The sequence below is a fragment of the Micromonospora sp. DT53 genome (assembly GCF_049841535.1).
Taxonomy (GTDB): domain Bacteria; phylum Actinomycetota; class Actinomycetes; order Mycobacteriales; family Micromonosporaceae; genus Micromonospora.
The window spans coordinates 1-57,671 of record NZ_JBNCKM010000006.1; the positions used below are offsets into that span (position 1 = coordinate 1).

The following is a 57,671-nucleotide window of genomic DNA, read 5'->3' on the forward strand; positions in this document are numbered from 1 at the left end:
GATCTACCAGGAGTCCCGTTCCCGTTATCCAGCAGGGGTTGACCCGCCGATCACAGCCCTAACGCAACGGCGTTGACCAGGATGTAGTGGCGTCAGGATGCGCCGAGGCCACTACATCCTGGATATAGCGCGATCTTGAGCACGGGATGTCGCCAGGCGGTTCGGCGAGCATCGCGGCAGGCGATCCTCGGGCCGGCCGGCCAGGGTTCAACCTGTGATCCACTCGGTTTCACGGAAGTCGCGCTTTCCGCCTCGCTCGGACACCGCGTCTTCAAGGAAACCGAGTCGATCATGCCGTCAGCACGGCCGCACAGCGCCGCCGGCATGGCCGGAGATCGCCGCCGGCATGGCCGGAGATCGCCCCCAGCCCTGTTGGAGGCCGCCGCCAGCATGGCCGGAGTGCGCCGCCAGCCCGGTTGGAGCCGCCGCCAGCGTGGCCGCAGACGTCGCCACACCCTGCCCGGCCTGGTCGCCGCCGACTGCCCCCCGCGGACTGCAGGCCACGCCGGCGCGGACGCACGACTGTGCCGGCCGTCGACACGAGCTGGTGGGTGACGTCGACATCGCGCGTCCGTTGGCGCGCGGTCGGAGCGATCGTGGGTCGGGTCAAGCGGGCCTGCGAAGGGTGTGGCCGCCGCGCAACCCCGAAAGGGCCCTTCCGGTTCGTGATCAACTCGGGTTCCTTGAAGGCGCGGTGTCCCAGCGCCCGGGACACCGCGCCTTCCGTGAACCCGAGTTGATCATTCATTCGTCTCGAGGGCCGCGACACGAATGGACTCCACAAGGAGGGTTAATCGGATGAAACAGGCATGTGCGCAAATCTGACTAAACCGGTTGTGACCTGCCAAAACTGCTGCGTCCGGCGGTCGGTTACCTCAGCTGAGCGCCAGCACCGGTCAGTTCTGCGGGCTTCCGGCCCGCGACCTCACGTTGATCATGATCTTATTGGCGGGGCGCGACATGAACGGCGATGGCTTCATCACAATGGGCCTGGGGTGCGGAGCGGGAGGTGGACAAAGGGTGCAATTTGCGCGGCGAGTCGGGGCCTATGGGCTCCTGCGGGATTCGGGTCGGGTCTTGGTGGTTAGGGACGGCGTGGAGGGTGAGTTTCCGGGCGTCTGGCGTTTGCCGGGCGGTGCCGTCGAACATGCCGAGCACCCGGAGCGCACCGTGGTCCGCGAGGTCGCCGAACAGGCCGGGCTGGCGGTGACGATCACGCGACTGCTCGCGGTGGTCGCCGATGTGGTCAGCTTTCCGGAGGGCAGGGTCGCGCTGCACACAGACCGGCTGATGTTCGAGCTCAGCGCGCCACACGGCACACCGTCCGAGGGCACGCGGTCCGACGGTGAAGCGCGGTCCGACGGTGAAGCGCGGTCCGAGGGCGCGCGGTTCGAGAGTGCACGGGCCGAGGGCGCGCGGTCCGGCGGTGCGCGGTTCGACGGCGCACCGTTCGAGGGTGCGCGGTTCGAGGGTGCGCGGTCTGAGGGCGGGCTGCGGGGCGTTGGCGCTGGTCTGGTTGATCAGGCTCGCTGGCTTTCCCTGGCCGAGGTGGCTGAGTTGCCGTTGACCCCGTTCACCGCCGAGGCGCTCGGCCTGCCGGTCACCCCACTGCCGCCCGGGACGCACCGGTCGCGGGACCTGTTTCCGCCGTCGCATCCCGACCGTCGGCTGCGGTTCGGGGCGTACGGGCTGGTCACGGACAATGCCGGGCGGATCCTGCTGACGGAGATCGCGGAGGGCTATCCGGGGGCCGGTCTGTGGCATCTGCCCGGCGGTGGCACCGATCACGGTGAGCAGCCGGTCACCGGGTTGCTCCGGGAGTTGGTTGAGGAGGGTGGGCAGGTGGGCCGGGTGGTGGAGCTTCTTGGCGTCAACAACCTGCATAATCCCGCCGCGCTGGGCCCGGAGGGCCGGCCCCTGGACTGGCATGGCGTACGGGTGATCTATCGGGTGCTGGTGGACGTACCTACCGATGCGGTGGTCACCGAATCCGCCGGAGGGTCGACGGCACGGGCGGGGTGGTTCACTCGGGCCGAGGCGGTTGACCTGCCGTTGAGCGACATCGCTGCCGTGGCAATCGGACAGAGTGGCCGATAGCACGCCGCTCGGTGAGCCGAGATGGTGACCCTCCGGTACAGTCGGAGGCGGGATTGATGGAGGAAACGGGCGATGATGCCCGGGATGGGAACAAGCGAGCGGTTCGAGCGGTTTAAGCCAGATATAAGTACCGCCAGCAGCTATCGCCAAGCCACGTTCCCCTATGCGATGGTGTACTCCGCAAACGGCTGCCGGCCAAGGCAAGGTCCGGCACGAGACAGCCGGACACCCGCCACACGGCGGTAAGCAGATCCGGTGATGGAGGAAACGTGCCGAGAGCCCTATGGCGCCGGCGTCGTACTACTGACAGTCCGCGCCCCGCAGGGCGTCGCTGGGCGGGCCGGTTGCGCCGCAGCAGCACGTTCGCCCGCCAGGTGCTGTTGGTCCGGGTGGGTCGCCGCGACGACGACCTGGCCCCGACCGAGCACCGGTACGCCGACCGGCAGCGCCGTCGCTACGGCCTGGACCGGCTCAGCCGACCGACACTGGGCGTGGACCCGACACTGGGCCTGGACCGCGCGGACATTGACGCGATCATGCCGGTCAGCCCGGCGATGCCGCCGATGGCGCAGGCCGACGAGGCCCGCTCGATCCCGCTGCTCCCCGGCGAGCGCACCCTCGCGCGCCGGATGAAGTTCGGCCTGGTCAACGCCTGCACGCTGGCCAGCCTGATGCTCGGCATGCTGGCCATCTTCCTGGCCATGCAGGGCGAGGTGCGCATTGCCGCGCTCTGCCTGATCGCCTGCGTCGGCTTCGACGGTCTGGACGGCGCGCTGGCCCGACGGCTCGGTGTGGCCAGCCCGTTCGGCGCGCAGATGGACTCACTTGCCGACATGTGCTCGTTCGGTCTCGCCGCGCCGGTCGTGGTCTACGCCTCGCTCGCCGGCTCCGTTTCCACGGCCGCGGCGGCGGTGGCGTGCGCCCTGGTCGCAGCGTGTGCCGCGATTCGACTGGCCCGCTTCAACGTCTCGCCGAAGGACGGTCGTTTCTTCTGCGGGGTGCCCACCACAATGGCGGCGGCCGTGCTCGCCGTGACCGTGGCGATCGGCCTGCCGGTGCCCGGTGCCGTGCTGGTCGCCGGGGTGGCGCTGCTGGCGTTCGCGATGGTGTCGAGCTTCCCGTACGCCAAGCTCGCCCGCCTGGTGAAGCTGCCGCCGTGGCTGTGGTTGGCTCCGGTGATCGGCGCGCTTGTCGACATCCGGCTCACGTTCGCCCTGATCGTGGTGGGCTACCTGGTCAGCGGGCCGGTGCTCTGGCTGCGGCAGCGTCGTACCGCCTGATGTGAGCTGACAGAACGGGGCGCCGCGGACAGCGGCGCCCCGTTCGTCGTTCGCGGGTCAGCGCCAGCGGGCGATGACCGTGGACCCACCGACCACCTTGTCGCCCGGCCCGACCAGCGGGTCCGCGGCCTCGGCGGGCAGGTAGACGTCGGTCCGGGAGCCGAACCGGATCAGCCCGAAGCGCTCGCCCTTGGCCAGCAGCGCGCCGATCGGCGCGCGCTGCACGATCCGGCGGGCGATCAGCCCGGTCCGCTGCGCGACCACCACCGGGCCGCGAGCGGTGTCCAGCACGGTGTACGCGGCGACGTTGTGCTCGGCGTCCGGCTTCATCGCGTTGACGAAGCCTCCGTCGGCGACGAAGTAGTCCACCACCTTGCCGGCGACCGGTGAGCGGTTGACGTGCACGTCGAGTACCGAGAGGAACACCGCGATCCGTAGCCACTCGCCGTCGCCGAAGCGCTCGTCGTACAGCCGCTGCACCGACAGGACCCTCCCGTCCGCGCTGGCGACGACGGCGCTCGGGTCCTCCGGCACGTCCCGTTCCGGATCCCGGAAGAACGCGGCGACCGGCCCGGCGGCCAGCGCGGGCAGCAGCCACAGCTTGGAGGACGGGCGCGCCACCCGGGCCAGCGCCGCGAGGCCCAGCGCGATGCCTGCCGCCGCCACGCCGTTGGAGTCGATGTGCATGCCCCGGGTCACCGGCACACTCGACGGCCGGTACGCGGGGGTCAGCCTGTCGGCCGTGGCCGGGCTGGCGGGGCTGAACCGCAGTCGGTAGACCCGCACCGGTGGCGAGTTGCGCAGCACCAGGTCGGCGCCGACGCCGTAGAGGGCGTCCTGTCGGGCCAACTCGGCGGCGGCGCCCTCGGTCCGGCCGGGCGTGGCGACGGTCGCAGCGCTCAGCACCGCCCCATCGGTCAGGTACTTGGCCAGCCCTTCGATGGCACTGCGGGTCGCCTCGGCGGTGCCGGTGTACGCCTCACCGGCGATGACGACCCCGGCGGTCTCGGCTTCGGCCAGCGAGTCGATGACGTTCACCCGGTCGGCGACCCAGCGGCCCTGGGCGGTGACGTGCTCGCGGAGCGCCGCAGCGCCGAGCGGCTCGGCGGGGACCACGGTGAGCCGGTCACCGGGGAGTAGCGCCTCGACCGCTGCGGCCAGCACCGCTGAGTCCGGGTTCACCCCGACCAGCAGGGCGACCTTGGCGTCGTTGATCCGGGCCAACTCGGCGACGAGGGTACGGGCGGCTCGCTCGCCGATGCGGACCGGACCGGACCGGCCGGTGGTACGCACGGCGGAGGACTGGGTCATGTCGGGCGGGCTCCTGACGGGGGTAGAGACGGGAATCGCGGCGGGACCGCCATGGGCGGGACGGGCCGGCCGGCGGAGGCGAGATCTCCACCGGCCAGCATATGCGTCCGTCCGCGCCGGCCGCACCGCCGTGGGGATGCGGTGGACCGACGCGGCCCGGTGCCCGAGGTCAGGCTTCCCTGCGAGGGCCCTCCCGCTCGTCGTCCGGCTGGTCGCCGACGCCCTCGGTCGGTTGGTTGGACCGGGTCGGCTCGTTCCCCTCGGACGGTGTCGGGCGGGCGAGGATCCCGATGGTCGGCTCGTCGTCTCCGTCGCCGGGCTGGCCGGGGACCGGCTCGGTCGGCGGCTCCGCTGGCGGATGTGCCAGCCAGGCCGGGTGGATCACGTCGTTGCTCGGCGCATCCTCCGCCCGCACCTCGGTGGTCGGCGTCACCAGCGTCGGGTCGGAGACGAGCTGCGGGTCCGAGACGAGCTGCGGGTCCGAGACGAGCTGCGGGTCCGAGACGAGCCTCGGGTCCGAGGACGGAGCGTCCCAGGTGGACCGTTCGGCTTCCCAGACCGGCAGGGCCGCGCCGGACGTTGCCGCGCCGGAGACCGGCACTGGCGCGCCGGAGACGGGCGTGCCGGAGACGGGCGCGACGGCCTCGGCGGCCCCGGCCTCGGCGGTGGGCTCCGGCTGGCTCGGCCGACCCGAGCGCAACGCGCCGACCAGCCCGAAGACCCCGATCAGGATGAGCGCGCCGGCCAGGAACCAGCCGACCGGCGGCAGGGACAGCCCGAGTAGTTGGGCGAGCAACCACCAGGCGGACAGCGCCAGGAACACGAGCCCGAAGGCGAACGACACCAGATCTGTGCGGTGGGCCTTCACCGGGTCACCTCCAGGTTGCCGGCATTGACATGGATGTAGAGGCGCAGGGTCCCGCCGCCGGGGCCGTCCGCGCCGACGTCTGTGGATTCCTGTAGGCGGCCGTCCAGCCCGCCGGAGCGGTTGCCGAAGATGGTGGCGTCGCCTGCGTTGACGTCGGCCACGGTGGTGACGTCCACGTTCGGAGGGACGACCACTGTCGCCTTGCCGAAGTTGACGGCCACGGTCACCTGGCTGTCCCGTTTCGCGAAGTCGATTCCGCGTAGGTCGAGCACGGCGTCACCGAAGCTGTTCTCGTACCGGTCCGCCAGGTCGCGGTAGTCGGTTGGTGCCCAGGTCACCGCGCCGTCGACCCCCCGGATCCGGTCGTAGGACTCGGCGACCGTCGCCGTGCCCAGCGCCGCCGCGGTCACCAGACCGAGCGCGATGAGCCAGCGGGCCCGCCCGAACCACGTGCCGACCAGCAGGCCCAGCGCGATCGTGGCCAACGCGGCCGCGAAGTACGCCGAGGCGCTGATGGCGAAGACGTCCAGCAGGTCGAGCAGGGCGACCACACCGAGCACCAGGAAGATCAGCGAGAAGGTCACCGCGCCGAGCGGCGACCGCTCCTTGGGGCGCTTCGGCGGCTTCGGTGGCTTGGGCGGAGGAGGCGCGGCCGGGGTCGGCGAAGCGTACGGGCCGTGTGGCGCGAACGGCGGGCGGTAACCGGAGGGCGGCGGGGCGGTCGGATAGCCGGCCGGGGCAGTGGGTGTGCTGCTCGCCGGTGCCGACGGCCAGCCGGCGCTGGGCGTGGCGGCGCTCGGCCAGTCGGGCTGGGCAGCCGTCGTGGCGGCCGGTTGCCCGGACAGCGGGCCCATTCCGGAAACCGGCTGCGGCGCGGTGGAGGGCAGCGGGCCGCTTGTCGGCGGCACGTCGTACGCCGGGAGGGTGACTGTGGGCGCCGCCCCCGTCGTCGTGGTGGCGTACCCCGGATTGGTGCCGAACATCGGCGGCGTCACGGCTGGGCCGGTCGACGGCGCCGTGCCGTACGACGGTGCGGGCCAGGTCGTCGGCGGGACGACCGGGCCGGCCGGGTTGGCGGACGGCGCGGCGGGCGGCGGACCGCCCGGGGCGCCGGGACGTGGATTGCGGCCGTCCCGGTTGAGCAGGAGCGCGCCGGCGACCAGGATGGCCGCGCCGAGCAGCACCGCGCGGAAGGCGTCGGTGACGATGTACGCGAAGCTGGCCGCGACCAGGATGCCCAGGACGATCACCGTCACCGGCGACATGCTGGAGCGACCGCGTCCGAGCATGGATTCGACGGGGGACGCGGTGTCGCCCTCGTTCGGGATGATCAGCCAGGCGGCGACGTACACCAGGATGCCGATGCCCCCGAAGAACCCGAGCACCGCGAGCAGCACCCGCCAGAGCACCGGATCGGTGTTGGTGGCGCGCCCGATCGCCGCGCAGACGCCGGCCAGGTACCGGCCCTCGCGCGGTCGGACCAGCCCGTACCGTGAGGTGAAGCCGGTGCCGCCCAGCGGCGGTGGCGGCGTGGACGGACCGGGACCACCCGGCCCGGGTGGCGTGCCGCCTGGGCCGTAGCCGGTGCCCGCCGCGAACCCCGGGCCTGGGCCGTGGCCCGCCGCGGACGGCTCGTAGCCGCCGGGTGTGGCGTCGGCGGTCGCGTCGGTGGCTGCGTGTGGCCCGAACGTGCTGGGTTCGGTCCATTCGGTGGGCGTCGTGGTGGGTGGGGGCGGTGCTGAACCGCCCGGCTGTGCCGACCCCGGTCGGGGCGGCGGGGCAGCTTCCTCGGTCATGCTTCGATCCTGCTGCCCGGTCCACCCGAGCGACCTCAGGACCCGACCCTGACCCCACCCTGAGATCCGGCGGCCGGAATGTCGGGGGCCTCCCCGTGGTCGCGGACGCCGCAGCGTGTGACGATCGAGTCACCGACCTCGACCTGTCCGCCACCGTGACCAGGGAGCCTCCGATCAGCACCGTGACCTCGCCCCCGCGCCTCTACCGCGCACCGGAGCACCGGATGGCCGCCGGCGTCGCCGCCGGCATCGCCGACCATCTCGGCATCTCGGTGCTGCGGGTGCGTGTCGCGTTCATGGTTCTGCTCGGGCTGAGCGGGCTCGGCCTGCTGCTCTACGCGGCCTTCTGGGCGGTGGTGCCGCTGCGTCCCGGTGACACCGCGGTGCCGCCCCGGCGGGACGTCGCCCAGCTTCTGCCGTTCGTGGGGATCGGGCTGGGTGTCCTGCTGATCCAGGTGATGGTCTTCGACTCGGTCGGCGCGGCGGGCACCGCGGGTTGGTTGGTGGCCATCATCGCGGTCGGGGCGGGCGTGATCTGGCACCAGTCGGCGCCCGAGCGGCGGCGACAGTGGGGCGAGGCGATGCCGGTGCCCTGGCTCGGCGCGGTCGTCGAGGAGAGTGACCGGCGGGCCTTCGTGCTCCGGTTCATCGGCGGGGGAGTGCTGGTCGCGGTCGGCATCATCGGCGTCGCGGCCGTCTACTCGCCGGCACAGAACTTCGACGCGGTGATCAACGGCGTGATCTTCGCGCTGGTCGGGTTGGCGGGCGTCGGCGTGGTCGCCGCGCCGGTGCTCTGGCGGACGTACAGTCAGCTCCGCTCGGAGCGCGAGGGGCGCATCCGTGAGCAGGAGCGGGCCGAGTTGGCCGCGATGGTGCACGACCAGGTGCTGCACACGTTGGCCCTGATCCAGCGCAACGCCGGCGACGTCAAGACTGTGCAGCGGCTGGCCCGAGGGCAGGAGCGTTCCCTGCGCAACTGGCTCTACAAGCCCACCGCCTCGCCGAGCGAGCGCTTCGCCGCCGCCCTGGAGCAGGCCGCCGCCGAGGTCGAGGACACCTTCGCGATAAGCGTGGAGACGGTGGTGGTGGGGGACCGGGAGACCGACGAGAAGGTCGGCGCGCTGGTCGCGGCCGCGCGGGAGGCGTTGGTGAACGCGGCCCGGCACGCCGGCGTGCAGACCGTGTCGCTCTACGCCGAGGTGGAGCCGGATCAGGTCAGCGTCTTCGTCCGGGACCGGGGAAAGGGCTTCGATCCGGATACGGTGGAGGACCACCGGCACGGCGTACGCGGCTCGATCATCGGGCGGATGAAGCGGCACGGCGGACGGGCCGAAATCCGGTCCGGCCCGGGGGAGGGGACCGAGGTCCGGCTGATTCTGCCGATCTCCCGGGACTCGTCCGCAGCGGAGAGGAACAGATGACCATGGCCGAGCAGTCGACCGAGCACCTCGACCCGGCGGAGGCCCGCCCCGAGCGGCTGCGGGTGTTCCTGGTGGACGACCACGCCATGTTCCGGGCCGGGGTGCGCGCGGAGTTGGGCGCCCACGTCGACGTGGTGGGCGAGGCGAGCACGGTGGCCGAGGCGGTCACCCGGATCGCCGCCGTCGGCCCGGACGTGGTGCTGCTCGACGTGCACATGCCCGACGGTGGCGGTCGCGCGGTGCTGGAGGCGATGCGGCGTACGCACCCGCAGGTCAAGTTCCTCGCGTTGAGCGTCTCCGATGCGGCGGAGGACGTGATCGGGCTGATCCGCGCGGGTGCCCGGGGATACGTCACCAAGACCATCTCTCCGGACGAGCTGGCCGCCGCGATCCGTCGCGTGGCCGACGGGGACGCGGTGTTCAGCCCACGGCTGGCCGGTTTCGTGCTGGACGCCTTCGCGGCCCGGCCGGACGCACCGGTGGCCGACCCGGAGCTGGACCAGCTCACCAACCGGGAACGGGAGGTGCTGCGCCTGCTGGCCCGGGGGTACGCGTACAAGGAGATCGCCAAGGAGCTGTTCATCTCCATCAAGACGGTGGAGACGCACGTGTCGAACGTGCTGCGCAAGCTTCAGATGTCCAACCGTTACGAGCTGTCGCGCTGGGCGGCGGACCGCCGCCTCGTTTGAGGGTGTGTCACAGCGGCGAGGATCGACGGTGTCGCCGGCGGCGACAAGCAGACAAACGTCAGGCGCGCCCTCGTACACCCAGCCGGTGATCGTGCCCGGGTAGCCCTAGGCGCCCTCATCCGGATGGGTCGAAACGTGAGTGGTGACGGACCTCCCACCGGGCCGGAGTGACCTCGGGGCTTGCGCACGGGCAGAGGCCGGCTGTTCGGGTCGCGCAACGTATTTCCTGCTCAGTGCCACCTCCGACGACCGCTTTATGATCATTTTTCAAGTATCGGCAACGTGGCGGGCAACTAACGGCTTGATAACGGCACCTTCACGGAAGAGGCCAGTGGGTGTCACAGTGGCAGCACCTCACCATCGGTGTGTGGCACTCCGTACGCCCCACGACCACGATTCTGCCGATCACGGCGGCCCGTGGCTGTGTCGATTGCGTCGTGCCGCGCCTCGTTGGTGGGGAAGCCCGGCGGATCGGAACATCAGGGGTGTCCCCAACTTCCCTGTGGTCCCGGCGACCCCCGCCCCGGGGTGGTCGGGCGGTGTCACCCCCAAACGTGCGTGAAACCCACGACGGAACCTGGTTAGAAAGAGGAGGCCCCTCGGAATGAGAGTCTCGAAGCGGGCGACGAGCGCGATCGCGCTCAGCGCGGCTGCCGCGCTTGTCGCGAGCGGTTGCTCGAGCGGTGGCGACGACAATTCCGCCGCCAGCGCGGATGGCTCGATCGTTGTTCACGGCGTCCAGCCGGAGAACCCGCTGGTCCCGGCGAACACCACGGAGACCGGCGGCGGCAAGATCATCGACTGGATGTGGACCGGCCTGGTCGAGTACCCGAACGACGGTGGGGCCCCGCGTAACGCGCTTGCGGAGTCCATCAACACCACGGATTCCAAGGTCTTCACGATCAAGATCAAGGCCGGTACCAAGTTCCACGACGGTACCGAGGTCAAGGCGAAGAACTTCGTCGACGCCTGGAACTGGGCCGCCTACTCGCCGAACGGCGCGCAGAACGGCACCTTCTTCGCGGACATCGCGGGCTTCGAGAAGACCTACACCTCGGACCCGGATGGCGCGGACGGCCCGAAGAAGGCCCCGGAGCCGACGGCCAAGGAGCTGTCCGGCCTGAAGGTCATCGACGAGCAGACCTTCGAGGTCACCCTGGCAGCGCCGACCGCGGTCTTCCCGACCAAGCTCGGCTACAGCGCCTTCATGCCGCTGCCGGACGCGTTCTTCACCATGAAGCCCGAGGAGTTCGGCCGCAAGCCGATCGGTAACGGCCCGGTGAGTTTCGTGTCGTGGGAGGACAACTCCCTCATCAAGCTGACGCGCTTCGACGACTACAACCTTCGCGACAAGATGAAGGTCAAGGACGTCGACGTCAAGCTGTACCAGGACGACAACGCCGCCTACGCCGACCTGCTGGCGAACAACCTCGACTTCATGGAGGTTGTCCCCACCTCGGCGCTCGCCGGCGACAAGTGGAAGACCGACCTCGGTGAGCGGGGCCGCTCGACCGTCACGCCGTCGACCGCGTTCATCGCGTTCCCGATCTACGACAAGCGCTTCAAGGACCCGAAGCTGCGTCGTGCGGTGTCGCTGGCCGTCGACCGGCAGGAGATCTCGGACAAGATCTTCTTCGGTACCCGCAAGCCGGCCGACAGCTGGGCGAACCCGCTGACCCCGGGCGCCAAGCCGGGTAACTGCACCGCCTGCAAGTTCGACCCGACCACGGCCAAGCAGCTGCTCGCCGAGGCTGGTGGCTTCACCGGTGAGATGGTCTTCTACTACAACTCGGACTCCGCCCACAAGGACTGGATGGACGCCGTCGCGCAGCAGGTCAAGACCAACCTTGGCATCAACGCTCGGGCCGAGGGTGTGCCGACCTTCGCGGTGTTCCGCCAGAACGTGAACGCCCACGCGATGAAGGGCCCGTACCGCGCTGCCTGGCAGCAGGACTACCCGGACGTCGAGAACTGGGTGAACCCGCTGTTCGTCACCAACGGCTCCTCGAACGACGGCCTCTACACCAACCCCGAGGTCGACGTGCTTGCCAAGCAGGCCAGCGGCGCTCCGACCCTGGAGGCCTCGCACGAGGCGTTCGCCAAGGCGGTCGAGAAGGTCGACCAGGACGTCCCGAGCATCCCGGTCTACTTCTACGGTCAGCAGTCCGGCCACTCGGAGAAGATCAAGAAGCTCGAGATCAACAACGTCGGCGAGGTCGACATCACCTCGGTCGAGCTCTGATCCGAACGGTCTGACCCCGGGTCGGGCTCGCCACATCCGGTGAGCCCGACCCGGGGCCGTTCCGCGATTGGGTGTTACAACACCCCACTCGCACGTTGTCACCACCGTGTCGGCCGTCCGACGCGCCCCCTGTCTGGAGGACCACCCCATGGGCCGTTATCTGTTGAGACGGCTGCTCCAACTCGTGCCGGTCTTCATCGGTACGACGTTCCTGATCTACTGGCTCGTCTGGGCCGTTCCCGGTGATCCGTTCGCCGGCAAGTGCGGCGAGCGTCGCTGCCCGGACCAGTACATCGCCTTCATGACCGAGAAGTACCACCTCGACCAGAACGTCTTCGTGCAGTACGGCAACTACATGAAGAACCTGCTCCAGGGCGACTTCGGTCAGACGTACCGGCAGACCGAGATCAGCGACATCATCACGACTGCCTACCCGAACACGCTGAAGCTGGCCCTCGTGGCGCTCGCCATCGAGGCGATCATCGGCCTCGGCGCCGGCGTGCTGAGCGGTCTGCGACGTAACGGCTTCCTGGACAACCTGGTCCTGGTCTCCACCCTCTTCCTGATCGCGCTGCCGGTCTTCGTGGTCGGCTTCGTGCTCCAGTGGCTGCTGGGCGTGCAGTGGGGCATCATCAAGCCGACCGTCTCCTCCGAGATGCGGTGGTCCGAGCTGATCGTGCCGGGCTTCGTGCTGGGCAGCGCGTCAGTGGCGTACATCGCCCGGGTGGCGAGAACGAGCATCGCGGAGAACCGTCGCGCGGACTACGTGCGTACGGCGATCGCCAAGGGCCTGCCGATGCGCCGGGTGGTGGGCGTGCACCTGCTACGCAACTCGCTCATCCCGGTGGTGACCCTGCTCGGCACCGACCTCGGTGCTCTGATGGGTGGCGCGATCGTCACCGAGGGAATCTTCGGCATCAACGGAATCGGCCGCCAGGTCTTCCGGGCGATCATCACCAAGGAAAGCGCCACGGTGGTAGGCATCGTGGTCGTCCTGGTGCTGGTCTATCTCGTGATGAACCTGCTGGTTGACCTGCTCTACGCCGCCCTGGACCCGAGGATCCGTTATGAGTGACCCGAGTACCGCATCGATCGTCAGCACCCCTGGCGCACACCCGACCGACTCCGCCGCCCCCGCCACCGCGGGCCAGCCGCAGAGCAACGAGAAGCCGCGCGGCCTGCTCGCCGACGCCTGGCGGGACCTGCGGCGCAAGCCGCTGTTCTGGATCTCGGCAACGCTGATCCTGATCTTCCTGCTGATGGCGGCCTTCCCGGCGCTGTTCGGCCCGGGCGATGCCGTCAACGGCTCGCTGTCCCGCAGCCTCGACAAGCCGTCCGCCGATGGCTGGTTCGGCTACGACGTGCAGGGCCGCGACGTCTACGCCCGGGTCATCTACGGCGCACGGGCCTCCATCGTGGTCGCCGTGCTCTCCGTGCTGGGCACCCTGTTCATCGGCGGCACCATGGGCATCATCGCCGGTTACCGCGGTGGCTGGGTGGACGCGCTGCTCAGCCGGATCGCCGACGTCTTCTTCGGTCTGCCCTTCGTGCTCGGCGCGATCGTCATCCTGACCACGTTCAACGGGTCGGGCTCCGGCAACAGCAAGGCCCAGATCATGGGTCTGGTGATCGCGTCGCTGATCGTGCTGAGCTGGCCGGTCGTGATGCGGCTGATGCGCTCCTCGGTGCTCGCCACCAAGGAGGCCGACTACATCGTGGCGGCCCGCGCGCTGGGTGCCGGCACCGGCCGGATCATCCTCAAGCACCTGCTGCCGAACTGCCTGGCCCCGCTGCTGGTCTACGGCACGATCATGGTCGGCTCGTTCATCGGCGCCGAGGCCACCCTGTCCTTCCTGGGCGTCGGTCTGAAGTCGCCTGTGGTGTCCTGGGGCATCATGATCAGTGACGGGCAGAATTTCGTCCGGGTCGCGCCAGGGCTGGTGTTCTTCCCCGCCGCGTTCCTCGTCACCGCAGTGCTGAGCTTCGTGATGCTCGGTGAGTCGGTCCGCGAGGCCCTCGATCCGAAACTCCGCTAGGGGAGATCCAGTGTCCGACATTCTCGTGTCTGAGCAGTCCGCGCCGGGACCCGGCGGGTCCGGGCGTCCCTCCGGCCGGCTGCTTGAGGTCGACGACCTGCGGGTGGAGTTCCGTACCCGGGACGGCGTCGCAAAGGTCATCAACGGGGTCACCTACCACGTCGACGCGGGGGAGACCCTCGCCGTGCTCGGCGAGTCCGGCTCCGGTAAGAGCGTCACGGCGCAGACCATCATGGGCATCCTGGACACGCCGCCCGGCTTCGTCACCGGTGGGCAGGTCCGCTTCCACGGCAAGGACATGCTCCGCATGTCCGACGAGGAGCGCCGCCGCATCCGCGGCGAGGGCATCGCGATGATCTTCCAGGACGCGCTCTCCGCGCTGAATCCCGTCTTCACCGTCGGGTTCCAGATCGCCGAGCAGTTCCGGGTCCGGCGGGGCATGGGCCGCGCGGAGGCCAAGAAGCGCGCGATCGACATGCTCGACCAGGTCAAGATTCCGAACGCCAAGGGTCGGTTCAACAACTACCCGCACCAGTTCTCCGGCGGTATGCGGCAGCGCGCGATGATCGCGATGTCGCTGGCGCTCGACCCGGAGGTGCTGATCGCGGACGAGCCGACCACCGCCCTCGACGTGACCGTGCAGGCCCAGATCATGGACCTGCTGGCGGAGCTTCAGCGCGAGCGGCAGATGGGCATGATCCTGATCACCCACGACCTCGGTGTGGTCGCCGACGTCGCGGACCGGATCGCGGTCATGTACGCGGGCCGGATCGTCGAGGAAGCCGACGTGTACGAGTTGTACGCCAAGCCGGCGCACCCGTACACCCTGGGTCTGATCGACTCGATCCCGCGCCTCGACGAGAAGGGGCAGCAGCTCCGGACGATCAAGGGCCTCCCGCCGAACCTGATGAACATCCCGCCGGGCTGCCCGTTCAACCCGCGGTGCCCGATGGCTCAGCCGGTGTGCCGGGAGAAGGTCCCGCCGCTGCTGCAGGTCGGCCCCGCCCGGGCCAGCGCCTGCCACTTCGCCGAGGAGCTGGTGAACCGTGTCTGAGAACATCCTCGAGGTCAACGACCTGGTCAAGCACTACCCCGTCACCCAGGGTGTGGTGTTCAAGAAGACCGTCGGTCAGGTCAAGGCGGTCGACGGGGTCTCGTTCGGTCTACGCGCCGGCGAGACGCTCGGTGTGGTCGGCGAGTCCGGCTGCGGCAAGTCGACGCTCGCCCGGGTGCTGATGAACCTGGAGAAGCCGACCGCCGGCAACGTGGTCTACAAGGGCCAGGACATCTCCAAGCTGTCCGGTGGGGCGCTGCGACGTCTGCGCCGGCAGATCCAGCTGGTGATGCAGGACCCGTACACCTCGCTGAACCCGCGGATGACAGTCGGCGACCTGCTCGGCGAGCCGTTCGAGATCCACCCGGAGGTGGCGCCGAAGGGTAGCCGCCGGGCCAAGGTCCGCGAACTGCTCGACCTGGTCGGGCTCAACCCGGAGCACATCAACAGGTACCCGCACCAGTTCTCCGGCGGTCAGCGTCAGCGCATCGGCATCGCCCGCGCGCTCGCGCTGCGGCCCGAGGTCATCGTCTGCGACGAGCCGGTGTCGGCGCTTGACGTCTCCATCCAGGCCCAGGTCATGAACCTGCTGGAGCAGTTGCAGGGCGAGTTCGGCCTCTCGTACGTCTTCATCGCGCACGACCTGTCGGTGGTCCGCCACCTCTCGGACCGGGTCGCGGTGATGTACCTCGGCAAGATCGTCGAGATCGGCACCGAGGACGAGATCTACGAGCGACCGACCCACCCGTACACCCAGGCTCTGCTCTCCGCGGTGCCGGTGCCGGACCCGACGCAGCGGAACAACAAGACGATCATCCGGCTCACGGGTGACGTGCCGTCGCCGATCAGCCCGCCCTCGGGTTGCCGGTTCCGGACCCGCTGCTGGAAGGCGCAGGACGTGTGCGCCGAGCAGGTGCCGTTGCTGGAGATCCGGCAGGCTTCGGACCACCCGAGCGCCTGCCACTTCGCGGAGAAGCGCGAGATCGTCGCCACCCACGAGGTGTGAGCCACCGGGACCGCCTGCCGCCGTCACCACGACGACGGCAGGCGGTTTCGTCTGTCCGGGACCACTGTCGGCCAGCGTGCCGCACGGCAGCCCACGCCGCGTCAGCGGACCGGGTGACTCGACCGCAGGCGGGCGCGGCTCACAGCGGGCCGCGGCCCGCGCGGAGCAGCAGCAGGGCCAACTGGGTGCCGTCGGCACCGAGCGCGACCCGGAACCGCTCCAGGATCTCCCGTTCCCGGGAGAGCACCAGGCGGGTCCCACCGGACGCCATCCGGGTCACCCCGACCTCCTGGGACAACGCGGCCCGCTCCTGCCAGAGCGTGATCAACGCGTTGTCGATCTCGTCGATTCGTTCCCTGATCTGCACGATCCGCGCGGCGGCGGACGGCTCCTCGGTGCCGGTCTGCTGCTCGGCCGGCTCAGTGTCCGCATCCGGCGGTGGTGTGGCCACCGCCGGCTCGGCCCCCTGCGCCGCGGACTGCCCAGACTCTGGCCGGATCGGGCCGCCGCTCTGCTCCATCACGTCTGTCATCATCGGGTACCTCTCGCGGTGTGGTGCCCGGTGCCCGGAACCTGGGACGGAAAAGCCCCGGACTCCAGGAGCCCGGGGCTTTAGCAGGTCTGAATCGATCAGGCGCGACCTACGGCAGCCGGACTACCGGTGCCATAGTAAAAGTAGTAGCGCGCAGTGATCACGCCGTCGAGTATGCCCACGCCGTTGCCGGGTACGCAAGCATTCCCCGTCGCGAGGGGCACCTTTCTCACCGGTGGGCGTACCGGGTGGTGGTGCCGGCGTCGGGCACGAGCTGCCGAGCGCCAGCGGCGCAGTGTCCGGCCCGCGGCATAGACTTGTCGGGCGATGCATCCTCTCTTCGACTTCCCCGCGTCCCCGCCTGCGCCGGAGTCCGCGCCGGCCCGCCCGCACCGACCCGGCGCGGCCGCCGCGCGCCTCGATCCGCAACAGCTGCTCGCCGGGCTGAACGGGCCGCAGCGCGACGCCGTCAGCCATGCCGGCTCGCCGCTGCTGATCGTGGCCGGCGCCGGGTCCGGCAAGACCAGGGTGCTCACGCACCGGATCGCCTACCTGCTCGCCGCTCGGGACGTGCACCCCGGCGAGATCATCGCGATCACCTTCACTAACAAGGCCGCCGGCGAGATGAAGGAGCGCGTCGCCGCGCTTGTGGGCCCCCGGGCCCGCCTGATGTGGGTGTCGACGTTCCACTCGGCCTGCGTGCGGATTCTGCGTGCCGAGCACGAGCACGCCGGCCTCAAGTCGACGTTCTCGATCTACGACGCGGACGACTCCCGCCGGCTGATGCAGTTGGTGACCCGCGAGCTGGATCTCGACCCGAAGCGCTACCCGGCGCGTGGGCTGGCGGCCCAGGTCTCCAACCTCAAGAACGAGCTTGTCGATCCGGAGCAGTTCGCGGCGCGGGCCACCGGGCCCAACGAGCGGGCGCTGGCCGAGGCGTACACGCTCTACCAGCGCCGGCTGCGTGAGGCACACGCCCTGGACTTCGACGACCTGATCATGACCACGGTGCACCTGCTCCAGTCGCACCCGCACGTCGCGGAGAGCTACCGTCGGCGGTTCCGGCACGTGCTGGTGGACGAATACCAGGACACCAACCACGCCCAGTACACGCTGATCAAGGAGCTGGTCTCCGGCACCGACGGGCTGGAGCCCGCCGAGCTGTGCGTCGTCGGCGACGCCGACCAGTCGATCTACGCGTTCCGCGGTGCGACGATCCGCAACATCCTGGAGTTCGAACGGGACTTCACCGACGCCCGGACGATCCTGCTGGAGCAGAACTACCGCTCCACCCAGACCATTCTCAACGCGGCAAACGCGGTGATCGACCGCAACACCTCCCGCAAACCCAAGCGGCTGTGGAGCGAGGCCGGCGCCGGCGAGCAGATCGTCGGCTACGTGGCCGACACCGAGCACGCCGAGGCCGACTGGGTGGCCCGGGAGATCGACCGGCTGGTCGACGCCGACGAGACCCGCCCCGGCGACGTCGCCGTCTTCTACCGCACCAACGCGCAGTCCCGCGTCTTCGAGGAGGTGTTCATCCGCGTTGGCCTGCCCTACAAGGTGGTCGGCGGGGTGCGCTTCTACGAGCGCAAGGAGGTCCGCGACGCCCTGGCGTACCTGCGTTCGGTGGTCAACGACGACGACACGGTGAGCCTGCGGCGAGTGCTCAACACCCCGCGCCGGGGGATCGGCGACCGCGCGGAGGCGTGTGTCGAGGCGCTCTCCAGCCGCGACCGGATCTCCTTCGGCGCGGCGTTGCGTCGGGCCCGCGAGGCGCCGGGCATCTCCAGCCGGGCGGCCAACGGCATCGCCGACTTCGTGGCGCTGCTCGACGGCGCCCGCGAGCTGGCCGAGACCGGCACCCCGGAGGAGGTGCTGGAGGCGCTGCTGACCCGCTCGGGCTACCTCACCGAGCTGGAGGAGAGCCTGGACCCGCAGGACGCCGGGCGGGTGGACAACCTCCAGGAGTTGGTAAGCGTCGCCCGGGAGTACACCGAGCGGATCGAAGCGCTGGGCGAGGAGGGGGAGCGGGCCACCCTGGCCGGCTTCCTGGAGCAGGTGGCGCTTGTCGCCGACGCCGACCAGATCCCCTCCGACGACCCCGACCACCAGGGCGTGGTCACCCTGATGACGCTGCACACCGCCAAGGGCCTGGAATTCCCGGTGGTCTTCCTGACCGGGCTGGAGGACGGCGTCTTCCCGCACCTGCGCTCGCTGGGCGACACCCGCGAGTTGGAGGAGGAGCGCCGGCTGGCGTACGTCGGCATCACCCGTGCCCGACAGCGGCTCTACCTCTCCCGTGCGGTGACCCGCTCGGCCTGGGGGCAGCCGTCCTACAACCCGCCGTCGCGCTTCCTGGAGGAGCTGCCGACCGAGTTGGTGCACTGGGAGCGCACCGAGGGGTCGTACACCTCGTGGGCTGGCGGGGGCGGTGGCGTCGGTGGCCGCGCGGACCGCGCGCCCGGCGGCCGTGGCACCTTCACCGGGGGGACGCCGAAGGCGGCCCAGTTGGCGCAGCGGCTCGGCGTGGACGCCAGCCGGCTGACCACGGCCAGCGAGCTGCCGCAGGGGCCGAAGGTGTCCGCCGGCGACCGGGTCAATCACCAGCGGTACGGGTTGGGGCGGGTGCTCGCCGTCGAGGGGCACGGCCCGGGTGCCCGCGCGCAGATCGACTTCGGCGACCAGACCATGTGGCTGGTGCTCCGGCACGCCCCTGTCGACAAGCTCTGACCCAGCGCCCCAAGATCGCACTCACGAAAGGAAAGAGTGGCCTCCGGCACCACCCGAGGCCACTCTTTCCTTGTCGTAGCGCGGGAATGCTGCCTCAGCAGCCCAGGTCCACGCCGTGGGCCCGCATGAACGGGGCCGGGTCGATCTGGTTCCACATGCCCTGGTGCACCTCGAAGTGCAGGTGCGGGCCGGTGGCATCGCCGGTGGCGCCCTCGTAGCCGATGACCTGGCCGGCCTTGACCTTCTGGCCGACCGTGACCGCGATGCGGCTCTGGTGGGCGTAGTGGGTGAGGTACCCGTTGCCGTGGTCGACGAAGACGGAGTTGCCGTACCCGTCGGAGGCGTCCCCGGCCTGGGTCACGGTGCCGGCGGCCGCGGCGCGGATCGGCGTACCGGAGGGCAGCGCCAGGTCGATACCTGCGTGCAGGGTGCCCCAGCGCTGCCCGTAGCAGGATGTGACGGCTGCGCCCGGCATCGGGTCGACCCAGGCGGGCGTGGGCTTGGTGGTCTTCTTCGGCTTCGGCTTGGCCTTCGCGACGGCCGTTCTGGTGGGGGCCGGGCTGGCGCTGACCGCCGACGGGCTCGGTGTCGGGCTGAGCGAGGGGGTGACCGGTGCGCTCGATTCGCGGGCCGAGCGGTCGGCCCGGCTCGCGGCCTCGGCCCGGGCCTGGGCGTCGAGGGAGACGGCGGCGGGCGCGGGGCGCTCGGTGCCGCCGGTGGCGACGGCGACACCACCGAGGCCGAGGGCTACCAGGGCGGCGGCAGCGAGCACGATGAGCAGGTTCCGCCGGCCGGTGCGCTGCGGCGGAGTGATGTGGCTGGTGTCGGGGGTGTTCTCGTTCTGGACGGGGCTGTCTTCCTGCACGGCGGACCTTCACAGTCGAGGGGCACTTGACCTCGAAATACTGGTATCGCGCCGGGTCGGGGGCGGGATGGGGACCGGGTGGCCGGGCGAGGGGGAGCCACTCGAGTGCCCGGATATGACCCGCTCTGCGATGCTACGACCGGAAAAGTGATCATGCGGCAGGGTGTCGCCGCTCACAATCCCCGCTGTGACCTGGCAAACAGGCGCCCACAGAAAACCGCCCGGATCGACAGATCCGGGCGGTCAACGGTCGTTGCACAGCGTCAGGAGCCGGCTACCTCGCTGTAGATTGCCTCGACTTGCAGCTTGATGTCCACTCCGCGCTCCTGGAGGAACGGCACCGGGTCGATCGGCTGCCCCTTGACATGGATCTCCAGGTGCAGGTGGGTGCCGTACGCGTGGCCGGTCTGACCCACGAGGCCGAGCTGGTCGCCCGCCTTGATCTGCTGGCCTTCCTTGACGCTCACCGCCGAGGAGTGGCCGTAGATGGCCTCACTGCCGTCGGCGTGCTGAACGATCACCGCGTTGCCGTACCCGCCGAACCAGCCGGCCTTGGTGACCAACCCGTCGTGGATCGCCACGTAGGGCGTGCCCTCGCCGGCGACCAGGTCCACGCCGGTGTGCATCTTGCCCCAGCGGACGCCGTACGGGGAGTTGAAGTCGTAACCCTGCAGCGGCAGCAGCCAGACCTCGGGCTCGGCGCTGTCCTTGCTGCGGCTGTCCCGGGAGGCGCGGTCGGCGTTGTCCGCACGGGCCGCGGCGTCCTGACTGGTGACCGACGCCTGCTTGAGCTCGTCGAGAACCGTCGGGCTGACGTCCTTGGCGTCCGGCAGGGCGCTCGCGCCGAGGGCCACGATGCCAGCACCGACGAACGCGGTGGTGACGACAGCGGCGTAACGGCTGCGGGGTGGGGTGGGCACGCGGCGGCGACCGCGATATCGATCGGGCTCAGACGACAGGCGCTGGCGCACGCACACCCTCCGTTGTCGGGGTTCCGAAGCGGCCGGTGGCGTCCCCTGAAGCTCAGTGAAACGTCCGCTGACCGCGTCGTCACCCGTCCATGGACCTGATGACAACCGTGGACACGTTAGCCAACCGCTAGGCGAGTCACAAGCTAGAGCGGAAAATTGGCGTGTCGATCTGTCCGTTTGCGTCCATGATTGTCATGCATCGTGACGCCGAACGGTGCCCCCGTCGCTGCCCGTTCGTCGCCGAGCGTGACCGTTCCGGCGGACTCGTCCGGCTTGACTCCGAGCAGCGTCGGGATGGTGTCGGCGGCCCGGTCAGAAGTGGGGCGGGAATGGTTCGACGCCGGACCTCGTCGGGTTGCCCCGGGGAGCGCCGGGTAACGGCCGGTGACAGAGCCCGGATTTCCCGGGCCGGGCCGGCCGGGTTACCGTTCGTTAAGGTGAAGGCGGTCCAGCCGGTGAAAGGTGTGCGCTGATGAGCTCTCGAATTCGGGTCGTCGTCGCCAAGCCTGGCCTGGACGGCCACGACCGGGGCGCGAAGGTCGTCGCACGCGCCCTGCGGGACGCCGGCATGGAGGTCGTCTACACCGGCCTGCACCAGACCCCCGAGCAGATCGTGGAGACCGCCATCCAGGAGGACGCCGACGCGGTCGGTCTGTCCGTTCTCTCCGGCGCACACATGACGCTCTTCCGGCGGGTGCTGGAACTGCTCGGTGAGCGGGACGCCCGCGACATCGTCGTGTTCGGCGGCGGCATCATTCCGAACGGCGACATTCCCGAGTTGGAGAAGCTGGGCGTCGCGAAGATCTTCACGCCGGGCGCCACCACCCAGGCGATTGTCGAGTGGGTCCGACAGAACGTGGCCCAGCCGGTTTCCTGAGGCCCGCCGGTCTGCTGCGGCGACCGAATTTGGGCACGGGGGAGGGGCCGGACGCACCCCTCACACGTCCGGCCCCTCTATGCACGATGCCCCGCCGCCACCCCTCGACCGACAGGGCATCGGCCGTATCCCGTCTTTGCGCTGTTCAGCGCTCCGACATCTGACTCAACGACGCCCCCACGGCAGGGTTACGCAAGCCGGACAACATCGCCCGGATGGTGGATGCCACCCGGTGCCGGCCGGAAACCGGCCACACCTGATGTCCGGTTGTGCATTACCGCACACCGCGCACCCGCTCGGTTGCCGGTGGTGCCGACCTCGCTAGGCTGCGGCCAATGGCCTGTTTCAACTGATGACAGGCGTCAAACTGTTTTCTGAACGCTGGTGGCGGCGCGACGGCGCGCCGCGGAGACGGGACGGGACGCGCAATCGTGGACCTGTACGAGTACCAGGGGCGGGACCTGTTCGAGCGGCACGGCTTGCCCGTGCTGGCCGGCGGCGTCGCCACTACCCCGGAAGAGGCCCGCGCGATCGCCGAACGCCTTGGCGGCCGTGTGGTCGTCAAGGCGCAGGTAAAGGTCGGCGGCCGAGGTAAGGCCGGCGGCGTCAAGCTGGCCGAGGGCCCGGATGAGGCGGTGGCCCGGGCCACGGACATCCTCGGCATGGACATCAAGGGTCACACCGTCCACAAGGTCATGATCACGGTGACCGCGGACGTGGCCGAGGAGTACTACTTCTCGTACCTGCTCGACCGGGCGAACCGCACCTTCCTCTGCATCGCCAGCGTCGCCGGCGGCATGGACATCGAGCAGGTCGCCGCCGAGACCCCCGACAAGGTCGTGAAGGCCCCGATCGACGCCGTGAAGGGCGTGGACGAGGCCAAGGCCCGCGAGATCGTGACCGCTGCCGGCTTCCCGGCCGAGGTCGCCGACCAGGTGGTCGAGATCGCCGTGGGTCTGTGGCAGGCGTTCGTCGCCGAGGACGCCACACTGGTCGAGGTCAACCCGCTCGCCAAGAACGGCGACGGCCGGATGCTGCTGCTCGATGCCAAGATCAGCCTGGACGAGAACGCGGCGTTCCGGCACCCGGACCACGAGGCCCTGGTCGACCAGGCCGCGGTGGACCCGCTGGAGCAGGCCGCCAAGGCCAAGGACCTCAACTACGTCAAGCTCGACGGCGAGGTCGGCATCATCGGCAACGGCGCGGGTCTGGTCATGTCGACCCTCGACGTGGTCGCGTACGCCGGTGAGCGGCACGGCAACGTCAAGCCGGCCAACTTCCTCGACATCGGCGGCGGCGCGAGCGCCGCGGTGATGGCGAACGGGCTGGAGATCGTGCTCTCCGACCCGGCCGTGAAGAGCGTCTTCGTCAACGTCTTCGGTGGCATCACCGCCTGCGACGAGGTCGCCAACGGCATCATCCAGGCGCTGGCCCTGCTGGAGCAGCGCGGCGAGCAGGTCACCAAGCCGCTCGTCGTCCGTCTCGACGGCAACAACGCCGAGGCTGGCCGGGCGATCCTGGACAGCGCGAACAACCCGCTCGTGCAGCGGGTGGACACCATGGACGGTGCGGCCGAGCGGGCCGCCGAGCTGGCAGCTGCGGGGGTCTGATCATGGCTATCTGGCTGACCAAGGACTCGAAGGTCATCGTCCAGGGGATGACCGGTTCCGAGGGTTCCAAGCACACCCGGCGGATGCTGGCCGCCGGCACCAACGTGGTGGGCGGCGTCAACCCGCGCAAGGCGGGCCAGACTGTCGACTTCGACGGCACCGAGCTGCCGGTCTTCGCGTCCGTCGCGGACGCGATGGCCGAGACCGGGGCGGACGTCACAGTCATCTTCGTGCCGCCGCAGTTCACCAAGGCCGCCGTGGTCGAGGCGATCGACGCCGCGATTCCGCTGGCCGTGGTGATCACCGAGGGCGTTCCGGTGCACGACACCGCGTCGTTCTGGGCGTACAACGTGGCAAAGGGCGAGCAGACCCGGATCATCGGGCCGAACTGCCCGGGCATCGCCTCGCCGGGTGCCTCCAACGCCGGCATCATCCCGGCCGACATCACCGGCTCCGGCCGGATCGGCCTGGTCAGCAAGAGCGGCACGCTGACCTACCAGATGATGTACGAGCTGCGCGACATCGGTTTCTCCACCTGCGTCGGCATCGGCGGTGACCCGATCATCGGGACCACCCACATCGACGCCCTGGCGGCGTTCGAGGCCGACCCGGAGACCGACGCCATCGTCATGATCGGTGAGATCGGTGGCGACGCCGAGGAGCGGGCCGCCGAGTTCATCAAGGCCAACGTCACCAAGCCGGTGGTCGGCTACATCGCCGGCTTCACCGCTCCCCCCGGCAAGACCATGGGTCACGCCGGTGCGATCATCTCCGGCTCGGCCGGCACCGCCGAGGCGAAGCAGGCGGCGCTGGAGGCAGTCGGCGTCAAGGTCGGCAAGACGCCGACCGAGACCGCCAAGCTGATGCGGGAGATCATGTCCGGCAGCTGAGCCGGCCAGGTAACACCGGAGGGGGTCGACCGCAGCTTGGTCGGCCCCCTCCGGCGTACCACCGGGGCGCCGAACGGACCGTAGGCTGCCGGCGTGCTGAGAGTGCAGCGGCTGAGGGCCGACCACGCGGACGTTCTGCTGGCGTTCGAACGGGAGAACCGGGCGTACTTCGCGCGTTCGGTGCCGGATCGTGGCGACGCGTACTTTTCCGGGTTCGCCGATCGGCACCGCGCGTTGTTGGCCGAGCAGGAGGCGGGCCTGTGTCACTTCCACGTCGTCCTGACCGAGCAGGGTGACCTGGTCGGCCGGGTCAACCTCGTGGATGTCGCGGCCGGGTTCGCCGAACTCGGCTACCGGGTCGGTGAGCGGGCCGCCGGCAAGGGCGTCGCCACCGCGGCTGTCGAGCAGGTGTGCCACCTGGCCGCCGACGACTACCGGCTCGCCGGTCTCACCGCGCTGGCCACCCTCGACAACCCGGCGTCCCAGGCGGTGCTGGCACGCACCGGGTTCACCGTGACCGGTGAGACCAGCATCGGCGGCCGCCCCGCTCTGCGCTACCAGCGTCAGCTCGCTGGTCGACCAGCCCGCTCAGTCGTTGTTCCAGAACGGGTAGTTGCCGGTCGCGCGCAGGATCGCCCCGCCGATGATGTTGATCACGCCGAAGACGATGGCGAGGTAGCCGAGCAACGGTGACTGCCCGTACCGGCGGGCATCGCGGATGGACAGGTAGCCGAAGACGATGCCGAAGATGCCGCAGCAGATCAGCCCCAGCACGATGCCCAGCACGCCCCAGAGGGTCGTCCGGTCGCGTCCCCGGGCCGGTGGTGGCGGGGGAGGCGGGTATGGCGTCGTCACAGCTTCCTCCGAGCGGTCGTGGGCGACCTGCCGGCCCGGACCGCGACCGGCGGGCCCGTCCCGGGTGGCGGCGACTCGCGCCCCCTATGGGCCGAGGCTAGACCGGCCCGGGTGGGCAGGACGTCGGTTCGGTGAACTCGCCGTCCTTAGGAGGGGTTAACGGACTGCCACCGCCCGCGCGACGTGCCAGAGTAGAGCGGATGTCCCCCGTCACCCCTGATCGTCCCAGCCGTCCCGGCGGTGTGAGCGCCGACGACCGGCGGGTCGACCGTGCCGCGCCGGCCCGGCGGGTGCCCGCGCCCCGCGCGGGCGGGTCGCCGCGCGGGCGCGCGCCGCTGCCCGTCGCCGCCGGGGTGGCCGCCTGCTGGGCCGCCTGCACCTCATACCTGCCGGTCGCCATCGTGCTCGGCCTGGTGCAGCTCGGCGCGGACTCCACCACCCTGACCGGCGCCCTGCGCGCCGCGTTGGCCGGCTGGCTGCTCGGGCACGGCGTGCCACTGCACACCGAGTCCGGCCCACTCGGGCTCGCCCCGCTGGCGCTGACCGTGCTCGCGCTCTGGCGACTGACCCGCGCCGGTGTGCACGTCAGCCGCGCGATCGGCGCCCGTGACACCCGCTCACCGCGCCGGGCGCTGCTCGCCGCGGGCGCGGTCGGCATCGCGTACGCGCTGCTCGGCGCGCTCGCGGCGGTGCTGGTCGGCACCGGCGGGCAGGATGTGTCAGTGATCCGGGCGGGCGTCACGTTCGCCGTGGTCGGCACACTCGCCGCACTGGTCGGCGCGATCCGCATCACCGCCGTGACCCGGCTCCTCGTCACTCGGATGCCGGGGCCGGTGCGCGACGGCATTCGCACCGGTCTGGTGGCCGTGCTGCTGCTGCTCGGCGCGGGCGCGGGCGCGGCCGGCCTGGCGGTGGCCACCGGCGGCGGCGACGCGGCCGACATGATCGGGGCGTACCGGACCGGGGTCGCCGGGCAGGCCGGCATCACCCTGGTCAGCGCCGCGTACGCGCCCAACGCGGCGGTCTGGTCGACCAGTTACCTGCTCGGGCCGGGCTTCGCGATCGGGACCGACACCGCGGTCCGCACCAGCGAGGTCTCGGTCGGCGCGTTGCCGGCCGTGCCGCTGCTCGCCGGCCTGCCGCGCGGCCCGGTGGACGGCTTCGGCGCCCTGCTGCTCGCGGTGCCGGTGCTGGCCGGGATGGTCGCCGGCTGGCTGCTCGCCCGTCGGGTGGCTCGACTCGCCGGGCCGGAGCGGGCCGCGCAGCGCTGGGCCGAGTTGCTGGCGCCGGCGGTGCTGGCCGGGCCGGTGGCCGGGCTGGTGCTCGGCGCGGCTGCCGCGGTTTCCGGCGGGCCGCTCGGCGCCGGTCGGCTGGCCCAGGTCGGGCCGGTGGGTTGGCAGGTCGGAGCGGTGGCGGCCGGGGTCATCGCGGTCGGCGCACTCCTCGGCGCCGCCGCCACCCGTGCGCTGACCCGCGGGCCCGCGCAGTAGACGAGCGCGGGGCGCCCCGGGCGAACCCGGAACGCCCCGTCGAATCCGAGCCCGTCAGGGCTGGGCGGGCAGGTTGACGTTCAGCACGATGCTCAGAATGATCCCGAGGATGCCGAGCCCGACGCCGACCGCGCCGCAGATCAGGCCGGCCTTGGCCTGACCGGCGTTGCTGGCCTGCCCCTGGGCGGCCTTCTGCCGGCCCAGGTAGCCGGTCACCAAGCCGCCGATGCCGACCGGAACGCCCAGGAAGGGGCAGCACGCCAGCGGGATCGACGCGATACCGAGGATCAGCGCCACCAGGCCGAGGGTGTTGCTCTGCCCCTGCGCCTGCGGGTACCCGGCGTTGGGGTACCCGGGGGCGCTGCCGTACTGGGGCTGCTGCTGGGCGTACGGGTCCTGGTACGGCGGCTGCTGGCCGTACGGCTGCCCCGAGGTGGGCTGCTGGCCGTACGGGGCCTGCGGCGCGGCGTACGGGTCCGGCTGCTGCTGGCCGTACGGCTGGCCGGAGGTGGGCTGCTGGCCGTACGGGGCGGCCGGCGGCTGGGGAGCGGTCGGGTCCTGGTTGGGCTGCTGGCCGTACGGGTCCTGACCGGGGTTACCGGGCTGCATTCGAGAAGCTCCTTGGACTGGTTCCGTCAGTTAGTGCTCTTTGTTTCCATCCATGATCGCGGTCAGTCCTCCCAAAGCCCAGTACGGCAACAGGACGACTTGTCGCCCGAAACACGCAAACAGGCCCTTCTCGACCGCTTGGTGTGTCGGATCAGGGGCGGTGTGTGGCCGGCGCGGCGTTCGGCCCGAGCGAGCGGCAGCGTACCGGGTCGCCGCACGTCGGAACGGTCGAAGATCGGCGCGCCGCCCAGCCGAAGGGTGTCCCTGACCTGCCCGATAGGGTGGCCCGGTGACCGAGCCCGCGTCCGTCGCCCGCATCGTCGTCCTCATCTCCGGCTCCGGGAGCAACCTCCAGTCGCTGCTGGATGCCGCCGCCGACCCCGCGTACGGCGCACAGGTCGTCGCGGTCGGCGCGGACCGCGACGGCATCGCGGGCCTGGACCGGGCCGACGCGGCAGGGGTGCCGACCTTCGTCGAGCGGGTCCGCGACCACGACACCCGGGAGGCCTGGGATCGCGCGCTCACCGCGCACGTCGCGAAGCACCAGCCCGACCTGGTCATCTCCGCCGGTTTCCTCAAGCTGGTCGGTCCGCACTTCCTCGCGGCCTTCGGTGACCGCTACCTGAACACGCACAACACGCTGCTGCCGGCGTTCCCCGGCATCCACGGCCCGCGTGACGCCCTCGCCTACGGCGTGAAGCTCACCGGCGCCACCCTCTTCTTCGTCGACGCCGGCATGGACACCGGGCCGATCGTCGCGCAGGTCGCGGTGCCGGTGCTGGACGACGACGACGTCGACACGCTCACCGAGCGCATCAAGGAAGCCGAGCGGCGCCAGCTCGTCGAGCAGGTCGGTCGGCTGGTCCGCGAAGGCTGGACCATCACCGGAAGGAAGGTCACGGTTCCGTGAGTCCCACTCAGGACGGGCGCCGCCCGATCAGGCGGGCGCTGGTCAGCGTCTATGACAAGACCGGGTTGGTCGAGCTGGCCCAGGCCCTGCACGCGGCCGGCGTGGAGATCGTGTCCACCGGCAGCACGGCGGGCACCATCGCCGCCGCCGGGGTGCCGGTGACGCCGGTCGAGACGGTGACCGGGTTCCCCGAGGTGCTCGACGGTCGGGTGAAGACCCTGCACCCGAAGGTGCACGCGGGTCTCCTCGCGGACCTGCGCAAGGACACGCACGTGGCACAGCTCGACGAGCTGGGCGTGGCGGCGTTCGACCTGCTGGTCTCCAACCTCTACCCCTTCCAGGCGACAGTCGCCTCCGGCGCCGGCGTCGAGGAGTGCGTGGAGCAGATCGACATCGGTGGCCCGGCGATGGTGCGGGCCGCTGCCAAAAACCACGCCTCGGTCGCCGTGCTCACCGACCCGAGCGGTTACCCGGCGCTGCTCGGCGCGCTCGACGAGGGTGGTTTCACCCTGGCCCAGCGTCGTGCGCTGGCCGCCCGGGCGTTCGCCGACATCGCCGAGTACGACGTCGCGGTTGCCCAGTGGTGCGCCCAGGAGTTGGCGCCCGCCGACGACTCGTGGCCGCAGTTCGCGGGGCTGGCGCTGCGCAAGTCGACAGCGCTGCGCTACGGCGAGAACCCGCACCAGCCCGCCGCGCTCTACACCGACCCGGACGCCCCGGCGGGGCTGGCCCAGGCCGAGCAGCTGCACGGCAAGGAGATGTCGTACAACAACTACGTCGACGCGGACGCCGCGTGGCGGGCCGCGAACGACTTCGCCGACCAGCCGGCGGTGGCGATCATCAAGCACGCCAACCCGTGCGGCATCGCGGTCGGCGCGGACGTGGCCGAGGCGCACCGCAAGGCGCACGCCTGCGACCCGGTGTCGGCGTACGGCGGTGTGATCGCGGTCAACCGGCCGGTCTCGGTCGAGCTGGCCCGACAGGTCGCCGAGATCTTCACCGAGGTGGTGGTCGCCCCCGGCTTCGACGAGGGCGCGGTCGAGGTGTTGCAGGGCAAGAAGAACGTCCGGCTGCTGCGGGCCCCGGCCTGGACGCCGGCGCTCGTGGAGTTGCGGCCGGTGACCGGTGGCGTGCTGGCCCAGGTCGCCGACCGGGTGAACGCCCCCGGTGACGACCCGGCGAATTGGCAGTTGGCGACCGGCGCGGCCGCCGACGAGGAGCTGTTGCGGGACCTCGCGTTCGCCTGGCGGGCGGTCCGCGCGGTGAAGAGCAACGCGATCCTGCTCGCCAAGGACGGCGCCACCGTCGGCGTCGGCATGGGTCAGGTCAACCGGGTCGACTCGGCGCAGCTCGCGGTCACCCGCGCCGGCGCCGACCGGGCCCGGGGGTCGGTCGCCGCCTCGGACGCGTTCTTCCCGTTCGCCGACGGCCCGCAGATCCTCATCGACGCCGGCGTCCGCGCCATCGTGCAGCCGGGAGGCTCCATCCGCGACGAAGAGGTAATCGAAGCAGCCAAAAAGGCCAACGTAACGATGTACCTAACCGGAACCCGCCACTTCTTCCACTAACAGTGCTAGACCCCGTCGATCATGAAGTTATTGCCCTGCACGTCGGCGTGTCAGGGCAATAACTTCATGATCAACCGCAGGGGTCGGTGGGGTCAGGCCGGGGTGGCGCGGAGTTCGGCGAAGTGGCAGGCGGACGGGTGCGGGTCCGCTGCCCTCGGCACGGCCTGCGGGTCCTCGACGGCGCAGATGTCCTGGGCCTTCCAGCAGCGGGTCCGGAAGTGGCACCCACTCGGCGGGTCGGCCGGGCTGGGCACGTCGCCGACCAGCCGGATCATGTTGCGCTGGTCGCGGGCCTCCGGGTCCGGCACCGGCACGGCAGAGAGCAGAGCCTGGGTGTACGGGTGGGTGGCCCGCTCGTAGATCTCGTCCTCGGTGCCGATCTCGACGATCCGGCCGAGGTACATCACCGCGACTCGGTCGGCGATGTGCCGCACCACGGACAGGTCGTGCGCGATGAAGATGTACGAGAGCCCCAGCTCGCCCTGTAGCTGCTTGAGCAGGTTGATCACCTGGGCCTGGATGGAGACGTCCAGGGCCGACACCGGCTCGTCGCAGACGATCACCTCGGGCTTCAGCGCGAGGGCCCGGGCGATGCCGATGCGCTGACGCTGACCGCCGGAGAACTGGTGTGGGTACCTGTTGATGTGCTCCGGGTTGAGCCCGACCAGGTCCAACAGCTCCTGGACCCGCTTGCCCTTGCTGCCCTTCGGCGCGGCATCCGGGTGGATCTCGAACGGCTCGCCGATGATGTCGCCGACCGTCATCCGCGGGTTCAGCGAGGTGTACGGGTCCTGCATCACCATCTGCATGTTGCGGCGCAGCCGGCGCAGCTCGCCCCCGGAAGCCTTGAACAGGTCCTTGCCCTCCAGGGTGGCGCGTCCGGAGGTGGGCGTCTCCAACCGCATCAGCAGCCGGGCGAGGGTGGACTTGCCGCAGCCGGACTCGCCGACCACGCCGAGCGTCTCGCCCCGACGCAGCTCGAAGCTCACCCCGTCGACGGCCTTCACCGCCCCGATCTGCCGTTGGAACAGCACGCCCTGGGTGATCGGGAAGTGCTTCACCAGGTTGTCGACGGAGAGGATGGTCTCGCCACGGACCTTTGTCGGGTTAGCGGGCGACGCTGTCATCACGGACCTCCTGCGCGAAGTGGCAAGCGCTGGTCCGGCCGTCGCCGAGGACCAGGTCGTGCGGCACCTCGTCCACGCAGACCTGCTGGACGTACGGGCACCGGGGGTGGAACGGGCAGCCGGACGGGATGCGCATCAGGTTCGGCGGCAACCCCTTGATCGTCGACAGTTCCTGGCCGCGGACGTCCAGGCGCGGGATCGACTCCAACAACCCCTTGGTGTACGGGTGGGCGGGCGCCTTGTAGAGCGAGCGGACGTCGGCGTGCTCGACGATCCGGCCGGCGTACATGACCGCGATCCGGTCCGCGACACCGGCGACCACACCCAGGTCGTGGGTGATCAGGATCATCGCCATGTCGCGTTCCCGGCGAAGGTCGGCCAGCAGGTCCATGATCTGGGCCTGCACGGTCACGTCGAGTGCCGTGGTGGGCTCGTCGGCGATCAGCACCTTCGGGTCCAGCGCCAACGCCATGGCGATCATGACGCGCTGCCGCATACCGCCGGAGAACTGGTGCGGGTAGTCGCCGATCCGCTTGGCGGCACCCGGGATCTTGACCAGGTCCATCAGTTCGACGGCACGACGTCGAGCGTCGGCTCGGGACATGCCGGCGCGCTGGCGCAGCGTCTCGCCGATCTGCCAACCGACCGGGAAGACCGGGTTGAGGGCGGAGAGCGCGTCCTGGAAGATCATCGCGATCTCCTTGCCGCGTACCTGCCGGCGCTGCTCCTCGGAGCGGGTGAGCAGGTCCTCGCCCTGGTAGAGGATCTGGCCGGAGCGGACGAACGCGGGCGGGGTGTCCAGGATGCCCATGATCGCCTGGGCGGTGACCGACTTGCCCGAGCCGGATTCGCCGAGCACCGCGAGGGTCTCGCCGGCGTCCAGGTGGTACGACACGCCGTTGATCACCCGGGCGACACCCTCGTTGGTGCGGAACTCGACGTGCAGGTCCCGCAGCTCCAACAGGTGGCCGCCCTCGGGTGTGGCCGAGGCGGGCGTCGGTTGAACGGTCATGGCTGTGCCTGCCTTTCGCTCGCGACTGCGGGGTCCGCTTCGCTCACTCCTCGCGCTCGCACGAGTCACCGCAGCTTCGGATCGAAGGCGTCACGGATCGCGTCGCCGAGCATGATGAACGCCAGCACGGTCAGCGCCAGGAAGGCCGACGGGACGATCAACGGGGTGGCCGCCTCCCGCATGTGGATGCGGCCGGTGTCGATGTCCTGGCCCCACGAGATGGTGGGCGCCTTCAGGCCGATGCCCAGGAAGGAGAGCGTCGCCTCGGCCGCGATGAACGAGCCGAGCGCGATGGTCAGCACGACGATCGCCGGGGCCAGCGAGTTCGGCAGGATGTGCCGCCACATGATCCGGCTGTTGCCGGCGCCGAGCATCCGGGCTGCCGCGACGTAGTCCTGCTCCTTGGCGGTGATCACCGAGGACCGGACCACGCGGGCGGCGGTGGTCCAGCCGAGGAGGGCCAGCACGAAGACGACCGCGCCGATCCGAGCCCACTGACTGTCACTGGACACCCGCTTGAGCAGCACGATCGCGGCCAGCAGCAGCGGGATGCCGAGCACCACGTCGATCACCCGGGAGAGCACCGCGTCGACCCAGCTGCCGAAGTAACCGGCGAGCATGCCGATCACCAGCGCGATGATCCCGGTGCCGAGCGCAGCGAGCGCGCCGACCAGCAGCGACGCGCGGGTGCCGTAGACCGCCCGGGAGTACGTGTCGCAGCCCTGGAAGTCGTACCCGAAGATGGCCCCGCCGGACGGGCCGGCGTGCTGCCGGGAGAGCAGGCAGTCGTTCGGGTTGTTGGCGGTGAACACTCCGGGGAACAGCGCCATCAGGGTGAAGACGACCACCAGCGCCAGCGAGATCCAGAAGATCGGGTTGCGGCGCAGGTCGCGCCAGGCGTCCCCGGCCAGGCTGCGGGCCTTGTTCGCGGCGCCGACCTGGTTGGGTGTGCCCGGCTCCCCCGAGGGGCCACGTCGCGCGGCCTGGTTCTCGGTGGCCGCCACAGTTTCAAAATCACTCATAGCGGATCCTCGGGTCGAGTACGGCGTACAGGACGTCCACCACCAGGTTCGAGACCAGGTAGACCACGACGAGCACGCTGACGATGCCCACCACCAGCGGGCCGTCCTCGGTGCGGATGCCGCGGAAGAGGTTGAAGCCCACGCCTGGGATGTTGAAGACACCCTCGGTGATGATCGCGCCGCTCATCAGGTTGCCCAGTTCCACACCGAGGAAGGTGACCACCGGGATCAGTGAGTTGCGCAGCACGTGGACGACGACGATGCGCCGCTTGACCAGGCCCTTGGACCGGGCGGTCCGGACGTAGTCCGCGCGCAGGTTCTCCGCCACCGAGGCCCGGGTGAGCCGTAGGGCGGTGGCCAGCGACAGTGAGCCCAGCACGATTCCCGGCAGCAGGAGCGCGTAGAACGTCGGGTCGGAGCCTGCGGTGGGTGGGAAGAGCTGCCACTTGACGCCGAGGAAGTACTGCGCCAGCGGCGCCAGCACGATGGTCGGGATGCCCAGCACCAGCAGGGTCAGCACCAGCGTCGAGTTGTCGAAGATGCTGGCCCGGCGGATGCCGGCGAGCACCCCGGCGGTGACGCCGAAGATGATCGCCACGGCGAGCGCGATGAGCGCGAGCCGCACGGTGACCGGCCAGGCCTGCTGGAGGATGTCACCGATGTTCCGACCGGTGAGTGACTCGCCCAGATTGCCCTGGAGCAGGTTCTTCACGTAGTCGAAGTAGCGGTAGAAGAAGCCGCCGACGCCCGTGGCGTCCAGGTGGTACTTCTCGGTCAGGTAGGCCCGTTGCGCTGGCGTCACCGGCCGTTCGCCGGCGAGCGCCTGGATCGGGTCGCCCTGCCCGGCGAATGTCAGCGCGTAGACGATCAGGGTGGTCCCGAAGAACGCGAGGACCATCTGCAGTAGGCGCCGCAAGATGTAGCGGAACATGCTTAGCAGTCTCTCCGGAAATGTGCGAAAGGGTCGCAGGACGGCATCTCTGGTCGTACCCGAAATATCGGAGACGTGCCGTCCGGCCCGGGTGAGCCGGCACCACCGACGCCGGGTCCGCTGCTGCGGCCCGGCCCCGGTGGTGCGGTCCGGGCCACCCGGGCTTCGTCGCCCGGGTGGCCCGCACCATGGTCAGCTCAGCTGGCTGCTTCGATCTTGACGAGGTTGACCCGCTGGAACAGGTCCATCTGCACGTTCTTGACCTTGGACGAGGTGCCGAACACGTTCTCGCCGAAGCGGAGCGGGATCACCGGCATGTCCTTGGCCAGGATGTCCTCCGCCTGCTGGTACTTGGCGATCGCCTCGTCCTGCGTCTTGGCGGCGGAACCCTCCTTGACCAGTCGGTCGAAGTCCGGGTTGCTGTAGCCGTAGTAGTTCGACGAGCCGTTCGTGGTGTACAGCGGGCCGAGGTAGTCCTCCATGGTCGGGTAGTCCATGACCCAGGCCATCCGGAACATACCCACCGGCTGCTTCTTCTCGACCTTGGTCAGCAGGTCGGCGAACTTCGGCTCGGCCGAACCGACGGCGTCGACACCCAGGTTGGTCTTGAGCTGGTTGACCGTGGCGTCGACCCAGTCCTTGTGACCGCCGTCGCCGTTGTAGGAGATGACGATCTTCGACGGACCACCGGCGGCCTGGTAGAGCTTCTTGGCCTCGGTCGGGTTGAACTCGCCGGCCTTGCCCGCGGTGTTCTCCCGGTAACCCGGCAGGACCGGCGAGACGAAGGAGCGCGCCGGCTGCTGCGAGTCCTTGAAGACCGACTTGGTGATCTCGTCACGGTCGATCGCCATCGAGATGGCCTTACGCACGTCCGGGTTGCTGTAGTCCTTGTCGAACGTCGGGAACGACAGGAACTGGAACGACGACATCGGGCTGGTCTTGTACCGGTCGCCCAGGTCGCTCGGCGCGGTGCTCAGGCTCTCGGACGGGATCGTCGGCAGCACGTCCAGGTTGTCCGCCAGGACGTCCGCGTAGGCCGCGGTCAGCTGCTGGTAGATCCGGAACTCGATGTTCTTGACCTTGGGCTTCTCACCCGGGTACGCGTCGTAGCGCTCGACGTCGATCTTGCTGTCGTGCTGCCAGGCGCCCTTCATCTTGAAGGGGCCCTGCCCGATCGGCGCCTGCTCGTAGGAGTCCTTGAGCACGCCCGGGGCCGAGAACGCGGCCTTCGGCATCGGGTAGAACGCGGTGTAGCCGAGCACCGTCTTGAAGTCGATGTACGGGTCGGACAGCGTCACGGTGAAGGTGAGGTCGTCGACCTTCTTCAGACCGGACATCTCCTTGACCTTGGGCGTCTTGCCCTGCAGGTCGGCGTAGCCAGCGATCTTCTCGAAGAAGTAGTTGCTGTCCTGACCGTTGGGGGCGTACGCGCCGTAGTTCCAGGCGTTGATGTAGTCCTCGGACGTGACCTTCTCACCGTTGTGGAAGGTGAAGCCGTCCTTGAGCTTGATCGTCCAGACCTTGTTGTCGGACGAGGTCACGGACTCGGCTGCGACCTCGTACGGCTTGTTCTGGGCGTCGTAGTCGACGAGCGGGCTGAACAGGCCGGTGAGCACCTGCGCCCCGGACGTCTCAGTGGTGTTTGTGGGAACCAGGTGCTTCGGCTCGGCGATCTGGATGCTGACCGCCGAACTGCCGTTGCCGCTGGATCCACCGTCTCCGCCGCTGCCGCAGGCCGCGAGGCCCAGCGTCACCGCGAGCGGGAGGGCGGTCCAGGCGGCGAGTCTACGAACTCGCATTGAGCCTCCTCATCTCCTCACGCTGCGCAGTCAGGCCCGACGCTGGGTTACGCTGCGCAACAAGCGGTAACGGTAGGTCGGCGGCGGGCCTTCGACAACGACGCGGTTGCGGGTGGGTAACGGTCCGGGGTTGCCGCCCTTGTCGGGAGCGCCCGAATCTGCTAACCAGAATCAGGTTTATCGACAGTGGCCTGCGGATATCCGGGTGGCTGACGGGCTGATTGGACGCGCTTGGGTTCGGCCGGTGCCGTCTGGGGCGACGGTCCGGTCTGCACGGCACCGGCCCGGTCTGTCTGGTTCGACCGTGATCGAATCCACAGATTGTGACCGAGAGTGACTAGCAACACGTCACACACGGTCACTCCGACGGTGGCCCGCTCACCTCGGCCCGGCCCCCCCGGTCGCCGACGACACGGCAGCGGCGACGGACCGCCCGACCGAGGTCGTCCGAACCGCGGGTGCTGGCCGTGAGACGATCTGGTCGTGACGGCGACGCTTCTGGACGGCAAGGCAACCGCAGCGGAGATCAAGGACGAGCTACGCATACGGGTGAAGGCACTCGCGGAACGCGGCATCATCCCCGGGCTCGGCACGGTCCTGGTCGGGGCGGACCCGGGCAGCCAGGCGTACGTCAACGGCAAGCACCGCGACTGCGCCGAGGTGGGCATCGCCTCGATCCGCCGGGAGTTGCCGGCCGACGCCACCCAGCAGCAGGTCGACGACGTACTGGCCGAGCTGAACGCCGACCCGGCGTGCCACGGCTACATCGTCCAGTTGCCGCTGCCGGCCCACCTCGACACCCAGCGGGTGCTGGAGTTGATCGACCCGGACAAGGACGCCGACGGCCTGCACCCCGTCAACCTGGGTCGGCTCGTGCTCGGCTACGACGGTCCACTGCCGTGCACCCCGCGTGGCATCGTCGAGCTGCTCCGCCGGCACGACGTGGCGCTGCGCGGCGCCACCGTCGCGGTGGTCGGTCGCGGCAACACCGTCGGCCGGCCGCTCGGCCTGCTGCTCACCAGGCGCAGCGAGAACGCCACCGTCACCCTGTGCCACACCGGCACCCTCGACCTCGCCTCGCACACCCGTGCCGCCGACATCGTCATCGTCGCGGCCGGCGTACCGGGCCTGCTCACCGCGGACATGATCAGCCCCGGTGCGGTGGTGGTGGACGTCGGCATCACCCGCGTGGTCGGCGCGGACGGCAAGGGCCGTTACACCGGCGACGTCGACCCGGGGGTGGCCGAGACGGCCGGCGCGCTGGTCCCCATGCCGGGCGGCGTGGGCCCGATGACCCGGGCCATGCTGCTCAGCAACGTGGTGGAGCGCGCCGAGCGCGGCTGACCCACATCGCAAGGCCGAACCAGGACGGCGGTGACGTTCACCCCATCCCGACGATGGCCGCCGCCCCTGGCCCGATCGGTGCCAGGATGACTGATACGGTCCGGAAAACCGACTGGTATCAGGGAGTGGGACGACCATGGGTAAGAAGGTCACTGTCGTCGGGGCTGGCTTCTACGGCTCCACCACCGCACAGCGCCTGGCCGAGTACGACGTCTTCGACACCGTAGTGATCACCGACATCGTGGAGGGCAAGCCCGCGGGCCTCGCGCTCGACCTCAACCAGTCCCGGGCCATCGAGGGCTTCGAGACCAAGGTCGTCGGCGTGACGACAGGCCCCAACGGTGAGGGTTACGAGCAGATCGAGGGCTCCGACGTCGTCGTGATCACCGCTGGTCTGCCGCGGAAGCCCGGCATGAGCCGGATGGACCTGCTGGAGACCAACGCCAAGATCGTCCGCCAGGTCGCCGAGAACGTCGCCAAGTACGCCCCGAACGCCGTCGTCATCGTGGTCTCCAACCCGCTGGACGAGATGACCGCGCTGGCCCAGCTCGCCACCCAGTTCCCGAAGAACCGGGTGCTCGGCCAGGCCGGCATGCTCGACACCGCCCGGTTCAGCAACTTCGTCGCCGAGGCGCTGAACGTGCCGGTGGCGTCGGTACGCACCCTGACCCTGGGCTCGCACGGCGACACCATGGTCCCGGTGCCGTCGAAGAGCACCGTCAACGGCAAGTCGCTGCGTGACGCGATGCCGGCCGAGCAGATCGAGGAGCTGGTCGTCAAGACCCGCAACGGTGGCGCCGAGGTGGTCGCGCTGCTCAAGACCGGTTCGGCCTACTACGCCCCGTCCGCCGCCGCGGCCCGGATGGCGAAGGCCGTCGCGGAGGACTCCGGCGAGATCATGCCGGTCTGCGCCTGGGTCGACGGCGAGTACGGCATCTCCGGCGTCTACCTGGGTGTCGAGGCCGAGATCGGCGCCGAGGGCGTCAAGCGGGTCGTCGAAACCGACCTGGACGCCGACGAGCGTGCCAGCCTCCTGGCGGCCGCCGAAGCGGTCCGCGCCAAGCAGGGCGACATCTCCAGCATGTAGTTCCCCGAACGAGAGCCACCCGAAGGGCCCGCCGGCAAACCGGCGGGCCCTTCCCCGTCCTGTCCGCCCCTCAAGCCCTTGTTGATCATGAAGTTATTGCCACTTTCATCGGCGTGTCGAGGCAATAACTTCATGATCAACGTGGTCAAGGGGGTGGGTCAGGGGGTGGGGGTGGGGGTGAAGGGGTTGGAGAGGTGGGGGGTGGCTAGGAGGGCGGGGGAATGGGTTTGCAGGGCGGTTCGCCGGGAGGTGCGGGCTTGGCCAGGGTCTTCCTCGTGGGCGTACGCCAGGTCGGGGTCGACGAGTTGCACCATGTGCACCAGCAGGTCGCCGGTGAGCAGCATCCGTTCGTCGGCCGAGGTCACCAGCACCGACTGGTGGCCGGGGGTGTGGCCGGGGGTGGGCAGCAGACGTACCGCTGGGGTGAGGGCGGTCTCGCCGTCGACCACCCGGAGCTGGCCGGCGGCGCGCAGGGGCGCGATCAGGCCGGCCGGCAGCCCGGGGTTGAGCATCTCCGCCGCGTCGAGTTCGGCGCGCTGCAGCAGGTAGCTCGCGTTCGGGAAGTACGGCCGCCCGGGCGTGCCGGTGACCGCCCAGCCGATGTGGTCGCTGTGTAGGTGGGTCAGGACGACAGTGTCGACGTCGGCCGGGTCGATGCCCGCGGCGGCCAGCTCGGCGGGCATCCGGCCCGGCACCGGCGCCCAGCTCGCGGCGGGTGCGTCGGTCGGGCCGATCCCGGTGTCGACGAGCGTGACCGGCCCGTCGCCGACGCGGATGGCGAAGCTGCGGAACTGCAGCCACCACTGCCCGTCGGCGGTCACCGAGTCGGGGTCGCGCCGGTCGGCCTCTGCCCATTGGGCCGCCGTGGCCTGCGGAAACGCCTCCGCGCGGGGCTGAAAGAAGGCGCCCTCACCGTCGGTGAGCGCGGTGACCGTGATAGACCCGAGAACGCGGTTCAGTGGCATCGGACGATGATTCCAGGGCATTCCTGTTCCGCGCAGCCCGGTTCCGCCGGCCGGTCGAGGCCGGCTGGGGGCTGCCGGCCCAATTGCAGTACGCTCGTACTGCTTGAGCACGTGTCCCCCGAGAGGAGCGCCGGCCGATGGCGAAGATCAAGGTAAACAACCCGGTCGTAGAACTCGACGGCGACGAGATGACCCGGATCATCTGGAAGCAGATCCGGGAGCAGCTGATCCTGCCCTACCTCGACGTCGACCTGCACTACTACGACCTGTCGATCCAGCACCGCGACGAGACCGACGACCAGGTCACCATCGACGCCGCCAACGCCATCAAGGAGCACGGCGTCGGCGTCAAGTGCGCGACCATCACCCCGGACGAGGCCCGGGTCGAGGAGTTCGGCCTGAAGAAGATGTGGCGGTCGCCCAACGGCACCATCCGCAACATCCTCGGCGGCGTCGTCTTCCGTGAGCCGATCATCATGTCCAACGTGCCGCGGCTGGTCCCCGGCTGGACCAAGCCGATCATCATCGGCCGGCACGCCCACGGTGACCAGTACAAGGCCACCGACTTCGTCGTCCCCGGCCCGGGCACGGTGACCATCACCTACACCCCGGCCGACGGCGGCGCGCCGATGGAGATGGAGGTCGCCAACTTCCCCGGCGGCGGCATCGCCATGGGCATGTACAACTACGACGAGTCGATCCGGGACTTCGCCCGGGCGTCGTTCCGGTACGGACTGGACCGCAACTACCCGGTCTACCTGTCCACCAAGAACACCATCCTCAAGGCGTACGACGGCCGGTTCAAGGACATCTTCGCCGAGGTGTTCGAGACCGAGTTCAAGGCCGAGTTCGCCGCCGCCGGCATCACCTACGAGCACCGGCTCATCGACGACATGGTCGCCGCCGCGCTCAAGTGGGAGGGCGGCTACGTCTGGGCCTGCAAGAACTACGACGGTGACGTGCAGTCCGACACCGTCGCGCAGGGCTTCGGCTCGCTGGGTCTGATGACCTCCGTGCTGCTCTCCCCGGACGGCCGGACCGTCGAGGCCGAGGCCGCGCACGGCACTGTCACCCGGCACTACCGGCAGTACCAGAAGGGCGAGAAGACCTCGACCAACCCGATCGCGTCGATCTACGCCTGGACCCGGGGCCTGGCCCACCGGGGCAAGCTGGACGGCACGCCGGCGGTCACCGAGTTCGCCAACACCCTGGAGCAGGTCATCGTCGACACCGTCGAGGGCGGCCAGATGACCAAGGACCTCGCGCTGCTCATCTCGCGCGACGCCCCGTGGCTGACCACCGACGAGTTCATGAACGCGCTCGACGAGAACCTGGCCCGCAAGATCGCCGCCTGATCCAGGCGTACCGCGTCATCGGAGCCCGCCGGCACCCCTGCCGGCGGGCTTCGGCGTGTCCGGCGCCGCCGCGCCGGTCGGCGTCACTGCGGCCGGCGCGCCTCGTTGACCAGGATGGACGAGATGCCAGTCGAGTCCAGGAAGGTTGACCACGGTCGACCCGCGGCACCCGTGCGCCGATCAGCCAGCCTTCCCGGCTGTGCCGTGCACAGCCAGCCGTCCCTTCCCTGCGGGGGGCCCTGTCCCGGGCCCCCCGCGCCCTGTTTCCCACCAAGCTCAGGCCGCGCGCACAGCAGGGCTGATGCCGTCTTGGCCCTGCGCTACGCCGCCATGGCCCGTGTCCCTCGCGGCGGCCGAGCGGGGATTGGCCTCGACCGCCGAGACCGTTCCCCGAGGCCAGGCCAGGTTGGTGCAGAGCACGACGGTGCCGGCCGGCGGGCACTCCAGAGAGCGTGATGTCTGTGAGTCATCACGATGACCCACAGACATCACGCTTCCTGCCGTGTGGGGTGGGAGGTCGGGCCGCGCTCACGGCCGTGCCGAACGCCCCGCGAGCCCGAACGTCCGTGAGCCCGCACGTCCGCGAGCCCGAACGTCCGTGAGCCCGAACGCCCGCAAGCCCGGAGCCGGAGCCCGGAGCGGGCGCTCAGGCGGCGCGCAGCAACTCGGCGGCGCGTTCCGGGGCGATGTCGTTGATGAAGACGCCCATCCCGGACTCGGAGCCCGCCAGATACTTCAGCTTGTCCGTGGCCCGCCGGATGCTGAACAGCTGTAGGTGCAGGTGGCCCAGCTCGCGGTGGATCCGCACGGGCGCCTGGTGCCAGGCCGAGATGTACGGCATCGGCATGTCGAACAGGCCGTCGAAGCGGCGCAGCAGATCCAGGTACAGCGGCCCGAAGGCGTCCCGCTCGCTGTCGCTGAGCGCCGGGATGTCCGGCACCGCCCGGTGCGGCGCGACGTGCACCTCGAACGGCCAGCGGGCGGCCGCCGGGACGAAGGCCGTCCAGTGCTCGTTCTCGGTGACCACCCGGTCACCGGTGGCGCGCTCGGCGGCCAGCACGTCCGCGTACAGGTTGCCTCCGCCGGTCCGTTCGGCGTGCCGCCGCGCCGCGGCCAGCAGCGCGCGGGTGCGCGGCGTCACGAAGGGGTACGCGTAGATCTGCCCGTGCGGGTGGTGCAGCGTGACACCGATTTCGACGCCCCGGTTCTCGAAGCAGAAGACCTGCTCGACACCGGGCAGCGCGCCGAGCACCTCGGTGCGGTCGGCGAGCGCGTCCAGCACGGTGCGGACCCGGCGCGGGGGCAGGCTGGCGAAGGAGGCGTTGTGGTCGGACGTGAAGCAGACCACCTCGCACCGGCCGAGGCCCGGCCGGACCGGTGTGAACGGGGTGATCTCCCCGGGCTCCTCGGCCACCCGACCGCTCAGCGACGGGAACCGGTTCTCGAAGACCACCACGTCGTAGTCGGGTGCGGGGATCTCGGTCAGCCGGTCGCCCACCGACGGGTCGAGCGGGCACTCGTTCGCGGGCGGGAGGAAGATGCGGGTCTGCCGGTGCACGGCGACCGCCACCCACTCGTCGGTCAGCGGGTCGTAGCGCAGCTGCGACGCGGGGGGAGGTGGCGGCAGGTCGCGGAGGTCCGGCTGGTCGCGGACCGCGTCGTCGCGCTCGTCGAAGTAGATCAGCTCCCGGCCGTCGGCCAGGTCGATCGCGGTGCGCTTCACGGCGCCGTCCCCTCAGTTGTCGGCGTGCGCGTCACGCGGCCCGCCCCCTGTCACCTTCACCATGATCAGTTCGCCCACCTGTTCGCCGAGTACCCGTCGTGCGGGTGGGGGCAACCGGTCGTCGCTGACCAGTACGTGGGCCGCCGTCAACTCGACGATCGAGGAGATGCCCACCGTGCCCCACTTGGTGTGGTCGGCGAGCACCACCAGCTGGTCCGCCGCGGCCACCAGCGCCCGATCGGTCTCCGCCTCCATCAGGTTCGGGGTGGTGAAGCCGGCCCGCTCGGTGATGCCGTGAACGCCCAGGAAGAGCAGATCCAGGTGCAGTGACCGGACGGCCCCGACCGCGAGAGGACCGACCAGCGCGTCCGACGGGGTGCGTACGCCGCCGGTGAGCACCACCGTCTGGTCCGGGCGGCCGCCGGCGTGCATGATCTCGGCCACCGGCAGTGAGTTGGTCACGACGGTCAGCTCGGGCACGCCCACCAGCCTGCGGGCCAGCTCGGCCGTTGTGGTGCCGGCGGAGAGCGCGACCGCCGCTCCTGGCCGGACCAGCTGAGCGGCCCGGTCGGCGATGGCCGCCTTCTCCGGCAGTTGGCGGACCGACTTGGCGTGGAAGCCCGGCTCGTCGGTCGAGCTCGGCCCGGTCGCGGTGGCACCGCCGTGCACCTTGGCCAGCAGGCCGCGCTCGTGCAGCGCATCCAGGTCACGCCGGATGGTCATGTCGGAGACGCCGAACTCGCCTGCCAACTCGCTGACCCGGACGCCGCCGGTCGAGCGGACCCGCTCCAGGATGGCAGCCTGCCGCTGTTGAGCGAGCATCCGCCGTGCCTCCCCGAGCGTCCACGACCTCACGCGGTCAAACGTGTTCCAACAAAGATGAACACTAGCGCGTGCCGGTCAGCCGTGGAAGGAACGGGTACGGCGACGCCTCAGGCGGACGCGATCGTCAGCTCCACCCAGCCGGTCTCGGTCAGATGGTGCAGCACGGCCTGCACCGCGTCCGCCACGCTCAGGTCGGTGGTGTCGACCACCAGATCGGCGTCGGTCGGCTCCTCGTACGGGTCGTCGATGCCGGTCATCCCGGTGAGCAGGCCGGCCCGCGCCCGCGCGTACAGGCCCTTGCGGTCCCGACGCTCGCACACCTCCAGCGGGGTGGCCACGTGCACCAGCACGAAACCCGCCCCGGCGGCGAGGGCCATCTCCCGGGCGGTGGCACGAGCCGCCGCGTACGGGGCGATCGGGCAGCAGATGCCCACCCCACGATGCCGTGCGATCTCGGCGGCCACCCAGCCGATCCGCCGTACGTTGAGATCGCGGTCGGCCTTGCTGAAGCCCAACCCGGCGGAGAGCTCCCGGCGCACCACATCCCCGTCGAGCAGGGTGATCGTGCGGTCGCCGCTCTCCCGTAACGCGTCCGCCAGCCCTCGGGCGATTGTCGACTTGCCGGAGCCGGAGAGACCGGTCAGGAAGACCACCAACCCTCGCTGCCGACGCGGCGGACGGGCCCGGGCCAACTCCCGCGCCACGGCGGGCGGGGTGTGCCACTCCGGTAGCGGAAAGCCACGGTCGAGCAGGTCGTCGATCTCCGGCTGAGTCAGCGCGAGCCGACGGTTGCGTGGTGGGATGTCCTCCCGCCAACGCCACTGCCCGTCCCGGTTGTCGTACGCGAGTTCGCGCGGCACCAGCACCCGCAGCCCGGCGCCGGAGAGCATGTCGCCGGTGGAGAGCAGGTGGGTGACCCCGTACGCGGCGGAGACCCGGGCACGCAGCAACGCGTCGCTGATCTCCTCGCGGCGGTGCGACAGCGGCACCGCGACCAGGGTGGCGGGCGGCATCCGGTCCCGCGCGGCGAAGATCGTACGGACCAGCGCCTCCGGTGGGAGCCCGTCGGCACCGCCCTCACCGACCGGGATCATCACGAGGAGATGAGCGGCCAGGGTGCGGGCGGCATGGGCGATCTGGGCGAGCTGCGGACGATGCAGCGGCCGATCGGCGATCACCCCGAGCACCCGGCCCGGGGGCAGCAGCGCGCGGACCTCCTCCGGGTTGCGGCGCAGTCGCTGGAACGGACCGTGCCCACCGTCGCCCAGTCGCCGGACCTGGCCGCCCACCCCGGCGACGCCATCGCGCACCGGCCAGACGTCCGCCACGTCCAGGGCCGCCGTCGGGGCGCCCTCCCCGTCGGTCAGCACGAGCGCCCGGCGGGCCGGGTCACGCGGATCGAAGCTCTGCGCCAGTGCGGCCGGCACCTGGAGGACGACCGCGACCTGCCACGGTGTGCCGTCGGCCAGCCGGCCGCGTCGGCTGACCGAGACCAGGTCGGCGCGGGTCATGAAGCCGGTCAGAGGGGCGTACGCGCCGGTCAGCAGCAGCTCCAGATCCGCGAGCTCACCGGGACGTGGCGTGTACGCCGGTGCGTCCCGTAGCACCTCGTCGGGCAGCACCCAGCCGTTGCTCATCCACACCCCCCACTCGCTGACCGGCACACAGTTTCGCAGCCGACCGCCGATCGGTCGAGGACGCCACTCCCGGACCCCAGCGGGCGGATCAGCGCTTGATCCGCCGGCCTACCGCCGACCGCACCCGGTTCCACATCTTCCGCTCGTCGCGGATCCGGGGTCGCGAACCGTCGGCCCGGCAGACGAACACCAGCGGCAGTCGCGCGTCCTCGGTCCAGCCCACGTTCGTGATCCGGGCCTTGAGCAGCCAGCTGCCCCTGGTCCGGCCGCCGTTGAGGGCGGCAAAGTCGATCGTGGCGGTGGCCCGGTGCACCAGGTGGACGGTGTCCGCTCCGGTCGTGCCGGTGATCCGCTCGGTCTCGAAGGTGTTCGGGAGGAAGATCTCGGCGCCGGTCTCCCGGTGGCGGGCCACCAGGTCCAGGCGGGCCTTGCGCACCTGCGCGGTGGCGTCGAGCACGTCGGGGGCGATCTCCTCCATCGGGAGCATCAGCACGTCGCGGCCGTCGTCGGCCTGGAAGCCCACAGGTTGGTCCGCGGAGCGCAGCTCGGCGGCGACGGTCACCGTGACGGCGTGGTCGGCCTGCCGGAGTTTGTCGATCGTGCCGTGCGCGGCGATGCCCGCCTCCCAGGAGGCGAGCCTGCGCAGGTCCGCGACGCGGCCCCGCTCCGCCAGGTACGCCACGGCTCGGAGCAGGGGCGGCAGCCCGCCGGCGACGCCGGGGGCGAAACGATCCTGGATGATCTTCTGGACCTCCAGCGCGACCTCGTCCAGCCATGCCTCGGGGGCGTTCAGCAGCCGCTTGCCGCGCAGCCGGCTGAGCATCTCGTTGCGCAGCCAGCGCCGGTGCAGTCGGTCCCGCAGCGGACCCGGCTCGGTGTTGGCGTCCACCACGTCCAGCGCCTCGCGCACGCTGGCGTAGTAGCTCGACGGGTCCAACTGGCCCGCTGTGACGTTGCGCGCGTCGCCCCGCTGGACGTGGTGATAGCAGGTGTAGTCGGCCAGCACGGAGGTGCGCCGGGACAGGAAGTAGGCCCGGACGACAAGTGAGTGGTCCTCCAGCCGACGCTTGCCGCCCTCCGGGAACCGCAGACCGTGCTCGTTGAGGAACGACCGCCGGAACAGCTTGTGGCAGGTCAGGCTGTCGATCAGGGGGGAGTTGCCCAGGGTGGCGTCGAAGCGGTTCTTCCGGAACAGCTCCCGTGGCACCGGGCGTCCGTACCCGGCCATCTTCCCGACCACGATGTCGGCGTCGTTTTCCTTCGCGCACGCGTGGAGCCGCTCCAGCGCCTCGTCGGCGAACCAGTCGTCGTCGTCGGCGAAGAAGACGTACTCGCCGTGGGCCTGCTCGATGCCGAGGTTGCGCGGACGCGACGGCCAGCCGGAATTCTCGATGTGCAGCACCCGGATGTGTGGGTGCTCAGCCGCCAGCCGATCCAGTCGCTCGGCCGTGTCGTCGGTCGAGCCGTCGTCGACGAAGATCGCTTCGAACTCGCCGGCGGGCAGCGACTGGCGCAGCAACGAGGCGGCGAGCTTCTCGATGTGCGGGCCGCAGTTGTACGCCGGCACCACGACGCTCACCTTGGGGACGCCCACCTCGGCCATCAGGATCCCTCCCGCGTCATCGGTCGATCACCGGGCGGGTCGATGCCTGGTGAACGGGAGGTGAATGGTGTCACCCCGGATGTCTCTTTCTCCAGGCGGGGTCGGGCCGAACGCGGGACCGGCGGAAACGTCGCGGCCGCCGCCGCCAAGACCTTAGGGGTCCGTCGGCGCAAGGATCAGGGGAGTGCCCGGGGCGTGCCGGTGTTCCTGGTGGGCATCGACTCCCTACGCTGGGCGCGTGACACTGATCGCGACCCAGTCGCTCACCAAGACGTACGGAGGTCGGGTCACCGCACTCGCCGACCTCACCGTCGCCGTCGAGCCCGGGATCATCGGCCTGGTGGGCGCGAACGGCGCCGGCAAATCCACCTTGATCAAGATTCTGCTCGGCCTGATCGCACCAACCAGCGGTCAGGTCTCGGTGCTCGGCATCGACCCGACCGCGGACCCGGCGGCCGTCCGCAACCGGGTCGGCTACATGCCGGAGCACGACTGCCTCCCACCGGACCTGTCCGCCGCCGAGCTGGTCACCCACCTCGGCCGGATGAGCGGCCTGCCCCGCACGGCGGCTCGCGAGCGGGCCTCGGAGGCGCTGCGGCACGTGGGGCTCTACGAGGAGCGCTACCGCCCGGTCGGTGGCTACTCGACAGGCATGAAGCAGCGCGTCAAGCTGGCCCAGGCGCTGGTGCACGACCCCGACCTGCTGCTGCTGGACGAGCCGACAAACGGTCTGGACCCGGCCGGCCGCGACGCCATGCTGGCCCTGGTTCACCGGATCGGCACCGAGTTCGGCATCTCCGTGCTGGTCTGCTCGCACCTGCTCGGCGAGGTCGAGCGGATCTGCGACACGTTGATCGCCATCGACGGCGGCCGGTTGCTGCGCGCCGACAACATCTCCGCGATGACCACGGCCACCGACGTGCTCGCCGTGGAGGTCAGCGAGGGCATCGACGAGCTCGCCGCCCGACTCGCCGAGCTGAAACTGCCTGTCGCCCGGGACGGGCGACTGCTGCTCGTGCCGCTCGCCGACGACGGCACCTACGACCTGATCCTCGGTGCGGTCGCCGAACTGGACCTGCCACTGCACCGACTGGACCAGCGCCGGCACCGGGTGGCCGAACTCTTCGCCACGAGGGAGCTCACCCATGCCTGAGCCGTCCACCGCCGCAGTGCGCCCCGCGCCGACCGGCGTGATCCACGACATCGGCTACCAGCGCTACGAGGGTCCGAGGTTGGGCCGTCGACAGGTCTTCGGCGCGCTCTACCTGCACGGTCTGCGCACCGCGTTCGGGTTCGGGCGCAGCGCCAAGGCCAAGATCTTCCCGTGGCTGGTGGTCGGCATCGTCACCCTGGTCGCGGTGGCCCTGGCAGCGGTACGCAGCCAGATCGGTGAGCCGGTCGCCACGTACGCCCAGTTCGCCGACGCGATGAGCTGGCTCGTCATCTTCTTCGTCGCGGTCGTCGCTCCGGAGCTGGTCTCCCGGGACCTGCGCAGCGGTGTGCTGCCGCTGTACTTCTCCCGGCCGCTGCCGCGCACCGACTACGCGCTGGCCAAGCTGCTGGCGCTGGTCACCGCCCTCTGGCTGCTGCTCGGCGGGCCGCAGCTGCTGATGTTCCTGGGTGCCGCCTTCACCACCAAGCAAGGCATGCGCGGGGTGTGGAACGAGCTGCTCGACCTGCTGCCCGGGCTGCTCTACGCCGGGCTGTGGGCGGTGGTCTTCGCCTCGGTCGGGCTGCTGGTCGCCTCGCTGACCGGCAAGCGCGCCTTCGCCGCCGGTGGGGTGGTGGCGGTCTTCCTGATGACCACCCCGATCGTCGGGGTGCTGAGCATCCTGCCGTCGCGCTCCGCCAACGAGTTGGCCGGGCTCGCCTCGCCCTCCACGCTGGTGCAGGGGGTGGGCATCTGGTCGCTGGGTGACCTGCTGGTCGAGGGCGATTCGGGCGAGATGATGATCGGCGGGTTCGGCCCGGTCTACGCCCTGGCCGCGGTGCTGCTGGTCGCCGGCGCGACCGCCCTCCTGCTGGCCCGCTACCGGAAGGTCGCCTCCTGATGAGCACGCTGAGCCTGACCGGGGTGTCCCGGTGGTACGGCAACGTGGTCGCGGTCAACGACATCAGCATGGCCCTCGGCGCGGGCGTGACAGGCCTGCTCGGCCCGAACGGCGCCGGGAAGACCACGCTGCTGCACATGATGGCCGGGTTCCTCGCCCCGTCGCGGGGCACGGTAACCCTCGACGACGAGCCGACCTGGCGCAATCCCGACGTCTACCGGCGGCTGGGGCTGGTCAGCGAACGGGAGGCGGTGCAGGGTTTCCTCACCGCGTACGAGTTCGTGCTGGCCAGCGCGAAGCTGCACCGGCTGCCCGATCCCGCGGCTGCGGCCCGACGGGCCATCGATCTGGTGGAGTTGGAGTCGGCGCAGGACCGCCGGATCGGCACGTACTCCAAGGGCATGCGCCAGCGTGCCCGGGTGGCCGCCGCGCTGGTGCACGACCCGCAGGTGCTGCTGCTCGACGAGCCGTTCAACGGCATGGACCCCCGCCAGCGGCTGCACATGATGCAACTGCTGCACACCCTGGGTGACGCCGGCCGGACGATCCTGTTCAGCTCGCACATCCTGGAGGAGGTCGAGCAGGTCTCCGGCACGGTGCAGGTGATGGTGGCCGGCCGGTTGGCCGCCTCCGGGGACTTCCGGACCATCCGCCGGTTGATGACCAACCGGCCGCACGTCTTCGCGGTGCGTTCCACCGACGACCGGGCGCTGGCCGTCGCGTTGATCGCCGAGGCGTCGGTGAGTGGGGTCGAGCTGGACCCGACCGGCCTGACCGTGCGGGCCGGCGACTACGGCGCCTTCACCCGGGCACTACCCCGGATCGCCCTGAACAAAGGCATCCGGGTGCGCCAGTTGGTGCCGTCCGACGAGTCCCTGGAGAGCGTCTTCTCCTACCTGGTGGAGGCCTGAGACCATGTCGACAGTTACCTGGATCACCGCACGTGGGTTGTTCGGCCGACGTCGGTTCCTGCTGCTGCTGCCGCTGCCGTTGGTGCTGCTCGGGCTGGCCGTGCTCTGCCGGTCGCTGGGGGTGGACCCGGGCCAGTGGGGGCCGCCGGTGCTGGTCGGCCTCGGGCTGGCCGTGGTGCTGCCGGTGGTTGCGCTGATCATCGGCACGGGTGTGCTGGGCGCCGAGATCGACGACGGCACTGTGGTGCACATCCTGACGAAGCCGCTGCCGCGTTGGCAGATCGTGCTGCCGAAGCTCGCGGTGGCCACCGGAGTCACCGCGGTCACCGCGGCCGTGCCGCTCTACGTCGCGGGCGTGCTCGCCGACTCGGTACGCCTCGGTCTGGCGCTGGCGGTCGCGGCGGCGCTCGGCGCGCTGGCGTACTCGGCGTTGTTCCTCGCGCTCAGCCTGGTCACCAGGCGGCCGGTTCTGCTCGGCCTGGTCTACGTGCTGATCTGGGAGGGGCTGCTGGGCAACTTCGTCAGCGGCACCAAGGTGCTCTCCATCCAGCAGTACGTGATCGCCCTCGCCGACCGGATCGCCCCCACCGGGCTGCTGGAGACGAGCGTGTCGGTGCCTGTGGCGTCGGTGATGACCGTGCTGGTCAGCGTCGGCTTCACCGTGCTGGCCATCGATCGCCTGCGCTCGTTCAGCGTGGCTGGCGAGACGAGCTGACAACTGTGCGAGACGCTGTTCCGGCCAGCCCCCGCGTGGCGGTAGGGCTGGCCGGATGTACTGGTCGGGCCCCATCGGGCCAGGCTGGTGGGCGTGAGCGTCGAAGCGGAGCAGACGTCGTTGGCTGAGCCATACTCCCGGAGCAGCCGGCCCTGGCTGACCAGCCTGGCCGCCGCCGGGCTGGCCTGCGCCACGGTCGCCACGGCGGCTCAGGGCAGCGGCCAGTTCCACTGGTGGGCGGTGTTCATCCTGATCCCGGCCGCGTTGATCGCGGCCAGCGGCGGGCCGTTGCTGGCCCGTGGCGGTGGCCGGGCCTTCGCCGGGTACATGCTCGCCTGCGTCGGCACGATGGTCTTCGCGGTCGGCGCGCTGCTGATGTTCGGTGTGATGGGGCGGGGCTGGCCGCTCATGGTGGTGCTGCCCTGCCTGGCGGTCGCCGGCACCTACGGCTGGCGGGCAGCCCATCCGCTGGCCCGCGGCCTGCACCGGGCGGTGGCTCTGCTCGCGCTGACCGGAGCGCTGCTCGGCCTGACCCTGCAACTGATCCGGGTGGAGCTGATCCACCTGGAGACCGGTTGGTGGGGGGCGTTCCTGATGCTGGCCGGGGCCATCGTGCTGGGCAACGCGGGGGAGCTGACCCGGCACCGCATGCCGTACCGCCTCCAGGCGATCACCCTGCTGGTGGGGCCCTCCGTGATCGCGTTCCTCCTCGGGCTGCGCTTCCTGCGCGGTTGGTGACCCGCCGGCCCGCCGCCGCCCGAGCGGGCGGCGGCGGACACCTGTCAGAAGGCGCAGGCGATGACCAGCTCCGGGGTGCGGTCCGGAAGCATGTCGAGTTTGGCGATCCGGCCCGCCGCCCGTAGGTCGTCGGCGACCAGCGTGAGCTGCTCCAGCAGCACCGCCGGGCCGAGCGCTTCCGCCAACGGCACCTCCGCCCTCATCGACAGCTTCCGCTCCGACTTGGCCCGTCGCACCTGGCTCAACGCGTCGCCGGCGAGCCGCAGCAGCGCCGGCTCACCCGACCCCTCGATCGTCCGGGCCACCTCGTAGGTGGTGGGCCACGGCGCCTGGTGCACCGAGCCGTACCGCCACCACGACCAGATCTCCTCGGTCACGTACGGCAGCACCGGGGCGAACAACCGCAGCTGCACCGACAGCGCCGAGGCCAGCGCCGCCCGGGCGGAGTCGGCCGCCGCGCCGGTGCCGTAGGCGCGCTCCTTGACCAACTCGATGTAGTCGTCGCAGAACCGCCAGAAGAACGCCTCGGTCACCTGCAACGCCGCCGTGTGGTCGTACGAGTCGAAGGCGGTGCTCGCGGCGCTGACCACGCTGGCCAGCTCGGCGAGCATGGCCCGGTCCAGTGGGGTGGTGGCCGGCAGCTCCAGGTCGCGGCGCGGCGTCAGACGCGCCGAGCTGGAGTTGTCGTACGGGGCGCGCAGCGCGTCCGCCGCGCCCAGCCCGAGCGCGAACTTGGACGCGTTGAGCAGCTTGGTGGCCAGCCGCCGGCCCACCTTGATCTGCGCCGGATCGAAGGCCAGGTCCATGCCGGGCTTGCCGCTGGCGGCCCAGTAGCGCACCGCATCCGAGCCGTGCTGCTCCAACAGGGCCAGCGGGGTGACCACGTTCCCCTTGGACTTCGCCATCTTCTTGTGGTCGGGGTCGAGGATCCAGCCCGAGAGCACGGTGTCCCGCCAGGGCAGCACCCCGTGCTCGAAGTGCGAACGGATCACGCTGTCGAAGAGCCAGGTCCGGATGATCTCCTGGCCCTGCGGGCGGAGGTCCATCGGGAAGACCCGGGCGAACAGGTCCGGGTCGGTCTCCCAGCCACCGACGATCTGCGGGGTCACCGAGGACGTGGCCCAGGTGTCCAGCACGTCCGGGTCGCCGAGGAACCCGCCCGGCTGGCCGCGCTGCGACTCGTCGTAACCGGGCGCCGGATCGCTGGATGGATCGACCGGCAGCGCGGACTCGTCAGGCGTGAGAGGGTGGGACCAGTCCGGCTCGCCAGTGTCGTCGAGCCGGTACCACACCGGCACCGGCACCCCGAAGAAGCGTTGGCGGCTGACCAGCCAGTCCCCGTTCAGCCCACCCACCCAGTTGTCGTAGCGGTGTTTCATGTGCGCCGGCACCCAGTGCAACTGCTCGCCCCGGGCCAGCAGCGTGGCTCGCAGCGCCTCGTCCCGGCCGCCGTTGCGCAGATACCACTGTCGCGTCGAGACGATCTCCAGTGGCCGGTCGCCGCGTTCGTAGAACTTCACCGGGTGGGTGATCGGGCGCGGCTCGCCGACCAGGTCACCCGCGTCGGCCAGCAATGTGACGATCTCCCGGCGGGCGCCGTTGACGGTCTGCCCGGCCAGCGCCGCGTACGGCTGGGCCGACACCCCGTGCGGCGGGTCGAGGAGCAGCCGACCGTCCCGGCCGACCACCACCCGGGTGTCCAACCCCAGCTCACGCCACCAGGTCACGTCGGCCAGGTCACCGAATGTGCAGACCATCGCGACGCCGGTGCCCTTCGCCGGGTCGGCGAGCGGATGGGCGTACACCGGCACCTCGACGTCGAACAGTGGGCTGCGCACCGTGGCGCCCACCAGGTCGGCGTACCGCTCGTCGTCGGGGTGACAGACAAGCGCCACACAGGCCGGCAGCAACTCGGGCCGGGTGGTGTCGATGAGCACCTCACGCCCGCCGGACGCGGTGAATCGCAGCCGGTGGTAGGCGCCCGGGCGCTCCCGGTCCTCCAACTCCGCCTGGGCGACAGCTGTGGCGAAGCCGACGTCCCAGAGCGTCGGCGCCTCCGACTGGTACGCCTCACCGCGGCGCAGGTTGCGGACGAACGCCCGTTGGCTGGTGGTCCGGGCGATCCGGCCGATCGTCGTGTACGTCAGGGACCAGTCCACCGAGAGCCCCAACCGCCGCCACAGCGCCTCGAAGGCCTGCTCGTCGGTGACCGTCAGCCGTTCGCACAGCTCGATGAAGTTGCGCCGGGAGATCGGGGTGGGGTCGCGGCGGGCCGCGTCGTCCACCGGAGCCGCCGGTGGTCGCCACCCCGGGTCGTACGCCAGCGCCGGATCGCAGCGCACCCCGTACACGTTCTGCGCCCGACGCTCGGTGGGCAGGCCGTTGTCGTCCCAGCCCATCGGGTAGAAGACGGCCTTGCCGCGCATCCGCTGGTACCGGGCGGTGGTGTCGGTGTGCGTGTAGGAGAACACGTGCCCCATGTGCAGCTCGCCCGATACGGTCGGCGGCGGGGTGTCGATCGAGTACACGTCGTCTCGCTGCTTCGAGCGGTCGAACGCGTACGTGCCGTCCTCCTGCCAGCGGCGCGCCCAGCGCTCCTCGAGCCCGTCCAGGGTCGGACGCTCGGGAACGCCGGCGCGGGCCGTCCTCGCCGTATCGGTCATCCTGCGATCGTAGGCAGGGGCCGACGGCCGGACCACGGGTTAACCCGGCACGCCACGAGAATTCGTGCCGACGGGCCGTCGGCCCACCCGTCAGCGGGCGACCGGGCCCGCCACCGGGCCGGACGTGGCCAGCCGGACCCGCAGCCTTCCGTCGCTGCGCGCGTTGACCCGCTCCAGGATGGTGGAGACGGGGGCGTAGGAGTTGTGCTCGTTCGGGTTGGTGCAGGCGCCCTGCCCCGGGTCGCCGCTCGAGAGGATGCCCAGCGCCTTGCCGTCGGCCTCGCCGAACAGCGGGCCGCCGCTGTCTCCCGGCCGGGCGCAGATCCGCACGTCGATGCCGCCGCTGCTCTTGCCGGTGATCTCCCCGCACCGGGTGCCGGGCAGGTAGCCGGCACCGGCGCCGGAGTCGACGTACTGCTCACCGGCCTTCGGGGTGTACGCCGACCCGGTCGCGCAGACGACCCAACCGGTCTGGATGGCGCTCCACGGTATGTAGCCGGTGATCCGTACGTCCCGGCTGCCGCTGGTGGCGCATCGCGGGTTGTCCGCGACGCACCAGTAGTTGACCAGGCTGGGCGTGCTGGTGGCCCCCCGCGGGTACGTCCACCGGGGCAGAGCCCCGGGCTGGTACGGCATGATCGCGTAGTCGTACGGGTAGGCGTTCTCGGCCAGGGTCGGCTTCTCCACGGTCATCGGCACCTTCGGGCCGAGGAACTGGTGCCAGGTCCGGTCCACCTGCTGGTGCCGTCCGCCGACGACGCAGTGCCCCGCGGTCAGCACGTACGCGTCGCGCGCTCCGACGATGAGGTTGAAGCCGGTGGTGCAACCGCCGACGGTGCCGTCGTCGCGCGGCACGTCCAGGCGGATGCCGCCGCGCATCGGCGCCTGCGGGCAGTAGCGCGGGTCGCACGCCTTCTGCACCCTGTTCGCGGGGGTCCGGGCCTGGGCCCGGGTCGGCACCCCGGCGGCGCGACGTGCCTCGGCCAGCCGCGGGTCGTCCGCCGCGATCTGGTCGCCGGTGAGCACCACGATCTCGTTGGCCTGCTGATCCACCACGACGTCCGAGCCGGGGGATGCGTCGAGCGTGCCGGCGATGGCGGCTGCGGCCTCGGTGAGCTGACTCAGGGTGTGCCGCACGGCGATCACCCGGACGTGCGCCGGGTCCGTCAGCTCGGCCACGGCCGTCTGCACCGCCGCGACGTCTGTCGCTCCGACGGTGAGCACGCCGCCGGCCTGCTGGTCGAGCCACATGCCGCCGTACGAGTGCGGGGCCCGTTCGGTCAGCCGCGCGGCGAGGGGCGCGGACAGTTCCTGGAGGGCGAGCCGCCGGGCCGCCTCGGTCGCGGAGATCCGGTAGTGGTCGCGCAGGTACGCGACGGATGCGGGCGCGGCCTGGGCGATCACCTGGGCCGGTCGGACGCGCACCGGTCCGGAGGCGGCATCGGGCTCGGTCTTCCGCTCGGTCTGCGGCGCGGGCGCGACGGCACCGGAGGCGGTTGCGCCGGGCGTTGCGCTCGCTCCGCCGGTTGTCGCGCCGCCCAGCCGTTCCTCGGCCGCTGCCGCGGTCGTGGACGGGCGCTCGGCTCCGTCTCCTCTGGTCACCGCGACGGCGGCCCCGATCAGACCGACGATGGTCAGCCCAGCGACGATCACGCGTCCCCGTGTGCGCACCCCGTACCCTCCCCGTGCGTTCGGTGGTGCCCGGCCGGAATGATCCGGTCGTTGTTGCCGGCTCTACCAAATTGGTCCGGCCGGCGAGTCGTGATTGTAGCTACACAAGTGAATCCCGCCACTGCCGATGCAGGGCGGCGTACCGGCCGTCCGCCTGGGCCAGCACGGCGGGTGGACCGTCCTCGACGACAGTTCCGCCGTCGAGGACGAGCACCCGGTCGGCGGTCTCCACTGTGGAGAGCCGATGGGCGATCACCAGTGCGGTCCGGTCACGCAGGATGGTGCCGAGTGCCCGCTGCACCAGCCGTTCCGTCGGCACGTCCAGCGACGATGTCGCCTCGTCCAGGATGAGCACGGTCGGGTTGGCCAGGAACGCGCGGGCGAACGCGACAAGTTGCCGCTGCCCGGCGGAGAGCCGGCCGCCGCGTCGGTGCACCTGTGTGGCGTACCCCTCGGGTAGCGCGGCGATGAAGTCGTGCGCGCCGATCGCCCGCGCGGCGGCCTGGACGGCGGCGTCGTCGGCCCCCGGGCAACCGAACCGGATGTTCTCCGCGACGGTCCCGCTGAACAGGTGGTTCTCCTGCGTCACCAGCACCACCGCGCGGCGCAGGTCGGCGTCGCGTACGTCGCGCAGGTCGACCCCGTCCAACCGGACCGTGCCGGTGTCGGGGTCGTGGAACCGGGCGACCAGCTTGGCGATCGTCGACTTGCCCGCCCCGGTGGGCCCGATCAGCGCCACGGTCTGCCCGGCCGGCACTGTCAACTCCAGCCCGCGGAGGATCGGGGTGTCGACCCGGTAGCCGAAGCTGACCGCCCGGAAGGCCAACTCGCCGCGACCGGGCCCGGGCGGCAGCGGCGTGGGCCGGGCCGGTTCGGCGACGGCCGGTCGTTCGTCGAGCACCCCGGCCAGCTTCTCCAGTGCGGCGGTGGCCGACTGCAACGAGTTGTAGAACTGGCTCAGCTCCTGCATCGGCTCGAAGAAGCGGCGTAGGTAGAGCAGGAACGCGGCGAGCACGCCGACTTCGGTCTGCCCGCCGAGCACGCGCCAACCGCCGTAGCAGAGCACCACCGCCACTGTGACGTTGCCGATCAGCTTGATCGCGGGCGAGTACGTGGCGATCAGCCGGAACGCGTGCAGGCTGCTTCGTCGGTAGTCGTCGCCGAGCGCCACGAAGATCCGTTGGTTGCGGGGCTCCCGGCGGAACGCCTGCACCGCCCGGATGCCCCGCATCGACTCGACGAAGTGCACGATGACCAGCGCGACAGCGTCCCGGGTCCGTCGGTACGCGCTTGCCGACGACCTGGCGAACCAGCGGGAGAGCCAGAACAGGAACGGGAAGGCGAACAGCGTCACGGCGGCCAGCGGCAGGTCCAGCCAGAGCAGGATGGCGGCCACCGACAGGATCGAGAGCCCGGCCAGCACCAGGCTGTCGATCCCGCCGTCGACCAGCTCGGCGATCGAGTCCAGGTCGCTGGTGAGCCGGGAGACCATCCGGCCGGACGTGTACCGCTCGTGGAAGCCCACCGACAGCCGCAGGAAGTGCCCGAACACCCGCTGCCGCAGGTCGAGCAGGACCGCCTGGCCGATCCGGGCGGAGAGGGTGAGGAAGCCACGGCGGGCCGCGTACTCGGTCACCGCGGCCACCGCGAACGCCCCGGCGACGATGATCAGCGGGCCGGGGTCGCCGGCGCGCAACGGCGGGATGGCTCGGTCGATGCCGACCATGACCAGGTACGGGCCGGCCATCGCGGCGCCGTTCTGGGCCAGCAGCAGGGTGACCGCCGCGGCGAGTCGCCTCCGGTGCGGGCGGAGCAGGTCGCCCAGCAGGGTGCGGCTGAGCCGGCGCAGCCGGGCCACCGCCTCGGGGCTGGTGTCCTCGGCTCGACTGCGGTCGGCCTCCGGGTCGGTGGCGGTTCCGCGCCAGCGGTCGAGTTCGGGCTCCTCCTCGGGAGGTGGGTCGGCCTGCTTCGGCACGGTCACGAGCGCACCAGCCCCCACCCGTCCGAAGGGGACGGGCTGGGCCCGCTGGCGCCGGCCGGCGGTGGATGGCCGGCGGGCGGCTCGGCGGCGAGCAGCGCCCGGTACGCCGGGACGGTGGCCAGCAGGTCGGAGTGCCGACCGGTCGCGGTGATCCGCCCGTCCTCCAGCAGGGCCACCCGGTCGGCAAGCGCGATCGTCGACGGTCGGTGCACCACCAGCAGGGCGGTGCTGTCGTGCAGGACCCGGCGCAGCGCCGCTTCGACCAGGGCCTCGGTGTGCACGTCGAGAGCGGAGAGCGGGTCGTCCAGCACCAGCACCGCCGGTCGGCCGAGCACGGCCCGCGCCAACGCGAGCCGTTGCCGTTGCCCGCCGGAGAGGGACAACCCCTGCTCGCCCACCCGGGTGGCCAACCCCCAGGGCAGGTCGTACGCGAAGTCGGCCTGGGCCAGCGCGAGGGCCGCGCGGACCTCGTCGTCACCGGCGTCCGGGCGGCCCAGGGTCAGGTTCTCCCGCACCGACATGGAGAAGAGCGTCGGCTCCTCGAACGCCACCCCGACCAGCCGGCGCAGCGAGGCCAGCCGCAGCCCGCGCAGGTCGTGCCCGTCCAGGGTGATCCGGCCGGTGGTCACCTCGTGCAGCCGGGGCACCAGGGAGAGCAGCGTGCTCTTGCCGCAGCCGGTGGCGCCGACCAGGGCCAGCGTCTCGCCCGGCTCGATGGTCAGGTCGATCTCGCGCAGCACGGCTGAGGTGGCACCGGGGTAGCTGAACGCGACACCTTCGAAGCGCAGCCGACCGCGCACC

46 protein-coding genes and 1 pseudogene (1 of these 47 running past the window's edge) are annotated in these 57,671 nt (G+C 70.7%); 25 read left to right on the forward strand and 22 right to left on the reverse strand.

Annotation, left to right across the window (positions count from 1 at the left end; all coding sequences use genetic code 11):
- Positions 1-960 precede the first annotated feature (960 nt).
- Both ACLQ3B_RS19475 and ACLQ3B_RS19480 read left to right on the forward strand, forming a co-directional pair.
- Complete coding sequence (locus tag ACLQ3B_RS19475) at positions 961-2,097, forward strand: NUDIX domain-containing protein (protein WP_425782148.1); 1,137 nt, start codon at positions 961-963, stop codon at positions 2,095-2,097.
- A 344-nt stretch (positions 2,098-2,441) separates the two neighbouring features.
- Positions 2,442-3,377 (forward strand): CDP-alcohol phosphatidyltransferase family protein, encoded by a 936-nt coding sequence (locus ACLQ3B_RS19480; RefSeq protein WP_425782149.1) that lies wholly within the window; start codon positions 2,442-2,444, stop codon positions 3,375-3,377.
- Positions 3,378-3,434: 57 nt separating this feature from the next.
- Here ACLQ3B_RS19480 and ACLQ3B_RS19485 read toward each other — a convergent pair whose 3' ends face one another.
- From ACLQ3B_RS19485 to ACLQ3B_RS19495, 3 genes and pseudogenes are all read right to left on the reverse strand, one after another.
- On the reverse strand, positions 3,435-4,688 hold the full coding sequence (locus ACLQ3B_RS19485) for a phosphatidylserine decarboxylase (protein ID WP_425782150.1): 1,254 nt from the start codon (positions 4,686-4,688) through the stop codon (positions 3,435-3,437).
- 619 nt (positions 4,689-5,307) lie between these two features.
- A pseudogene (locus ACLQ3B_RS19490) lies at positions 5,308-5,556 on the reverse strand (hypothetical protein); the annotation flags it as partial.
- Positions 5,553-7,352, reverse strand: coding sequence for a PspC domain-containing protein (locus ACLQ3B_RS19495; RefSeq protein ID WP_425782151.1), 1,800 nt, complete (start codon positions 7,350-7,352; stop codon positions 5,553-5,555). The gene ACLQ3B_RS19495 and the pseudogene ACLQ3B_RS19490, both read right to left, overlap by 4 nt.
- 155 nt (positions 7,353-7,507) lie before the next feature.
- On the opposite strand from ACLQ3B_RS19495, the gene ACLQ3B_RS19500 reads away from it, so the two are divergent.
- From ACLQ3B_RS19500 to ACLQ3B_RS19530, 7 genes are all read left to right on the forward strand, one after another.
- Positions 7,508-8,773, forward strand: a complete 1,266-nt coding sequence (locus tag ACLQ3B_RS19500; protein ID WP_238687763.1) for an ATP-binding protein — start codon at positions 7,508-7,510, stop codon at positions 8,771-8,773.
- A gap of 2 nt (positions 8,774-8,775) precedes the next feature.
- Positions 8,776-9,462: a response regulator gene (locus ACLQ3B_RS19505; RefSeq protein ID WP_425782536.1), complete on the forward strand. Its 687-nt coding sequence runs from the start codon at positions 8,776-8,778 to the stop codon at positions 9,460-9,462.
- A gap of 604 nt (positions 9,463-10,066) precedes the next feature.
- Positions 10,067-11,704, forward strand: coding sequence for a peptide ABC transporter substrate-binding protein (locus ACLQ3B_RS19510; protein WP_425782152.1), 1,638 nt, complete (start codon positions 10,067-10,069; stop codon positions 11,702-11,704).
- Positions 11,705-11,852: 148 nt separating this feature from the next.
- Positions 11,853-12,779 (forward strand): ABC transporter permease, encoded by a 927-nt coding sequence (locus ACLQ3B_RS19515; protein WP_425782153.1) that lies wholly within the window; start codon positions 11,853-11,855, stop codon positions 12,777-12,779.
- Entirely contained in the window at positions 12,772-13,740 is a 969-nt protein-coding gene (locus ACLQ3B_RS19520; protein ID WP_425782154.1) for an ABC transporter permease, read from the forward strand. The genes ACLQ3B_RS19515 and ACLQ3B_RS19520 overlap by 8 nt, the downstream gene beginning before the upstream one ends.
- A gap of 25 nt (positions 13,741-13,765) precedes the next feature.
- Positions 13,766-14,794, forward strand: a complete 1,029-nt coding sequence (locus ACLQ3B_RS19525) for an ABC transporter ATP-binding protein (RefSeq protein ID WP_091406372.1) — start codon at positions 13,766-13,768, stop codon at positions 14,792-14,794.
- Positions 14,787-15,800, forward strand: coding sequence for an ABC transporter ATP-binding protein (locus ACLQ3B_RS19530; RefSeq protein WP_425782155.1), 1,014 nt, complete (start codon positions 14,787-14,789; stop codon positions 15,798-15,800). Before ACLQ3B_RS19525 ends, ACLQ3B_RS19530 begins: the two co-directional genes overlap by 8 nt.
- A gap of 139 nt (positions 15,801-15,939) precedes the next feature.
- Here the strand turns inward: ACLQ3B_RS19530 and ACLQ3B_RS19535 are convergent, their stop codons facing one another.
- On the reverse strand, positions 15,940-16,335 hold the full coding sequence (locus tag ACLQ3B_RS19535; protein ID WP_425782156.1) for a chorismate mutase: 396 nt from the start codon (positions 16,333-16,335) through the stop codon (positions 15,940-15,942).
- A 324-nt stretch (positions 16,336-16,659) separates the two neighbouring features.
- Between ACLQ3B_RS19535 and pcrA the strand changes: the two genes are divergently transcribed.
- Positions 16,660-19,065, forward strand: a complete 2,406-nt coding sequence (gene pcrA / locus ACLQ3B_RS19540; RefSeq protein WP_425782157.1) for a DNA helicase PcrA — start codon at positions 16,660-16,662, stop codon at positions 19,063-19,065.
- 94 nt (positions 19,066-19,159) lie between these two features.
- On the opposite strand, the gene ACLQ3B_RS19545 is transcribed toward pcrA, so the two are convergent.
- Together ACLQ3B_RS19545 and ACLQ3B_RS19550 are read right to left on the reverse strand one after the other, a co-directional pair.
- A complete protein-coding gene (locus tag ACLQ3B_RS19545; protein ID WP_425782158.1) occupies positions 19,160-19,930 on the reverse strand; it encodes a M23 family metallopeptidase in 771 nt (256 codons plus the stop codon).
- Positions 19,931-20,193: 263 nt separating this feature from the next.
- The gene (locus tag ACLQ3B_RS19550; protein WP_425782159.1) at positions 20,194-20,901 is read right to left on the reverse strand and encodes a M23 family metallopeptidase; all 708 of its coding nucleotides are present in this window, start codon (positions 20,899-20,901) and stop codon (positions 20,194-20,196) included.
- A gap of 472 nt (positions 20,902-21,373) precedes the next feature.
- Here ACLQ3B_RS19550 and ACLQ3B_RS19555 point away from each other — a divergent pair, with 472 nt between their 5' ends.
- The 4 genes from ACLQ3B_RS19555 (at position 21,374) to ACLQ3B_RS19570 (ending at position 24,971) form a co-directional block, all read left to right on the forward strand.
- Positions 21,374-21,778 carry a cobalamin B12-binding domain-containing protein gene (locus ACLQ3B_RS19555; protein ID WP_030491849.1) on the forward strand — a complete coding sequence of 135 codons (405 nt, stop codon included), beginning with the start codon at positions 21,374-21,376 and terminating at the stop codon, positions 21,776-21,778.
- A gap of 431 nt (positions 21,779-22,209) precedes the next feature.
- Positions 22,210-23,388 (forward strand): ADP-forming succinate--CoA ligase subunit beta, encoded by a 1,179-nt coding sequence (sucC, locus tag ACLQ3B_RS19560; RefSeq protein WP_091406357.1) that lies wholly within the window; start codon positions 22,210-22,212, stop codon positions 23,386-23,388.
- A gap of 2 nt (positions 23,389-23,390) precedes the next feature.
- Positions 23,391-24,278 (forward strand): succinate--CoA ligase subunit alpha, encoded by an 888-nt coding sequence (gene sucD / locus ACLQ3B_RS19565; RefSeq protein WP_425782160.1) that lies wholly within the window; start codon positions 23,391-23,393, stop codon positions 24,276-24,278.
- A 93-nt stretch (positions 24,279-24,371) separates the two neighbouring features.
- On the forward strand, positions 24,372-24,971 hold the full coding sequence (locus ACLQ3B_RS19570; protein ID WP_425782161.1) for a GNAT family N-acetyltransferase: 600 nt from the start codon (positions 24,372-24,374) through the stop codon (positions 24,969-24,971).
- Here the strand turns inward: ACLQ3B_RS19570 and ACLQ3B_RS19575 are convergent.
- A complete protein-coding gene (locus ACLQ3B_RS19575) occupies positions 24,867-25,133 on the reverse strand; it encodes a hypothetical protein (protein WP_030491852.1) in 267 nt (88 codons plus the stop codon). The two genes, ACLQ3B_RS19570 and ACLQ3B_RS19575, sit on opposite strands and share 105 nt — an antisense overlap.
- A gap of 200 nt (positions 25,134-25,333) precedes the next feature.
- Here ACLQ3B_RS19575 and ACLQ3B_RS19580 point away from each other — a divergent pair, with 200 nt between their 5' ends.
- Positions 25,334-26,623, forward strand: a complete 1,290-nt coding sequence (locus ACLQ3B_RS19580) for a DUF6350 family protein (protein ID WP_425782162.1) — start codon at positions 25,334-25,336, stop codon at positions 26,621-26,623.
- Between the two features lie 54 nt (positions 26,624-26,677).
- Here ACLQ3B_RS19580 and ACLQ3B_RS19585 read toward each other — a convergent pair whose 3' ends face one another.
- Positions 26,678-27,232, reverse strand: a complete 555-nt coding sequence (locus ACLQ3B_RS19585; RefSeq protein ID WP_425782163.1) for a DUF4190 domain-containing protein — start codon at positions 27,230-27,232, stop codon at positions 26,678-26,680.
- A gap of 289 nt (positions 27,233-27,521) precedes the next feature.
- Between ACLQ3B_RS19585 and purN the strand changes: the two genes are divergently transcribed.
- Positions 27,522-28,142 carry a phosphoribosylglycinamide formyltransferase gene (gene purN / locus ACLQ3B_RS19590; RefSeq protein ID WP_425782164.1) on the forward strand — a complete coding sequence of 207 codons (621 nt, stop codon included), beginning with the start codon at positions 27,522-27,524 and terminating at the stop codon, positions 28,140-28,142.
- The gene (gene purH / locus ACLQ3B_RS19595; protein WP_425782165.1) at positions 28,139-29,710 is read left to right on the forward strand and encodes a bifunctional phosphoribosylaminoimidazolecarboxamide formyltransferase/IMP cyclohydrolase; all 1,572 of its coding nucleotides are present in this window, start codon (positions 28,139-28,141) and stop codon (positions 29,708-29,710) included. Before purN ends, purH begins: the two co-directional genes overlap by 4 nt.
- Before the next feature lie 92 nt (positions 29,711-29,802).
- On the opposite strand, the gene ACLQ3B_RS19600 is transcribed toward purH, so the two are convergent.
- The 5 genes from ACLQ3B_RS19600 to ACLQ3B_RS19620 all read right to left on the reverse strand — a co-directional run bounded on the left by ACLQ3B_RS19600 (position 29,803) and on the right by ACLQ3B_RS19620 (position 35,601).
- Positions 29,803-30,837, reverse strand: a complete 1,035-nt coding sequence (locus tag ACLQ3B_RS19600) for an ABC transporter ATP-binding protein (protein ID WP_425782166.1) — start codon at positions 30,835-30,837, stop codon at positions 29,803-29,805.
- Positions 30,818-31,849 (reverse strand): ABC transporter ATP-binding protein, encoded by a 1,032-nt coding sequence (locus tag ACLQ3B_RS19605; protein WP_425782167.1) that lies wholly within the window; start codon positions 31,847-31,849, stop codon positions 30,818-30,820. The genes ACLQ3B_RS19600 and ACLQ3B_RS19605 overlap by 20 nt, the downstream gene beginning before the upstream one ends.
- A 65-nt stretch (positions 31,850-31,914) precedes the next feature.
- Positions 31,915-32,871: an ABC transporter permease gene (locus ACLQ3B_RS19610; protein WP_425782168.1), complete on the reverse strand. Its 957-nt coding sequence runs from the start codon at positions 32,869-32,871 to the stop codon at positions 31,915-31,917.
- Positions 32,864-33,802 carry an ABC transporter permease gene (locus tag ACLQ3B_RS19615; protein ID WP_238658631.1) on the reverse strand — a complete coding sequence of 313 codons (939 nt, stop codon included), beginning with the start codon at positions 33,800-33,802 and terminating at the stop codon, positions 32,864-32,866. Before ACLQ3B_RS19615 ends, ACLQ3B_RS19610 begins: the two co-directional genes overlap by 8 nt.
- A gap of 197 nt (positions 33,803-33,999) precedes the next feature.
- Positions 34,000-35,601, reverse strand: coding sequence for a peptide ABC transporter substrate-binding protein (locus tag ACLQ3B_RS19620; protein WP_425782169.1), 1,602 nt, complete (start codon positions 35,599-35,601; stop codon positions 34,000-34,002).
- Positions 35,602-36,084: 483 nt separating this feature from the next.
- Here ACLQ3B_RS19620 and ACLQ3B_RS19625 point away from each other — a divergent pair, with 483 nt between their 5' ends.
- Together ACLQ3B_RS19625 and ACLQ3B_RS19630 are read left to right on the forward strand one after the other, a co-directional pair.
- The gene (locus ACLQ3B_RS19625) at positions 36,085-36,945 is read left to right on the forward strand and encodes a bifunctional methylenetetrahydrofolate dehydrogenase/methenyltetrahydrofolate cyclohydrolase (RefSeq protein WP_425782170.1); all 861 of its coding nucleotides are present in this window, start codon (positions 36,085-36,087) and stop codon (positions 36,943-36,945) included.
- 136 nt (positions 36,946-37,081) lie between these two features.
- Positions 37,082-38,032, forward strand: a complete 951-nt coding sequence (locus ACLQ3B_RS19630; protein WP_425782171.1) for a malate dehydrogenase — start codon at positions 37,082-37,084, stop codon at positions 38,030-38,032.
- Positions 38,033-38,190: 158 nt separating this feature from the next.
- On the opposite strand, the gene ACLQ3B_RS19635 is transcribed toward ACLQ3B_RS19630, so the two are convergent.
- Positions 38,191-38,997, reverse strand: coding sequence for an MBL fold metallo-hydrolase (locus ACLQ3B_RS19635; protein ID WP_425782172.1), 807 nt, complete (start codon positions 38,995-38,997; stop codon positions 38,191-38,193).
- Positions 38,998-39,134: 137 nt separating this feature from the next.
- On the opposite strand from ACLQ3B_RS19635, the gene ACLQ3B_RS19640 reads away from it, so the two are divergent.
- On the forward strand, positions 39,135-40,352 hold the full coding sequence (locus tag ACLQ3B_RS19640; RefSeq protein ID WP_124773753.1) for an NADP-dependent isocitrate dehydrogenase: 1,218 nt from the start codon (positions 39,135-39,137) through the stop codon (positions 40,350-40,352).
- A gap of 646 nt (positions 40,353-40,998) precedes the next feature.
- Here ACLQ3B_RS19640 and galT read toward each other — a convergent pair.
- The 4 genes from galT to ACLQ3B_RS19660 all read right to left on the reverse strand — a co-directional run bounded on the left by galT (position 40,999) and on the right by ACLQ3B_RS19660 (position 46,140).
- The gene (galT, locus tag ACLQ3B_RS19645) at positions 40,999-42,075 is read right to left on the reverse strand and encodes a galactose-1-phosphate uridylyltransferase (protein ID WP_425782173.1); all 1,077 of its coding nucleotides are present in this window, start codon (positions 42,073-42,075) and stop codon (positions 40,999-41,001) included.
- Positions 42,076-42,087: 12 nt separating this feature from the next.
- Complete coding sequence (locus ACLQ3B_RS19650; RefSeq protein ID WP_425782174.1) at positions 42,088-42,897, reverse strand: DeoR/GlpR family DNA-binding transcription regulator; 810 nt, start codon at positions 42,895-42,897, stop codon at positions 42,088-42,090.
- Between the two features lie 110 nt (positions 42,898-43,007).
- Positions 43,008-44,537, reverse strand: a complete 1,530-nt coding sequence (cysC, locus tag ACLQ3B_RS19655) for an adenylyl-sulfate kinase (protein ID WP_425782175.1) — start codon at positions 44,535-44,537, stop codon at positions 43,008-43,010.
- A gap of 88 nt (positions 44,538-44,625) precedes the next feature.
- Entirely contained in the window at positions 44,626-46,140 is a 1,515-nt protein-coding gene (locus tag ACLQ3B_RS19660; RefSeq protein ID WP_425782176.1) for a glycosyltransferase family 2 protein, read from the reverse strand.
- Between the two features lie 238 nt (positions 46,141-46,378).
- On the opposite strand from ACLQ3B_RS19660, the gene ACLQ3B_RS19665 reads away from it, so the two are divergent.
- The 5 genes from ACLQ3B_RS19665 (at position 46,379) to ACLQ3B_RS19685 (ending at position 50,555) form a co-directional block, all read left to right on the forward strand.
- Complete coding sequence (locus tag ACLQ3B_RS19665) at positions 46,379-47,293, forward strand: ABC transporter ATP-binding protein (protein ID WP_425782177.1); 915 nt, start codon at positions 46,379-46,381, stop codon at positions 47,291-47,293.
- The gene (locus ACLQ3B_RS19670; protein ID WP_425782178.1) at positions 47,286-48,191 is read left to right on the forward strand and encodes an ABC transporter permease; all 906 of its coding nucleotides are present in this window, start codon (positions 47,286-47,288) and stop codon (positions 48,189-48,191) included. Before ACLQ3B_RS19665 ends, ACLQ3B_RS19670 begins: the two co-directional genes overlap by 8 nt.
- Entirely contained in the window at positions 48,191-49,102 is a 912-nt protein-coding gene (locus ACLQ3B_RS19675; RefSeq protein WP_425782179.1) for an ABC transporter ATP-binding protein, read from the forward strand. The genes ACLQ3B_RS19670 and ACLQ3B_RS19675 overlap by 1 nt, the downstream gene beginning before the upstream one ends.
- 4 nt (positions 49,103-49,106) lie before the next feature.
- A complete protein-coding gene (locus ACLQ3B_RS19680; protein ID WP_425782180.1) occupies positions 49,107-49,817 on the forward strand; it encodes an ABC transporter permease subunit in 711 nt (236 codons plus the stop codon).
- 93 nt (positions 49,818-49,910) lie between these two features.
- On the forward strand, positions 49,911-50,555 hold the full coding sequence (locus ACLQ3B_RS19685) for a hypothetical protein (protein WP_425782181.1): 645 nt from the start codon (positions 49,911-49,913) through the stop codon (positions 50,553-50,555).
- A gap of 44 nt (positions 50,556-50,599) precedes the next feature.
- Here ACLQ3B_RS19685 and valS read toward each other — a convergent pair whose 3' ends face one another.
- The 4 genes from valS to ACLQ3B_RS19705 form a co-directional block, all read right to left on the reverse strand.
- Positions 50,600-53,218, reverse strand: a complete 2,619-nt coding sequence (gene valS, locus ACLQ3B_RS19690) for a valine--tRNA ligase (RefSeq protein WP_425782182.1) — start codon at positions 53,216-53,218, stop codon at positions 50,600-50,602.
- Between the two features lie 90 nt (positions 53,219-53,308).
- Positions 53,309-54,889: a trypsin-like serine protease gene (locus ACLQ3B_RS19695; protein WP_425782183.1), complete on the reverse strand. Its 1,581-nt coding sequence runs from the start codon at positions 54,887-54,889 to the stop codon at positions 53,309-53,311.
- A 100-nt stretch (positions 54,890-54,989) separates the two neighbouring features.
- Complete coding sequence (locus tag ACLQ3B_RS19700; protein ID WP_425782184.1) at positions 54,990-56,870, reverse strand: ABC transporter ATP-binding protein; 1,881 nt, start codon at positions 56,868-56,870, stop codon at positions 54,990-54,992.
- Positions 56,867-57,671, reverse strand: partial view of an ABC transporter ATP-binding protein gene (locus ACLQ3B_RS19705; RefSeq protein WP_425782185.1) — the 3' end only. 1,052 nt of this gene lie beyond the right edge of the window; 805 of the gene's 1,857 nt are visible here — the last part of the coding sequence; the start codon falls outside the window, past its right edge; its stop codon occupies positions 56,867-56,869. The genes ACLQ3B_RS19700 and ACLQ3B_RS19705 overlap by 4 nt, the downstream gene beginning before the upstream one ends.

Coding starts and splice junctions, on each gene's coding strand:
- ACLQ3B_RS19635 (WP_425782172.1), bottom strand. CDS start 38,997: ATGCCACTGAACCGCGTTCTCGGGTCTATCACGGTCACCGCGCTCACC.
- ACLQ3B_RS19600 (WP_425782166.1), bottom strand. CDS start 30,837: ATGACAGCGTCGCCCGCTAACCCGACAAAGGTCCGTGGCGAGACCATC.
- ACLQ3B_RS19585 (WP_425782163.1), bottom strand. CDS start 27,232: ATGCAGCCCGGTAACCCCGGTCAGGACCCGTACGGCCAGCAGCCCAAC.
- ACLQ3B_RS19535 (WP_425782156.1), bottom strand. CDS start 16,335: ATGATGACAGACGTGATGGAGCAGAGCGGCGGCCCGATCCGGCCAGAG.
- cysC (WP_425782175.1), bottom strand. CDS start 44,537: ATGAGCAACGGCTGGGTGCTGCCCGACGAGGTGCTACGGGACGCACCG.
- ACLQ3B_RS19640 (WP_124773753.1), top strand. CDS start 39,135: ATGGCGAAGATCAAGGTAAACAACCCGGTCGTAGAACTCGACGGCGAC.
- ACLQ3B_RS19555 (WP_030491849.1), top strand. CDS start 21,374: ATGAGCTCTCGAATTCGGGTCGTCGTCGCCAAGCCTGGCCTGGACGGC.
- ACLQ3B_RS19630 (WP_425782171.1), top strand. CDS start 37,082: ATGGGTAAGAAGGTCACTGTCGTCGGGGCTGGCTTCTACGGCTCCACC.
- ACLQ3B_RS19670 (WP_425782178.1), top strand. CDS start 47,286: ATGCCTGAGCCGTCCACCGCCGCAGTGCGCCCCGCGCCGACCGGCGTG.
- ACLQ3B_RS19495 (WP_425782151.1), bottom strand. CDS start 7,352: ATGACCGAGGAAGCTGCCCCGCCGCCCCGACCGGGGTCGGCACAGCCG.
- ACLQ3B_RS19485 (WP_425782150.1), bottom strand. CDS start 4,688: ATGACCCAGTCCTCCGCCGTGCGTACCACCGGCCGGTCCGGTCCGGTC.
- ACLQ3B_RS19515 (WP_425782153.1), top strand. CDS start 11,853: ATGGGCCGTTATCTGTTGAGACGGCTGCTCCAACTCGTGCCGGTCTTC.
- ACLQ3B_RS19510 (WP_425782152.1), top strand. CDS start 10,067: ATGAGAGTCTCGAAGCGGGCGACGAGCGCGATCGCGCTCAGCGCGGCT.
- sucD (WP_425782160.1), top strand. CDS start 23,391: ATGGCTATCTGGCTGACCAAGGACTCGAAGGTCATCGTCCAGGGGATG.
- ACLQ3B_RS19650 (WP_425782174.1), bottom strand. CDS start 42,897: ATGCTCGCTCAACAGCGGCAGGCTGCCATCCTGGAGCGGGTCCGCTCG.
- ACLQ3B_RS19505 (WP_425782536.1), top strand. CDS start 8,776: ATGGCCGAGCAGTCGACCGAGCACCTCGACCCGGCGGAGGCCCGCCCC.
- pcrA (WP_425782157.1), top strand. CDS start 16,660: ATGCATCCTCTCTTCGACTTCCCCGCGTCCCCGCCTGCGCCGGAGTCC.
- valS (WP_425782182.1), bottom strand. CDS start 53,218: ATGACCGATACGGCGAGGACGGCCCGCGCCGGCGTTCCCGAGCGTCCG.
- ACLQ3B_RS19675 (WP_425782179.1), top strand. CDS start 48,191: ATGAGCACGCTGAGCCTGACCGGGGTGTCCCGGTGGTACGGCAACGTG.
- ACLQ3B_RS19610 (WP_425782168.1), bottom strand. CDS start 32,871: ATGAGTGATTTTGAAACTGTGGCGGCCACCGAGAACCAGGCCGCGCGA.
- ACLQ3B_RS19680 (WP_425782180.1), top strand. CDS start 49,107: ATGTCGACAGTTACCTGGATCACCGCACGTGGGTTGTTCGGCCGACGT.
- ACLQ3B_RS19660 (WP_425782176.1), bottom strand. CDS start 46,140: ATGGCCGAGGTGGGCGTCCCCAAGGTGAGCGTCGTGGTGCCGGCGTAC.
- ACLQ3B_RS19620 (WP_425782169.1), bottom strand. CDS start 35,601: ATGCGAGTTCGTAGACTCGCCGCCTGGACCGCCCTCCCGCTCGCGGTG.
- ACLQ3B_RS19615 (WP_238658631.1), bottom strand. CDS start 33,802: ATGTTCCGCTACATCTTGCGGCGCCTACTGCAGATGGTCCTCGCGTTC.
- ACLQ3B_RS19475 (WP_425782148.1), top strand. CDS start 961: ATGAACGGCGATGGCTTCATCACAATGGGCCTGGGGTGCGGAGCGGGA.
- ACLQ3B_RS19520 (WP_425782154.1), top strand. CDS start 12,772: ATGAGTGACCCGAGTACCGCATCGATCGTCAGCACCCCTGGCGCACAC.
- ACLQ3B_RS19605 (WP_425782167.1), bottom strand. CDS start 31,849: ATGACCGTTCAACCGACGCCCGCCTCGGCCACACCCGAGGGCGGCCAC.
- ACLQ3B_RS19580 (WP_425782162.1), top strand. CDS start 25,334: ATGTCCCCCGTCACCCCTGATCGTCCCAGCCGTCCCGGCGGTGTGAGC.